This is a genomic window from Pseudomonas sp. TZ252, assembly GCF_056110345.1.
Genome location: NZ_CM148566.1, coordinates 3,622,272 through 3,677,102 on the forward strand (window position 1 = coordinate 3,622,272; position 54,831 = coordinate 3,677,102).

The 54,831-nt window shown below is 67.8% G+C and carries 53 protein-coding genes (2 of these 53 running past the window's edge); 27 read left to right on the top strand and 26 right to left on the bottom strand.

Annotation, left to right across the window (positions count from 1 at the left end; translation table 11 throughout):
- Positions 1-612, bottom strand: the 5' portion of a protein-coding gene (mdrR1, locus tag ACYAF3_RS16760; protein WP_003132628.1) for an efflux pump transcriptional regulator MdrR1. The gene continues 270 nt to the left of window position 1, outside the view; 612 of the gene's 882 nt are visible here — the first part of the coding sequence; it begins with the start codon at positions 610-612; the stop codon falls past the left edge of the window.
- A gap of 125 nt (positions 613-737) precedes the next feature.
- Here mdrR1 and ACYAF3_RS16765 point away from each other — a divergent pair, with 125 nt between their 5' ends.
- Entirely contained in the window at positions 738-1,640 is a 903-nt protein-coding gene (locus ACYAF3_RS16765; protein WP_003092997.1) for a DMT family transporter, read from the top strand.
- Positions 1,641-1,657: 17 nt separating this feature from the next.
- Here the strand turns inward: ACYAF3_RS16765 and ACYAF3_RS16770 are convergent, their stop codons facing one another.
- Positions 1,658-2,635 (bottom strand): 2-hydroxyacid dehydrogenase, encoded by a 978-nt coding sequence (locus ACYAF3_RS16770; protein WP_003104226.1) that lies wholly within the window; start codon positions 2,633-2,635, stop codon positions 1,658-1,660.
- Positions 2,636-2,729: 94 nt separating this feature from the next.
- Entirely contained in the window at positions 2,730-3,683 is a 954-nt protein-coding gene (locus tag ACYAF3_RS16775) for a LysR family transcriptional regulator (protein WP_003092994.1), read from the bottom strand.
- 245 nt (positions 3,684-3,928) lie between these two features.
- Between ACYAF3_RS16775 and ACYAF3_RS16780 the strand changes: the two genes are divergently transcribed.
- From ACYAF3_RS16780 to ACYAF3_RS16795, 4 genes are read left to right on the top strand one after another with little or no spacing between them, the layout of a single operon-like run.
- Positions 3,929-5,419 (top strand): efflux transporter outer membrane subunit, encoded by a 1,491-nt coding sequence (locus ACYAF3_RS16780; RefSeq protein ID WP_003143071.1) that lies wholly within the window; start codon positions 3,929-3,931, stop codon positions 5,417-5,419.
- Positions 5,416-7,611 carry an FUSC family protein gene (locus ACYAF3_RS16785; protein WP_126859353.1) on the top strand — a complete coding sequence of 732 codons (2,196 nt, stop codon included), beginning with the start codon at positions 5,416-5,418 and terminating at the stop codon, positions 7,609-7,611. The genes ACYAF3_RS16780 and ACYAF3_RS16785 overlap by 4 nt, the downstream gene beginning before the upstream one ends.
- Positions 7,601-7,801: a DUF1656 domain-containing protein gene (locus ACYAF3_RS16790; RefSeq protein WP_003082823.1), complete on the top strand. Its 201-nt coding sequence runs from the start codon at positions 7,601-7,603 to the stop codon at positions 7,799-7,801. The genes ACYAF3_RS16785 and ACYAF3_RS16790 overlap by 11 nt, the downstream gene beginning before the upstream one ends.
- A 36-nt stretch (positions 7,802-7,837) precedes the next feature.
- Entirely contained in the window at positions 7,838-8,746 is a 909-nt protein-coding gene (locus tag ACYAF3_RS16795; RefSeq protein WP_128669550.1) for an efflux RND transporter periplasmic adaptor subunit, read from the top strand.
- Between the two features lie 127 nt (positions 8,747-8,873).
- On the opposite strand, the gene ACYAF3_RS16800 is transcribed toward ACYAF3_RS16795, so the two are convergent.
- The 4 genes from ACYAF3_RS16800 to ACYAF3_RS16815 are packed head-to-tail and all read right to left on the bottom strand — an operon-like array spanning position 8,874 to position 12,369.
- A complete protein-coding gene (locus ACYAF3_RS16800) occupies positions 8,874-10,037 on the bottom strand; it encodes an osmoprotectant ABC transporter ATP-binding protein OsmV (RefSeq protein WP_003113768.1) in 1,164 nt (387 codons plus the stop codon).
- 12 nt (positions 10,038-10,049) lie between these two features.
- Positions 10,050-10,712: an ABC transporter permease gene (locus ACYAF3_RS16805; RefSeq protein ID WP_003119254.1), complete on the bottom strand. Its 663-nt coding sequence runs from the start codon at positions 10,710-10,712 to the stop codon at positions 10,050-10,052.
- Entirely contained in the window at positions 10,712-11,647 is a 936-nt protein-coding gene (locus ACYAF3_RS16810) for a glycine betaine ABC transporter substrate-binding protein (protein WP_003113769.1), read from the bottom strand. Before ACYAF3_RS16810 ends, ACYAF3_RS16805 begins: the two co-directional genes overlap by 1 nt.
- Positions 11,647-12,369, bottom strand: coding sequence for an ABC transporter permease (locus tag ACYAF3_RS16815; protein ID WP_003092982.1), 723 nt, complete (start codon positions 12,367-12,369; stop codon positions 11,647-11,649). The genes ACYAF3_RS16810 and ACYAF3_RS16815 overlap by 1 nt, the downstream gene beginning before the upstream one ends.
- Positions 12,370-12,810: 441 nt before the next feature.
- On the opposite strand from ACYAF3_RS16815, the gene ACYAF3_RS16820 reads away from it, so the two are divergent.
- The gene (locus ACYAF3_RS16820) at positions 12,811-14,085 is read left to right on the top strand and encodes a cation:proton antiporter (protein ID WP_003105667.1); all 1,275 of its coding nucleotides are present in this window, start codon (positions 12,811-12,813) and stop codon (positions 14,083-14,085) included.
- 58 nt (positions 14,086-14,143) lie between these two features.
- Here ACYAF3_RS16820 and ACYAF3_RS16825 read toward each other — a convergent pair whose 3' ends face one another.
- From ACYAF3_RS16825 to narX, 10 genes are all read right to left on the bottom strand, one after another.
- A complete protein-coding gene (locus ACYAF3_RS16825; RefSeq protein WP_003092978.1) occupies positions 14,144-14,389 on the bottom strand; it encodes a YgjV family protein in 246 nt (81 codons plus the stop codon).
- Positions 14,390-14,418: 29 nt separating this feature from the next.
- The gene (locus ACYAF3_RS16830) at positions 14,419-15,318 is read right to left on the bottom strand and encodes a TIGR01459 family HAD-type hydrolase (protein ID WP_049950144.1); all 900 of its coding nucleotides are present in this window, start codon (positions 15,316-15,318) and stop codon (positions 14,419-14,421) included.
- A gap of 104 nt (positions 15,319-15,422) precedes the next feature.
- Complete coding sequence (tpbA, locus tag ACYAF3_RS16835; RefSeq protein WP_003105672.1) at positions 15,423-16,079, bottom strand: tyrosine phosphatase TpbA; 657 nt, start codon at positions 16,077-16,079, stop codon at positions 15,423-15,425.
- 94 nt (positions 16,080-16,173) lie between these two features.
- A complete protein-coding gene (locus ACYAF3_RS16840) occupies positions 16,174-16,560 on the bottom strand; it encodes a hypothetical protein (protein ID WP_003113771.1) in 387 nt (128 codons plus the stop codon).
- 20 nt (positions 16,561-16,580) lie between these two features.
- Entirely contained in the window at positions 16,581-17,411 is an 831-nt protein-coding gene (locus ACYAF3_RS16845; RefSeq protein WP_003119258.1) for an SDR family oxidoreductase, read from the bottom strand.
- Positions 17,412-17,497: 86 nt separating this feature from the next.
- Positions 17,498-18,247, bottom strand: a complete 750-nt coding sequence (locus ACYAF3_RS16850) for a class I SAM-dependent methyltransferase (RefSeq protein ID WP_003105293.1) — start codon at positions 18,245-18,247, stop codon at positions 17,498-17,500.
- Positions 18,248-18,262: 15 nt separating this feature from the next.
- Complete coding sequence (locus ACYAF3_RS16855) at positions 18,263-18,727, bottom strand: hypothetical protein (protein ID WP_003092973.1); 465 nt, start codon at positions 18,725-18,727, stop codon at positions 18,263-18,265.
- A gap of 171 nt (positions 18,728-18,898) precedes the next feature.
- Positions 18,899-19,294 (bottom strand): anaerobic/virulence modulator AnvM, encoded by a 396-nt coding sequence (gene anvM, locus ACYAF3_RS16860; RefSeq protein WP_003092971.1) that lies wholly within the window; start codon positions 19,292-19,294, stop codon positions 18,899-18,901.
- An 84-nt stretch (positions 19,295-19,378) separates the two neighbouring features.
- On the bottom strand, positions 19,379-20,038 hold the full coding sequence (narL, locus tag ACYAF3_RS16865; protein WP_003092968.1) for a two-component system response regulator NarL: 660 nt from the start codon (positions 20,036-20,038) through the stop codon (positions 19,379-19,381).
- On the bottom strand, positions 20,035-21,903 hold the full coding sequence (gene narX, locus ACYAF3_RS16870) for a two-component system sensor histidine kinase NarX (protein ID WP_003105296.1): 1,869 nt from the start codon (positions 21,901-21,903) through the stop codon (positions 20,035-20,037). Before narX ends, narL begins: the two co-directional genes overlap by 4 nt.
- A gap of 174 nt (positions 21,904-22,077) precedes the next feature.
- Between narX and ACYAF3_RS16875 the strand changes: the two genes are divergently transcribed.
- From ACYAF3_RS16875 to ACYAF3_RS16915, 9 genes are all read left to right on the top strand, one after another.
- On the top strand, positions 22,078-23,373 hold the full coding sequence (locus tag ACYAF3_RS16875; RefSeq protein WP_003105298.1) for a nitrate/nitrite transporter: 1,296 nt from the start codon (positions 22,078-22,080) through the stop codon (positions 23,371-23,373).
- Positions 23,374-23,384: 11 nt separating this feature from the next.
- The gene (gene narK2 / locus ACYAF3_RS16880) at positions 23,385-24,791 is read left to right on the top strand and encodes a nitrate/nitrite transporter NarK2 (protein ID WP_003105301.1); all 1,407 of its coding nucleotides are present in this window, start codon (positions 23,385-23,387) and stop codon (positions 24,789-24,791) included.
- Between the two features lie 75 nt (positions 24,792-24,866).
- Entirely contained in the window at positions 24,867-28,652 is a 3,786-nt protein-coding gene (locus ACYAF3_RS16885; RefSeq protein WP_034006339.1) for a nitrate reductase subunit alpha, read from the top strand.
- Positions 28,653-28,663: 11 nt separating this feature from the next.
- Positions 28,664-30,205, top strand: coding sequence for a nitrate reductase subunit beta (narH, locus tag ACYAF3_RS16890; RefSeq protein WP_116349792.1), 1,542 nt, complete (start codon positions 28,664-28,666; stop codon positions 30,203-30,205).
- A gap of 5 nt (positions 30,206-30,210) precedes the next feature.
- Complete coding sequence (gene narJ / locus ACYAF3_RS16895; protein ID WP_003122057.1) at positions 30,211-30,951, top strand: nitrate reductase molybdenum cofactor assembly chaperone; 741 nt, start codon at positions 30,211-30,213, stop codon at positions 30,949-30,951.
- 2 nt (positions 30,952-30,953) lie between these two features.
- A complete protein-coding gene (narI, locus tag ACYAF3_RS16900) occupies positions 30,954-31,637 on the top strand; it encodes a respiratory nitrate reductase subunit gamma (protein WP_116349791.1) in 684 nt (227 codons plus the stop codon).
- 54 nt (positions 31,638-31,691) lie between these two features.
- Positions 31,692-32,510, top strand: coding sequence for a peptidylprolyl isomerase (locus ACYAF3_RS16905; RefSeq protein WP_003105307.1), 819 nt, complete (start codon positions 31,692-31,694; stop codon positions 32,508-32,510).
- Positions 32,511-32,566: 56 nt separating this feature from the next.
- Positions 32,567-33,556, top strand: coding sequence for a GTP 3',8-cyclase MoaA (gene moaA / locus ACYAF3_RS16910; RefSeq protein WP_003092949.1), 990 nt, complete (start codon positions 32,567-32,569; stop codon positions 33,554-33,556).
- Positions 33,557-34,193: 637 nt separating this feature from the next.
- Positions 34,194-34,985: an ABC transporter substrate-binding protein gene (locus ACYAF3_RS16915; RefSeq protein ID WP_116349790.1), complete on the top strand. Its 792-nt coding sequence runs from the start codon at positions 34,194-34,196 to the stop codon at positions 34,983-34,985.
- Positions 34,986-35,008: 23 nt separating this feature from the next.
- On the opposite strand, the gene dauR is transcribed toward ACYAF3_RS16915, so the two are convergent.
- The 4 genes from dauR to rhlB form a co-directional block, all read right to left on the bottom strand.
- A complete protein-coding gene (dauR, locus tag ACYAF3_RS16920; protein ID WP_003113779.1) occupies positions 35,009-35,641 on the bottom strand; it encodes a transcriptional regulator DauR in 633 nt (210 codons plus the stop codon).
- A 62-nt stretch (positions 35,642-35,703) separates the two neighbouring features.
- The gene (gene dauA / locus ACYAF3_RS16925; RefSeq protein WP_024929076.1) at positions 35,704-36,831 is read right to left on the bottom strand and encodes an FAD-dependent catabolic D-arginine dehydrogenase DauA; all 1,128 of its coding nucleotides are present in this window, start codon (positions 36,829-36,831) and stop codon (positions 35,704-35,706) included.
- A gap of 22 nt (positions 36,832-36,853) precedes the next feature.
- Positions 36,854-37,801 (bottom strand): NAD(P)H-dependent anabolic L-arginine dehydrogenase DauB, encoded by a 948-nt coding sequence (gene dauB, locus ACYAF3_RS16930; protein ID WP_003118294.1) that lies wholly within the window; start codon positions 37,799-37,801, stop codon positions 36,854-36,856.
- A 160-nt stretch (positions 37,802-37,961) separates the two neighbouring features.
- Positions 37,962-39,485, bottom strand: a complete 1,524-nt coding sequence (gene rhlB, locus ACYAF3_RS16935) for an ATP-dependent RNA helicase RhlB (RefSeq protein WP_003158777.1) — start codon at positions 39,483-39,485, stop codon at positions 37,962-37,964.
- 283 nt (positions 39,486-39,768) lie between these two features.
- Between rhlB and ACYAF3_RS16940 the strand changes: the two genes are divergently transcribed.
- Positions 39,769-41,667, top strand: a complete 1,899-nt coding sequence (locus ACYAF3_RS16940) for an acyl-CoA synthetase (RefSeq protein WP_015649496.1) — start codon at positions 39,769-39,771, stop codon at positions 41,665-41,667.
- Between the two features lie 15 nt (positions 41,668-41,682).
- On the opposite strand, the gene ACYAF3_RS16945 is transcribed toward ACYAF3_RS16940, so the two are convergent.
- Positions 41,683-42,330: an alpha/beta hydrolase gene (locus ACYAF3_RS16945; protein ID WP_003105021.1), complete on the bottom strand. Its 648-nt coding sequence runs from the start codon at positions 42,328-42,330 to the stop codon at positions 41,683-41,685.
- Positions 42,331-42,626: 296 nt separating this feature from the next.
- On the opposite strand from ACYAF3_RS16945, the gene ACYAF3_RS16950 reads away from it, so the two are divergent.
- From ACYAF3_RS16950 to ACYAF3_RS16990, 9 genes are all read left to right on the top strand, one after another.
- The gene (locus ACYAF3_RS16950) at positions 42,627-43,652 is read left to right on the top strand and encodes an amino acid ABC transporter substrate-binding protein (protein ID WP_003119272.1); all 1,026 of its coding nucleotides are present in this window, start codon (positions 42,627-42,629) and stop codon (positions 43,650-43,652) included.
- 111 nt (positions 43,653-43,763) lie between these two features.
- Positions 43,764-44,480, top strand: a complete 717-nt coding sequence (gene pcsA, locus ACYAF3_RS16955; protein WP_003105024.1) for a phosphatidylcholine synthase — start codon at positions 43,764-43,766, stop codon at positions 44,478-44,480.
- 70 nt (positions 44,481-44,550) lie between these two features.
- Complete coding sequence (locus ACYAF3_RS16960; RefSeq protein WP_003118297.1) at positions 44,551-45,033, top strand: nuclear transport factor 2 family protein; 483 nt, start codon at positions 44,551-44,553, stop codon at positions 45,031-45,033.
- Between the two features lie 66 nt (positions 45,034-45,099).
- Entirely contained in the window at positions 45,100-45,801 is a 702-nt protein-coding gene (locus ACYAF3_RS16965) for a glutathione S-transferase C-terminal domain-containing protein (RefSeq protein WP_003092922.1), read from the top strand.
- Entirely contained in the window at positions 45,794-46,108 is a 315-nt protein-coding gene (locus tag ACYAF3_RS16970) for a GIY-YIG nuclease family protein (protein WP_003119275.1), read from the top strand. Before ACYAF3_RS16965 ends, ACYAF3_RS16970 begins: the two co-directional genes overlap by 8 nt.
- A gap of 28 nt (positions 46,109-46,136) precedes the next feature.
- Entirely contained in the window at positions 46,137-46,826 is a 690-nt protein-coding gene (locus ACYAF3_RS16975; RefSeq protein WP_003105028.1) for a CatB-related O-acetyltransferase, read from the top strand.
- A 120-nt stretch (positions 46,827-46,946) separates the two neighbouring features.
- Positions 46,947-47,882: a glutathione S-transferase family protein gene (locus tag ACYAF3_RS16980; protein WP_003092916.1), complete on the top strand. Its 936-nt coding sequence runs from the start codon at positions 46,947-46,949 to the stop codon at positions 47,880-47,882.
- A gap of 3 nt (positions 47,883-47,885) precedes the next feature.
- Positions 47,886-48,638 (top strand): VIT1/CCC1 transporter family protein, encoded by a 753-nt coding sequence (locus ACYAF3_RS16985; protein WP_009876987.1) that lies wholly within the window; start codon positions 47,886-47,888, stop codon positions 48,636-48,638.
- A gap of 88 nt (positions 48,639-48,726) precedes the next feature.
- Positions 48,727-49,638 (top strand): hypothetical protein, encoded by a 912-nt coding sequence (locus ACYAF3_RS16990; protein WP_003092910.1) that lies wholly within the window; start codon positions 48,727-48,729, stop codon positions 49,636-49,638.
- 42 nt (positions 49,639-49,680) lie between these two features.
- On the opposite strand, the gene yejK is transcribed toward ACYAF3_RS16990, so the two are convergent.
- From yejK to ACYAF3_RS17005, 3 genes are all read right to left on the bottom strand, one after another.
- Positions 49,681-50,685, bottom strand: coding sequence for a nucleoid-associated protein YejK (yejK, locus tag ACYAF3_RS16995; RefSeq protein WP_003113787.1), 1,005 nt, complete (start codon positions 50,683-50,685; stop codon positions 49,681-49,683).
- A gap of 92 nt (positions 50,686-50,777) precedes the next feature.
- Entirely contained in the window at positions 50,778-52,133 is a 1,356-nt protein-coding gene (locus ACYAF3_RS17000; protein WP_003111143.1) for a TAXI family TRAP transporter solute-binding subunit, read from the bottom strand.
- 73 nt (positions 52,134-52,206) lie between these two features.
- Entirely contained in the window at positions 52,207-52,677 is a 471-nt protein-coding gene (locus ACYAF3_RS17005) for an SRPBCC family protein (RefSeq protein WP_003100569.1), read from the bottom strand.
- Positions 52,678-52,780: 103 nt separating this feature from the next.
- Between ACYAF3_RS17005 and ACYAF3_RS17010 the strand changes: the two genes are divergently transcribed.
- Positions 52,781-53,323 (top strand): hydrolase, encoded by a 543-nt coding sequence (locus ACYAF3_RS17010; RefSeq protein ID WP_003100571.1) that lies wholly within the window; start codon positions 52,781-52,783, stop codon positions 53,321-53,323.
- Here ACYAF3_RS17010 and ACYAF3_RS17015 read toward each other — a convergent pair.
- Complete coding sequence (locus ACYAF3_RS17015; protein WP_003100573.1) at positions 53,313-54,209, bottom strand: LysR substrate-binding domain-containing protein; 897 nt, start codon at positions 54,207-54,209, stop codon at positions 53,313-53,315. The genes ACYAF3_RS17010 and ACYAF3_RS17015 overlap by 11 nt on opposite strands.
- A 123-nt stretch (positions 54,210-54,332) precedes the next feature.
- Here ACYAF3_RS17015 and ACYAF3_RS17020 point away from each other — a divergent pair, with 123 nt between their 5' ends.
- A protein-coding gene (locus ACYAF3_RS17020; protein ID WP_003100574.1) for a glutathione S-transferase crosses the window boundary here: on the top strand, positions 54,333-54,831 show its 5' portion. Its footprint extends 113 nt past the window's final position; 499 of the gene's 612 nt are visible here — the first part of the coding sequence; its start codon is at positions 54,333-54,335; its stop codon lies off the right edge, out of view.

Below are 54,831 nucleotides of genomic sequence, written 5' to 3' on the forward strand. Positions count from 1 at the left end.
CGGCTGCTCCAGGTGGCTTTCGATGTAGTCGGCCAGGCGCCGCCGCACGTGCGCGGCCAGCCCGCCCTGCCAGCGTACGTCGGTACGCCTGCCGCACCCGGTGAGCAGCAGGTGGTCCACCGCCTGGTGGGCGAGGCTGGTGCATAGCAGGCGCTCGCCGGGTTCGTTCCAGTCCTGTCGTTCCAGGGTCCGGCACAGGGCGGCCAGCGGCTCGTCCTGGATGTAGGTGCGCTCCTCCAGTTGCAGGCTGCGCGGTTCGCAATCGAGGGTGCGTACCGCCGCGCCGGCCAGGCGTTCCGGGCTGATGTACAGGTGCATGAAGCCCAGGCCGCGTGTCACCGCCCAGTCGGAGTGGTGTTCGGCCGGCATCACGCAGAAGCGGTCGGGGCCGCCATAGAGCCCGGGACGATCGCGGCGGAAGGTCTGCCAGCCGCCCTGCAGGTAGAGCGACAGGGTGTGATGGCCGGGGTCGCTGTAGCCGAGGATCTCCGCTTCGTCGCGGTACCAATGGGCGAGCGCCAGGCCGTCGCTGAGCGTGCTGCTGCGCAGCAGGCGCGCATTGGAGGTCCGGTCGAGGGTGCGGAATACCTGGAAATCACTGGGTTGGTGCATGCCGGCCATGCTACCCGCGCCCGGACGCTGCCGCGAGAGGCGGCGGATGAAAAGCGCAAGAATGGACAATGGTCGCGCCCGGCCTCGCCCGCAGACTGACGGCATCCTGTCGTTGCGGAGTCGCCATGAATCTTTCGCTGTACCTGCTCACCGTGCTCATCTGGGGCACCACCTGGATCGCCATCAAGCTGCAGATGGGCCCGGTGGCGATCACCCTGTCGATCGCCTACCGCTTCGCCCTGGCGGCGCTGGTGCTGTTCGCCGTGCTGCTGCTCGGCCGCCGCCTGCAAAGGCTCGACGCACGGGGCCAACGCCTGTGCATGGCCCAGGGCGTATGCCTGTTCTGCCTGAATTTCATCTGCTTCTATACCGCCAGCCAGTGGATTCCCAGCGGCCTGGTGGCCGTGGTGTTCTCCACCGCCACCCTGTGGAATGCGCTGAACGCCCGCCTGTGGTTCGGCCAGCGCATCGCGTCGAACGTGATGGCCGGTGGCGGTCTCGGCCTGCTCGGCCTGGGGCTGCTGTTCTGGCCGGAATTGGTGGGTCACCAGGCCACCCCGGAAACCTTCTACGGCCTCGGCCTGGCCCTGCTCGGCACGCTGTGCTTCTCCACCGGCAACATGCTTTCCAGCCTGCAACAGAAGGCCGGCATCCGCCCGCTCACCGGCAATGCCTGGAGCATGCTCTACGGCACCCTGATCCTCCTGGCGCTGTGCCTGTTCCAGGGCGTGCCGCTGAATTTCGACTGGAGCGCGCGCTACGTCGGCTCGCTGCTGTACCTGGCGATCCCCGGCTCGGTGATCGGCTTCACCGCCTACCTGACCCTGGTCGGGCGCATGGGTCCGGATCGCGCCGCCTACTGCACCGTGCTGTTCCCGGTGGTGGCGCTGAACATCTCGGCCTTCGCCGAGGGCTACCGCTGGACCGCACCGGCGCTGGCCGGGCTGGTCCTGGTGATGCTCGGCAACGTCTTGGTGTTCCGCAAGCCGAAGGCGCCGGCGCTGGCCGGGCCGGCGCGCTCGACCTAGCGGAGAGGGAGGCGCGCTCAGCCGCGTCGCCACACCTGTGGATTGACCAGGTCCAAAGGCCGCTCGCCGCGCAGGGCCGCCTCGAAGTTCTGCAGCGCCCGCTCGGCCATGGCCCGGCGGGTCTCGTGGGTGGCCGAGCCGATGTGCGGCAGGGTCACCACGTTGTCCAGGGCGAACAGCGGCGATTCGGCCAGCGGTTCCTTCTCGTAGACATCCAGGCCGGCGCCGAGGATGCGCTTCTCCCGCAGGGCGGCGACCAGCGCGGCCTCATCGACCACCTGGCCGCGGGCGACGTTGACCAGGATCGCCGAGGGTTTCATCAGGCCCAGTTCGCGCGCACCGATCAACTGCCGGGTCTGCGCTCCCAGCGGCACCACCACGCAGACGAAGTCGGCCTCGCCGAGCAGTTCGTCGAAGCCGAGGAAGCGCGCGCCGAGTTCCTGTTCCAGTTCCGGCTTGCGGTTGTTGCCGTGGTAGAGCACCTGCATGCCGAAGCCGAAACGGCCGCGCCGGGCGATGGCCGCGCCGATCCGGCCGAGGCCGAGGATGCCGAGTTTCTTGCCATGCACGTCGGTGCCGAACTGCGGGGCGTCGACGGTGCGCTTCCAGTTCCCGGCCTTGACCCAGGCGTCCAGCTCGGCGACCCGTCGCGCGGCGCTGATCAGCAGGGCGAAGCCGAGGTCGGCGGTGGTCTCGGTGAGGACGTCGGGCGTGTTGGTGAGAGCGATGCCGCGGCGGTTCAGGTAGTCCAGGTCATAGTTGTCGTAGCCGACCGAGACGCTGGAGATGACTTCCAGCTGCTTCGCCTGTTCCAGTTGCCTGGCGCCGAGCGGCCGGCCGACGCCGATCATGCCGTGGGTATCGGGCAGGGCGGCGGCGTACTGGGCGTCGATGTCGCCCTGTTTCGGTTCGAGCACGCGGACGTTGAACTGGCATTGCAGGCGTTCGAGATGCTCGGGGGCGAGGCGACTGAAGACGAAGACGTTCTTTTTCATGACGGGACTCTGCAAGCGGGAGCGAAAGCGCCGACCATACCACCGCCATCGAAGCGGCGGGCAGGGGCCCGCCACTGGGCGGGCGATTATCGGCTCAGGAGGGTCTTCCGAGTTCCAGGCCCAGCTCCACCAGCGCCGCTTCGTCGCGCTGGAGCAGGCCGGGCAGGCTTTCCTTGAGGTATTCCACCCAGGTCTTGATCTTCGCGTCGAGATACTGCCGCGAAGGGTACAGCGCATAGACGTTGAGCTGTTGCAGGCGGTGTTGCGGCAGGACCCGCACCAGGGTGCCCTTGCCCAGGTCCTCGATGGCCGAATACACCGGCAGGATACCGATGCCCAGCCCGGAGCGGATTGCCTCGGTCATGGCGTCGCCGACATTGACCTGGAACGGCGAGGCGCCGATGGAGACCATTTCCTGGCCGTTGGGACCGTCGAACAGCCAGCGATCCAGCGGCACCACCGGGCTGACCAGGCGCAGGCAGTCGTGGCTGGCCAGCTCCGAAGGCTCGCTCGGCGTGCCGTTCAGGCGCAGGTACTCCGGCGAGGCGCAAAGAATGCTGTAGGTCTCGCCGATGCGCTGGGAAATGAAGCCGGAATCGGGCAGCTCGGAGGCCACCACGATGGCCACGTCGAAGCCCTCGTCGAGCAGGTCCGGCACGCGGTTGGCCATGGTCAGGTCGAAGGTCACGTCGCGGTACTGCTGGCGGTAGCCGGCGATGGCACGGATCACGTAGTGCTGGCCGATGCCGGTCATCGAATGCAGCTTCAGCTTGCCGGCGGGACGGGCATGGGCATCGCTGGCTTCGGCCTCGGCTTCCTCGACGTAGGCGAGGATCTGCTCGCAGCGCAGCAGGTAGCGCTGGCCGGCCTCGGTGAGGGCGATGCGACGAGTGGTACGGTTGAGCAGGCGGGTGCGCAGGTGCGTCTCGAGGTTGGCCACCGCCCGCGAAACATAGGCGGTGGTGGTGTTGAGCTGCTGGGACGCCGCGGTGAAGCTTCCGGTTTCCGCCACGCAGACGAAGGCTCGCATGTTTTGCAGGGTGTCCATCGACGGGGCCTCCTAGGCACGCGCAGAAGTGTGTCAGATTGTTGCGAGGGCGGATTATTTCACATTACGCAATAAACAATCGCACTTGAGCCAGCTTATCAGCAGCCGCCAGCCTCTTAAAATTCATCGGCCCCCGAGCGCACGAACGCTCGAGCGGGTTGAACGGCGCCCGTACCGTTCAAATTCCGTGCTTCGCCCCTCCAGGATCAGACAACGTGCCGCGTGCTCTCAGGAAGGAACTGACCTTGGTCGGCTCCTTCGTCGGTTTTCTCGTCGTTTTCTCCGCAATATCCGGTTGTGTCAGTACAGGCGATATCGCCCCCGAGGCCGCCACGCTCGACGCCAACGCCCTGGCCACCGACCATGCGATCCAGGCTGCCGCCCGCGAGGCCGGCTGGCCGCAGGCGCAGTGGTGGAAGGTGTATGCCGATCCGCAGCTGGACGCCTGGATCGAGAAGGCGCTGGACGGCAATCCAGGCCTGGCGGTAGCCCATGCGCGGGTACGCCAGGCGAAGTCCATGGCCGGGCTGGTGGAGTCCATCGAGTCGCCGCAGATCGAGGGCAAGGGCTCGCTGGTCCGCCACCGCTGGCCGGACGACTATTTCTACGGCCCCGGCGACCTGGCGCGGACCACTTCCTGGAACAACTCCACCGAGATCGGCCTGAACTACAAGCTCGATCTCTGGGGGCGCGACCGCAGCGACAGCGAGCGCGCCGTCGACCTGGCCCACATGGCCGCCGCCGAGGCGCGCCAGGCGCAGCTCGAGCTGGAGGGCAACATCGTCCGCGCCTACGTCCAGCTCTCGTTGCAGTACGCCGAGATGGACATCGCCAAGGCCATGCTGCAACAGCAGCGCGACATCCTCGCCCTGGCCCAGCGTCGCCTGCGCGGCGGCATCGGCACGCATTTCGAGGTCAGCCAGGCGGAAGTGCCGCTGCCCGAGACCGAGCGCCGCATCGAGGTGATCGACGAAGAAATCCAGCTCACCCGCAACCTGCTCGCCGCCCTGGCCGGCAAGGGCCCGGGCGAGGGCCGCACGATCCGCCGGCCAAGCCTGAACCTGGCGGCGCAGCCGAGCCTGCCCAGCGCCTTGCCGGCCGAACTGCTCGGTCGCCGCCCGGATGTGGTCGCCCGCCGCTGGCAGGTCGCCGCCCTGGCCAAGGGCGTGGACGTGGCGCGCGCCGACTTCTACCCCAACGTCGACCTGATGGCCTCGGTCGGCTTCAGTGCCGTCGGCGGCGGCATGCTGGAGTTCTTCCGCAGCGCCAAGTACACCTACAGCGCCGGCCCGGCGGTGACCCTGCCGATCTTCGACGGCGGCCGCCTGCGTTCGCAGTTGGGCGAGGCGGCGGCCGGCTACGACGCGGCGGTGGAGCAATACAACCAGACCCTGGTGGATGCGCTGAAGAACATTTCCGACCAGTTGATCCGCCTGCATTCGGTGGACATCCAGAAGGACTTCGCCGCGCAATCGGTGGCTTCCGCGCAGAAGACCTACGATATCGCCACCCTGGCCTACCAGCGCGGCCTCACCGATTACCTCAACGTGCTCAACGCGCAGACCCGGCTGTTCCAGCAGCAACTGGTCCAGGAGCAGGTGCAGGCCGCCCGGCTGGCCGCCCATGCCAGCCTGCTCACCGCCCTCGGCGGCGGCGTCGGGGCCGGCGCCGATACGCCGGTGCAGCGGAAGCTGGCGCCGGAGAACGTCCCGGTCAGAGCGGTGTCTTCGCGATGAGCGGCCGCTCCGCTGGTTTCGCCCTGCCCAGCCGCGACGAGTGGCGGCGCGCGCTGGCCGAGTGGGCGCGCAGCGACGGGGCGACCTGGATCTACGTGTTCAAGGTGCTCTGCGCGGCCTTCCTGACCCTCTGGCTGGCGATGCGCCTGGAATTGCCGCAGCCGAGCACGGCGACCATCACCGTGTTCATCGTCATGCAGCCGCAGAGCGGCCAGGTGTTCGCCAAGAGCTTCTACCGCATCCTCGGCACCCTGGTCGGCCTCAGCGTGATGGTCACCCTGATCGCCCTGTTCGCCCAGGAGCGAGTGCTGTTCCTGCTCAGCTCGGCGATCTGGATCGGCCTCTGCACCGCCGGGGCCGCCCGCTACCGTGACTTCCGCTCCTACGCCTGCGTGCTCGCCGGCTACACCGCGACGCTGATCGGCATCCCCGCCACCAGCCATCCGGAAGGCGCCTTCATGCAGGCGATCTGGCGGGTCCTGGAAATCAGCCTGGCGATCCTCTGCTCGGGGGTGGTCAGCGCGGTGATCATGCCGCAGACCACCAGCGCGGCGATGCGCAATGCGCTGTACGTGCGCTTCGGCCTGTTCGCCGCGTTCGTCCTCGACAGCCTGCGCGGGGTCGGCGGGCGCGAGCGCTTCGAAAGCAGCAACGTGGCCTTCGCCGCCCAGGCGGTGGGCCTGGAGACGATGCGCGCGGCGAGCGCCTTCGAGGATCCGCACATGCGCCTGCGCAATGGCCGGCTGATTCGCCTGAGCAGCGAGTTCATGGCCATGAATACCCGTTTCCACGCCCTCCACCAGTTGCTCGAACGCTTGCGCGCGCAGGACTCCACCCAGGTGCTGGATGCGTTCGAGCCGTGCCTGGAGGAAATCACCGGGCTGCTCGAGGAGATCCGTGGCCGCGCCGTCACCGACCATGACGCCGAGCGCTTCGCCCAGCGCCTCGCCGACTGCCGCGAACGCCTGATGGCGCGTATCCGCCAGGCGCGCGGCGAGCTGCTGGCGCGGGAGCCGGGCGAAGAGGCGCGGCTGGACTTCAATACCGCCGCCGAGCTGCTCTACCGTTTCGCCGAGGAAATGCACGACTACGCCCTGACCCATGCCTCGCTGGCCGCTCACCGCCACGAGCGCGAGCAGTGGAAGGACGCCTTCACCGCCAAGGCCAACGCGGTGGCGGCGGCAGTGGCGGGGATGCGCACCGGGTTGATGATCCTGCTGTTCGGCTGTTTCTGGATCTACAGCACCTGGCCCAGCGGCGGCACCTTCGCCCTCAACGCGGTGGCGGTCTCGGCGCTGGCTTCGGCGGCGCCGAACCCGAAGAAGGTCGCCATGCAGATGGCCATCGGCACCATGGCGGCGGCGCTGCTCGGCTTCAGCGAGATGTTCTTCGTCTACCCGCATATCGACGGTTTCCCGCTGCTATGCCTGGTACTGGCGCCGGTGTTCGCCCTCGGCGCGTTCATCTCCTCGCGGCCGCAGTGGGCCGGCTACGGTCTCGGCCTGCTGGTGTTCTTCTGCTTCGGTTCGGTGCCGGCGAACCTGACCGTCTACGACCCGGCCCACGTGATCAACGAGTACATCGCCCTGATCCTCTCGATGCTGCTCTCGGCCGCGGCCGCCGCGGTCATTCTGCCGCCCAACAGCGCCTGGCTGTGGAAGCGCCTCGAGCGCGACCTGCGGATGCGCGTGGTGTTCGCCATCAGCGGCAGGAGCAGGGGGCTTGGCTCGGCCTTCGAAAGCGGTACCCGCGACCTGCTGAACCAGGCCTATGGCGTCGCCGCCGGGCGCCCGGACGTGCAGCGCGGGCTGCTGCGCTGGATGTTCCTGGTGCTCGAGGTCGGCCACGCGATCATCGAGCTGCGTCGCGAGCAGGAGCGCCTGCCGGACGAACCCTGCTACGCCGAGGCCATGCCCTGGCGCCAGGCGATCCGCGCCATGGGGCGGGCCCTGATCCGGCTGTTCGTGCGCCCCGGTGCGGAGAACCTGGAGCGCGCCCTGGCGGCTGTCGACCAGGCCATCCACGCGGCCAGGCACACCGACGAACCCTGCGCGCCGCACTTCGACAGCTCGCCGCTACGGCGGGTGCGCAGCTACCTGCACTTCATCCGTTCTTCCCTGCTCGCGCCGACCTCGCCACTGACCGAACTGGCCGGCCGGACGAGCGGCCAAGGTACCGTCCATGCCTCGTGAAATCGCCATCCATGGGGTCTACATGCCGACCCTGACGCTGTTGTTCGTGATCGCCGCGGCGCTCACCTGGGGGCTCGACCGGATCTTCGCCTCGGTTGGCCTGTATCGCTTCACCTGGCACCCGGCGCTGTTCCGGGTCAGCCTGTTCGCCTGCCTGTACGGCGGCCTGTCCCTGACCATCTACCGCTGAGGCGGTAGCGCACCTCTTCGTTATCGTGAGCCGACCATGACCTTGAAATCCGTAATCAGCCTGCTGGCGACCCTGCTGATCCTGCTGGTCGCCGTATTCATCGGGCGGACCCTGTGGGTCAACTACATGGACACCCCCTGGACCCGTGACGGTCGCGTGCGCGCCGACGTGATCAATGTCGCCGCCGACGTTTCCGGGATCGTCGTCGACGTCCCGGTGCGCGACAACCAGTTGGTGAAGAAAGGCGACCTGCTGATGCAGATCGACCCCGACCACTACCGTATTGCGGTGAAGCAGGCCGAGTCGCTGGTTGCCTCGCGCAAGGCGACCCTGGAGATGCGCCAGTTGAACGCCCGGCGGCGCGCGGAAATGGATGAGATGGTGGTCTCCCGCGAAAGCCGCGACGAGGCCCACAACACCGCCGCCGCGGCGATGGCCGACTACGAGCAGGCCAAGGCCCAGCTCGACGCCGCGCGCCTGAACCTGGAGCGCACCCGGGTTGTGGCGCAGGTCGACGGCTACGTCACCAACCTCAACGTGCACCGTGGCGACTACGCGCGGGTCGGCGAGGCGAAGATGGCGGTGATCGACAAGAACTCCTACTGGGTCTACGGCTACTTCGAGGAAACCAAGCTGCCGTACATCCGCGAAGGCGACCCGGTGGACATGCAGCTGATGAGCGGCGAACACCTCAAGGGCCACGTGGAAAGCATCGCCCGCGGCATCTACGACCGCGACAACCCGGAAAGCCGCGAGCTGACCGCCGACGTCAACCCCACTTTCAACTGGGTGCGCCTGGCCCAGCGCGTGCCGGTGCGGGTACACATCGACGAAGTGCCGGACGGCGTGCTGCTCTCGGCGGGGATCACCTGCACGGTGATCGTCAAGCCGCAAGGGCGCGACGACCAGGCCTCGGCGGCGCAGGCGCCGGGGCGGGCCGGTTGAGTGGAAGGGGCAGGGAGAAGCCCGGCGGATGCCGGGCTTTTTCGTTTCGGCGGGGCGGAAGAGGGCGCCACTCGCCAGGAATACGCTGCGGTTGGCGGCTGCCGGCGGTGAATATCCACCCGGCGGCCTAGGCCCCGACCTGTTCGGCCGGCGACACGATCAGGCCCTTGCCGCCGCGCGAGCGGCCGGAGCTGAGGTAGTCGGCGATGGATTCCTGGGTGACCTCGCCGAGGAACTGCTGGTCGGGGTCGAGCACCGGCAGCCAGGAGCTGTTGAACTCGTACATCCGCGACAACAGGATGCGCAGGTGCTCGTCGTGGCTGGCGGTGACCCGGAACGGGGTGACGAACGGCGCGCAGGTGCCCTCCTGGCGGCGCAGGTCCTTGCGTCGCACGTAGCCCAGGCCCTTGCCCTGGTCATCCACCACGATCAGGTAGCGCCGGTCGTTCTCGTCCATCAGTTCCAGCGCCTCGGCCACCGGGGTCTGCGGCCGGGCGGTGACCAGGCTGCTGTCGGCGGCGTCTTCGGCGCGCACCAGGAGCAGGCGCTTGAGCGTGCTGTCCTGGCCGGTGAAGGCGCTGACGAACTCGTCCGCCGGGTGCGCCAGCAGGGTGTCCGGGTGGTCGTACTGGAGCAGCCGGCCGCTCTTGAACACCGCCACCTTGTCACCCAGCTTGATGGCTTCGTCGATGTCGTGGCTGACCATGATCACGGTCATGCCGAGCTTGCGCTGCATTTCGAAGAACTCGTTCTGGATCGACTCGCGGTTGATCGGATCGACCGCGCCGAACGGCTCGTCCATCAGCAGCAGCGGCGCGTCCGCCGCCAGCGCGCGGATTACCCCGACGCGCTGCTGCTGGCCGCCGGAGAGTTCGCGCGGGTAGCGTTGCAGGTACTGCTTGGGCTCCAGCTTGACCATGCTCATCAGCTCGCGGGCCTTCTCCTTGCAGCGCGCCTTGTCCCAGCCGAGCAGGCGCGGCACGACCATGATGTTTTCCTCGATGGTCATGTTCGGGAACAGGCCGATCTGCTGGATCACGTAGCCGATGTGGCGGCGCAGGGTGACTTCGTCGAGGTCCGCGGTGTCCTGGCCGTCGATCAGCACGCGGCCGGAGGTCGGCGGGATGATCCGGTTGATCATCTTCAGGGTGGTGGTCTTGCCGCAGCCGGAGGGGCCGAGGAAGACGCAGATCTCGCCTTTCTCCACGGTCAGGCTGACGGAATCGACGGCGCGGAACTCCTTGCCGTTCTTCTGGGTGAAGGTCTTGCTGAGCTTGTCCAGTTCGATCATGTTCGGCTCCTGTCAGTGCGCGCTGGCGCGCAGTCCCTTGGGGGTGAGGATGCGTTGCAGCCATTGCAGCAGCAGGTCGGCGGCGATGGCCAGGAGGCTGACCAGTACCGCGCCGACCACCAGCATCGGCATGTTGCTCTGGCTGATGGAAGTGAGGATCAGCACGCCCAGGCCGCCGGCGCCGATCACCGCGGCGATGGTCATCACGCCGATGTTCATCACCACGGCGGTGCGTACGCCGGCGAGGATCACCGGCACCGCGAGGGGAATGTCGACCATCCGCAGGCGTTGCCAGAAGGTCATGCCGATGCCCTTGCCGGCCTCGCGGATGCCCGCTTCGACGCCGGTCAGGGCGAGGTAGGTGTTGCGCAGGATCGGCAGCAGCGAATAGAGGAACACCGCGGTGATCGCCGGCAGCGGCCCGAGGCCCTGGCCGAATACCGAGTAGACCGGCATCAGCAGGCCGAACAGGGCGATCGAGGGGATGGTCAGCATCACCGTGGCGGCGCCCTGCAACGGGCCGGCCAGCCACGTGAAGCGGGTCATCAGCACGCCCAGCGGCACGCCGACGAGGATCGCCAGGCCTACGGCGACCAGTACCAGCAGCAGGTGCTGGAGGGTGAGCTGGCCGACCTGGGACCAGTCGAGATGGGAAAGCACGCTGAAGAAGTCCATTACTGGCTACCTCCCTGGCCGGCCTGGCCGTCGTCGAGCAGGTGGTGTTCGCGGAGGAAGTCGGCGGCGACCTTCTGTGGCGTCTGCTGCTCGATATCGACCCGCGCGTTGAGCGCCTGCATGGTGGCGTCGTCGAGCCGCTCGATGATCGGATCGAACAGCGTGGCGAACTCCGGATGGCGCTGCATGACCTCCTTACGCACCACCGGGGCGGCGTTGTAGAAGGGGAAGTACTGCTTGTCGTCCTTCAGCACGCGCAGCTTGAAATCCTTCAGGCGGCCGTCGGTGGTGTAGACGAGGCCGAGGAACACCTGGCGGTTCTTCAGCGCGGTGTAGACCAGCCCGGCGTCCATCTGGCGGATGTCGTTGCGGGTGAAGTGCAGGCCGTACAGCTCGCTCATGGGGCCGAGGCCGTCGGGGCGGCCGGCGAACTCCGGGTCCATGGCGAACAGGTGGGTGCTCCCGGGCTCGGCCTCCTGCTGTTCGGCGAGCACCCGCGCGAGATCGCTGACGCTCTGGATGCCCAGGTGCTCGGCCTGTTCCTCGGGCATGGCCAGGGCATAGGTGTTGTTGAAGCGGGTCGGCTTCAGCCAGACCAGGCCCTGGGCTTCGTCGAGTTGCTTGACCCGGCGGTAGGAAGCCGCGGCGTCGAGCTTCTCGTCGATGTGGTTGTAGACGATCAGCGACGAGCCGGTGTACTCCCAGACGATATCCAGTTGGCCGCTTTCCTGGGCGGCGCGGGCCAGGGTGCTGCCCAGGCCGGTGGTGACCGTCACGTCGTAGCCGCGCTTCTGCAGGAACTGCGCGGTGATGGCGGTGAGGATGCGCTGCTCGGTGAAGGTCTTGCCGCCGATGCGCAGGGTTTCCGCCTGCGCCAGGCCGGCGGCGAACAGGCCGGCGCAGGCCAGGCAGAGTGAGCGGATCAGTCGGTTCATCAGGCCTCCTTGGCGGTCAGGCCGCGTTCCAGGAACATGCGGCTGAACAGCACCACCAGGGCGTCCAGCAGCAGGGCGAGGAGCGCCGTGCAGGCGGCGCCGAGCAGCAGTTGCTGGTGGTTGTTCAGGTAGATGCCGGGGAAGATCAGGCTGCCCAGGCTGTTGGCGCCGATCAGGAACGCCAGCGGCGCGGAGCCGACGTTCAGCGCCAGGGCCACGCGCACGCCGCCGACGATGATCGGCACCGCGTTCGGCAGTTCCACCCGCAGCAGCACCTGGTTGGGCGTCATGCCGATGCCGGTGGCGGCTTCCTTCAGCGCCGGCGAGACATTGCGCAGGCCCTCGTAGGTGTTGCGCACGATCGGCAGCAGCGAGGCGAGGAACAGGGCGAGGATTGCCGGGCCGTTGCCGATGCCGATGATCGCCAGGGCGATGGCCAGCACCGCCAGCGGCGGGATGGTGTTGCCGACGTTGAACACCTGCATCAGGCGTTCGGCCTGGGCCTGCATGCCGGGACGGCTGAGCAGGATGCCGGCCGGCACGCCGACCAGCAGGGCGGCCGCCATCGAACTGAAGACCAGCACCAGGTGGGCCTGCAAGTAGAACAGCAGGTCCTCGCGGTAGTGGAGGATGGTCGCGGGGGTGATCCAGTGGATCAGCAAGGCCAGTACGGCGGCTGCGGCGCAGAGGCCGAGCAGGGCCTTGCCACAGGTTTTCACCATGGTCGGGACTCCCTTCGGAATGAGCGTTGGCTACGCTGTCGGGCGCTTCGTCGAAGCGCGGAAACAGGCCGGAAATCAAAGGCTTCGGATGGGCACCGAATTCCCGACCCTGAAAGGGTTGACCGTTCGTCGTTCGCGGAGGTTCAACGAAACGGCCATGCTTGTGCCATGACCGGGCCTGGGCAAGCGGCCGCAGCCGCCGTCTCGCCTGGGCTGGCGGCGAACGAAGAAATTTTCCCGGGGAAGCGGTCGATAATGGCGCTGCCGTGTCGGCGGCGCGCCATGCACCGTATCGGTGCGCTGGACGTCCAGGGCTTTTCTGCGGTTATGATGCGGGTTCCGAAATTTTCTCGGGCTTTTCCAGACATTCGCACCCCACGGTTCACGGATCGGCCTTTTGGGGTAGGTGTTTTACCTTCTGCTAAGGGAGTACCCCGCGTCATGCTCGATCTCGTCGCGGCATTCATTGCCTTGACCACCTTGCTCACCTACGTGAACTACCGCTTTATCCGCCTGCCGCCGACCATCGGCGTGATGGCCACGGCGCTGGTGTTCTCGCTGATCGTCCAGGGGCTGTCGGAACTGGGCTATCCGATCCTCGAGGTGGAGATGCAGGAAATCATCCGCCGCATCGACTTCTCCGAAGTGCTGATGACCTGGTTCCTGCCCGCGCTGCTGTTCGCCGGCGCACTGCACGTCGACCTCTCCGACCTGCGCAGCTACAAGTGGCCGATCGGCCTGCTGGCCACCGCCGGGGTGCTGATCGCCACCTTCGTCATCGGTGGCCTGGCCTACTACACCTTCCCGCTGTTCGGCTGGCAGGTGGATTTCATCTACTGCCTGCTGTTCGGCGCGCTGATCTCGCCGACCGACCCCATTGCCGTGCTCGGCATCCTCAAGTCCGCCGGCGCGCCGAAACCGCTGGCGACCACCATCGTCGGCGAGTCGCTGTTCAACGACGGCACCGCGGTGGTGGTGTTCGCCATCATCCTCGGCATCCTCCAGCTCGGCGAGGCGCCCACGGTCAGCGCCACGGCGATCCTCTTCGTCCAGGAAGCCATCGGCGGCGTGGTCTTCGGTGCGGTGCTCGGCTACGGCGTGTTCGTGATGATGCGCGGCATCGACCAGTACCAGGTGGAGGTCATGCTGACCCTCGCCCTGGTCATCGGCGGTGCCGCGCTGGCCGCGCGCCTGCACGTATCGGCGCCGATCGCGATGGTGGTGGCCGGGCTGATCATCGGCAACCACGGACGCCACTACGCGATGTCGGACGAGACCCGGCGCTACGTGGACAAGTTCTGGGAACTGATCGACGAGATCCTCAACGCCCTGCTGTTCGCCCTGATCGGCCTGGAGCTGCTGCTGTTGCCGTTCTCCTGGCTGCACGTGGCGGCGGCCTTCGCCCTAGGCGGCGCGGTGCTGGTCTCGCGCCTGCTCACGGTGGGCCCGGCGATCCTGGTCCTGCGCCGTTTCCGTGGCGCCAACCGGCAGGTACCGGCGGGCACCATCCGCATCCTGGTCTGGGGTGGGCTGCGCGGCGGCGTCTCGGTGGCGCTGGCGCTGTCCCTGCCGTTGGGGCCGGAGCGCGACCTGATCCTCAGCCTGACCTACATCGTGGTGCTGGTATCGATCCTGCTCCAGGGGCTTTCCATCGGCCCGCTGGTGCGTCGTATCTACGCCGGCCAGCCGCTGGAGAAAAGCGAGGGGGCGCACTGAGCGCAGCCTTCGCAAAGCGAGCGCCCGCCGTCATGGCGGGCGTTTTCGTTGGCGGCCATCAGGCGCTGTCCTGTGGCGCTTCGTTGCGATGGGTGCCGCGCAGGTTCATCGCCGCCAGGCAGACCTGCAGCAGGATCAGCGCATAGGCCTGGGCGTACAGGCCCCAGGCGATCCACAGCAGGTTGCTGGCGAGGAACACCCAGAAGCCGACCTTGCGTCTTCGCCGATGCGCCGACGCCACCAGCCAGGCGGCCACCACCGTGACCAGCATGGCGGGCCATTGCAGGTAGTCCAGCCAGTGCATGCGTGCATCCTTTTTCCGACCTTTGAGGGTCAGACCAGCCCTGGCGCGGCAAAGTGCGGTCGGATCGGATAGCCGTGCAGCAGCGACCTGACCCGCTCCTCGTCGAGTGCTCCGTTGAACTCGGCGCCCAGGGCTTCGCGGTGGATGCCGGTGGCGCCCAGCCAGAGCGTATCGATGCGCGCGGCGAGGGCGCCGGGGACGTCGGTCACCAGCGAGTCGCCGACGAACAGGATGTGCCGCGCGCCGCGCGCTTCCAGTTGCCGCTGGGCGATGCGGAAGGCCGCCGGGTCGGGCTTGCCGTACCAGCTGACCTGGCCGCCTTCCTCGCTGAACAGCTCGGCGAGCATGCCCGCGCCGTATACCGTGCGGCCGCCGGAAACCACCACGCGGTCCGGGTTGGCGCAGAGGAACGGTAGGTCGGTGGCGCCGCGCAGGGGCGCGAAGCGCTGTTCCAGTTCATCCTGGGGAAAGCTGCCGACGCCGACGATCAGCGCCGCCTGGGCGATGTCCTCGACGAAGCGCTCGCGGATTTCCGCCGGCCAGCTCTGCTGGGCCAGGCCGACGCCGGCCAGGTAGATACCGCCACGCCGGTATTCGGCGGTTTGCAGCAGGGCGTCGATGGTCAACTGGCCGGACGTGGTGATGCCGGCGAACCAGTCGCGCCGGATGCCCAGGCGCTCGAGCCCGGCGCTCATTTCCACCACGCTGCTGGACGAGTTGCTGAGGAACCAGACCGGGCGGCCTTCGGCGTGCCGCTGGGCGAGCCAGGCAAGGGCGCCGGGGAACGCCTCGGCGCCGTCCATCACTACGCCCCAGAGATCGAGAAGGAAGCCGTCATAGTCGGCGCAGAGCGCCTCCAGTTGCGCATGGTCGAGCAGGCGGGTGCTGGTGGCGGCGCTGAAGCGCGGGGAGGTCGGGGCATCGCTCATGGGAGTCTCGTCGCGGCTGTCGAAGTGGGCCGCCGCGTGCGGCGGCGAGTCCCAAGGGTGCCAAACTTGCGTGACGGGACCAAGCCTTTCGGCCCTGCGCGTGTTTACGGCCGGTCGAGCGCCTGGGCCATCCACTCGCGCACATGGCAGACGGCGAAGCGCGACGGGCTGCATTCGCCGTTGGCCATCGCCAGGCGCAGGCCGTCGACGTCGGCGCCGCGCACATAGGCGCTGGCGTCGCGCATGTCGTCCTCGTCGCCGAAACCGCCGTGCTGCATTTCCTCCAGCGCGGCCTGCTTGTCCCAGCCCTGCACGACGATGCGGTACATGGCGGCGAACAGTCCGGTGCGGTTGTTGCCGTGCTTGCAGTGCATCAGTACCGGGCCTTCGCGCTCGGCGGCCTGCAACTGGCGGAGGACGCTGAGCACCTCGGCGTCGTCGACCCGGTCGGCGTGGGTTGGCAGGCTGAGCACCCGCACCGGAGCCTGGCCCAGCCAGGCGCGGTCGTCGTCCTTGATGAAGCTGACCACCGTCTTCACCTGCAGGCGTTGCAGCAGCGCGACGCTCTGTGCGTTGGGCAGCGCGCTGCGATAGAGGGTGGGGCTCATGCGGTAGAGGTTGATCGACGGGTCGACCGCTTGCGCCCAGGCTGGCGAACGCGTGGCGGCAGTCTCGGCGGCATGCAGCGGGCCGCCGAGCAGGAAGGCGCCGAGCACGGCGGCGAGGAGCAGGCGGAGCCAGGCGAGCGGTGAACGGTGCATGTCGGCCTCGTGCGGTGGGTGGCCAACACTAGGCGAGGGCGGGTCAAGCCGAGCTGAAGAGAATGTGAAGAATTCGTTGAGGCAGCCTCACCTGTCAGCGCAGGAAGAATCCATAGACCCTGCCGGAGAAGAACACCAGCAACAGCGCCGGATAGCACAGGTAGTGCAGCACCACGATGAGCAGTGCCGCCGGGCTGGGATCGCCTTTCAGCGAGGCGAGGCCGACCAGCAGCAGGTAAAGGACCCCGAGCACTCCGCCATACAGGGCGACCAGGCGCAAGCGCTCGCCCCAGGTCGGCCAGCGCCGCTGCGCGCGGGCGAACCACCAGGCCAGGCCGCCGGCGACCAGCGCGGCGATCAGCAGGCTGGCCGGCAGGCCGCCGAAGCGGACCACCCCGCGCAGCAGCACGTTGAGCAGGATCGCCGCGGCGATCCCGGCCAGGGCGTAGTAGCGGATGGGTACGGCAAGGCGGTCGCCCATGGCGGTATCTCCTGGCGGTTTCAGAGGCGCGTGTCGAGACCGAAGCGCTTCTTCAGCAGCCGCTCCAGCAGGCCGCGCGGTAGCCAGCGGGCCAGCGCCGGCAGGGCCCGGCTGCCATTGCCGATGCGCACCAGCGGCGGGCGCGGACGGCGCTGCACGGCGGCGAGCAACTGGCGGGCGAAGTCTTCGGCGGACGTGGGATTGTCCTGGGATGCCGCGGCGCGCGCCTGGATCTGCCGGCGCAACGGCCACCAGGGCGAGCGTTCGTCGACCACGCTGTCCATCTCGCGGCTGGCGCTGGCGCCGAAGTTCGAGGCGATGGCGCCCGGCTGCACTTCCAGCACCTCGACGCCGAACGGTGCCAGCTCCAGGCGCAGGGCATCGCTCAGCGCATGCACCGCGGCCTTGGAGGCGCAGTAGGCGCCGGCGAAGGGCGTGACCAGCACGCCGGAGACGCTGCCGACGTTCACCACCAGGCCGGACTTGCGCCTCAGTAGCGGGAACAGCGCGCGGGTCACGCCGACCACGGCGAACACGTTGGTCTCGAACTGCCGGCGCATGGCGTCGACGCCGCCGTCCAGCAGCGGACCCATGGCGCCGTAGCCGGCGTTGTTGACCAGCACGTCGAGGCCGGCGGCTTCGACTTCCAGTTCCTCGGCCAGACGGGCCAGCGCGGCGGCGTCGTTGACGTCCAGTTGCACCGCCTGGAAGCCGGCCTCGGCCAGGGCACGCACGTCGTCCTCCTTGCGCGCGCTGGCCCAGACCCGGTAGCCGGCGCGCTGGAAGGCGTCGGCGAGGGCGCGGCCGATGCCGCTGGAGCAGCCGGTGACGAAGGCGACGGGTTGGCTCATGGGCAGCGTTCCTTGGCTGGGAGTTGGAAGGAGGGCGGCCTACCGTACTGGATTCGCCGGCCGCGGAAAACCGCTCGAAGGCTCGGTCAGGCGTCCTTGCGCGCGATCCGCAGCGCCAGCGGCATGCGAACCCTGCGTGTCGAGGTCGGCTCGCCCCAGAGCGCGGCGACCCGTTGCAGGGCCTGGCGCACGAAAGCGTTGCCCTGCGCCTCGCGGCACAGGCGGCTGGCCGACCAGGTGGCCATGTAGTCGAACAACCGGGCCAGGCTCCATTGTTGCTCGATGACGAAGGCCGGCGCGGGGAGTTCGCCCAGCGGCAGCTCGACATCCCGGTAGGCGTTCCACAGCAGGCGGTTCTGTTGCGCCCAGTACGGGCCGATCGGGCGCAGGTATTCCTCGTCGATGGCGGCATCGATCTGCGCGTCGATGCTGAACCAGCCGTAGCCCCAGGCGGCGAACACGCCGCCGGGACGCAGCACGCGCAGCAGCTCGCGGTTGAAGCGCGAATGGTCGAACCAGTGCCAGGCCTGGGCTACGCAGACCAGGTCGAAGGCGGCGTCGGGATAGTCGGTGGCTTCGGCGTCCTGCACGCTGTAGCGGATACCCGGATGGACAACGGCGTGTTCGATCTGCTGCGTGCTGGTGTCGCTGGCGAGGACTTCGCCGAAGTACTGCGCCAGGCCGAGCGCGGCCTGGCCGGTACCGGTGGCGCAGTCCCAGGCGCGCCGGCGCTGGCCGCAGAGCCCGGCGAGATGGCGGTAGAGCGCATCGGGATAACGCGGGCGGGCGCTGGCGTAGGCAGCGGAGCCCTGGTCGAACAGACGGCGGGTTTCCATCGGGTCCTCCCTCGGTCAGTTGCCGAAACGCCCGTCCAGGCGTTCGGCGCGGAATTCCAGGGTGCTGGCGCGATAGCCCGGACGCAGCGGCGGCAGCGGCAGGCAATCGTGCCAGCTGTCGCCGCCGAGCAGGGCGTTCGGCGCCCGGTAGCGCGGGCTGTCGAAGCTGGTGTCGGCCAGGTTGACGCTGTCGCCGGGGCGGTAGGCGGCGATCCTCCAGCGTAGCTCCAGCAACGGACGGTCGCTGCCGTTCTTCAGTTCGACCGCCAGCGGCCGGTCCACCGGACAGCGTTCCGGCGCATAGCTCAGGCGCAGTTCCTGGCGTTGCAGGTGGCGGCTTTCGTCGTTGTCCTGCCAGATCACCCAGGCCGCCACCAGGCCCAGCCCGGCGAGAGCCGCCAGGGAGACCGGCAGGGCCTTGGCCGGGTATCGGACGAGGAGGATGACCCAGGTGAGAACCAGCAGCGCACCGATCAGCATTGAAATGTCCTTTCTTCGAAGCCGAGGGGACATCCTAGCGCACTGCTGCGTATCGCAGGCGGTACGGGCACGCTTACGCGGCGGAGGCGCCGCGATATGCGCGAGGGAGGCCGAAAGGCGGGGATGCGGGTTTCGGCAGGCTGGGGATAGCCGCCGCCCCCGGCCTCGCCGTCATTCGCAGCGGCGCTTGCCGCCCGGCGTCAGCAGACGCTCCAGCTCGACGAACAGGCGCTCGGCGTCCTGCGCCTCGCAGTCCTCGCCGTAGCGCTTCTTCAGGCCGTGTTCGCTGAGGGTCAGGTGCAGGGTCGGGACTACCTCGTGGCGCGCCAGGCAGCCTTTCACGCAATGCAGCGGGCAACCGTCGAGGGCCAGGATCGGTCGCCCGGAGCGGGCCCGGCGGACCAGCAGCGGGACGTCGCCGCCGACTCCGGCGATGCAGGACATCTCCGCCAGCCGGGCGCGATCCAGGCGCAGCGCGAGATCGTTGGCCAGTTGCGCCACGTTGGAGCAGCCGGAGCAGGCGTAGACCAGGGGAAGGGGATCGTCGGGGCTGCGTTCGAACATCATGACGGGCGCCTCGTGGAAGGAAGCCGCCAGTATCGACGCAGCGCCGCGGTGGATTTCTTGACCGGAATCAAGCCCGCGCGCGGCTCACACCAGGTCGTTCTCCACCGCCCACACCGCGGCCTCGACCCGCGAACGCATGCCGAGCTTGTGCAGCACCCGCTTGACATGGACCTTCACCGTGCCTTCGGTGATGTCCAGCTTTCGCGCGATCATCTTGTTGCTGTAGCCGTGGGCGATCTGGCGGAGGATCTGCCGTTCGCGCTCGGTCAGCTCGTCGAGGCTCTTCGAGCGGTCGTCGCCCCGCAGGGCCTGGGCGAGGATCTGGGTCAACTGCGGGCTGAGGGTCATCTGTCCGGTGGCGGCTTGGCGGATGTGCTCGAGCAGGCGCTCCGGCTCCATGTCCTTGAGCAGGTAGCCGTCGGCGCCGGCGCGCAGGACGTTGACCACGTCGCCCTTGTCGTCGGACACGGTGAACACCACGATGCGCGCGTCGACTCCGGCCTCGCGCAACGCGCGCAGGGTGTCCAGGCCGTTCATGCCCTTCATGTTCAGGTCCAGCAGGATCATGTCCGGGTCCAGCTCGGCGGCCAGGCGCAGGGCTTCCTCGCCGCTGCCGGCCTCGCCGACCACGCTGAGGTCGTCTTCCAGTTCGAGCAACTGGGCGACGCCCTTGCGCATCATCGGATGGTCGTCCACCAGCAGCAGGCGAACCGGTTCGTCGGCGGTGGCTGGCATGTCCGTCATGGGGTCGGCTCCTTGGCGGCGGAGGGTTGCAGGGCGGTCGGCACGAAGCTGAAGAGCACTCGCGTGCCGTGAGGTGCGCGCGCTTCGAAGCGCAACTGGCTGCCGAGGGTCTGGCCGCGCTCCTGCATGATGGTAAGCCCATAATGGCCGCTGCGGTTCTGCTGCGGATCAAAGCCGACGCCATCGTCCTCGACGGCGATGCTCACCTGGCCGTCGGCCTGGCTGCTCAGGCGCACCCAGGCCCGTTGCGCCTGCGAATGGCGAACCACGTTGGAAAGCGCCTCGCGGACGATCTGCAGGACGTGGATTTCCTCGTTGGGGCTCAGCGGCACGTGTTGCAGGCGGTTGTCCAGTTCGATCGTCACCTCGCCGCGCTCGCCGAACTCGGCCACGGCGTTCCCCAGCGCGGCTTCCAGACTCGGCTCGTCGAGGCTGAGGCGGAAGGTGGTGAGCAGTTCGCGCAGTTGCCGGTAGGCGCCGTTGAGGCCTTCGCGCAGTTCGTCGAGGGTGTCCTCGATCTTCTCCGCCGGCGCCTCGCGCTTGAGCAGGGTGCCCAGGCGGCTGACCTGGATCTTCAGGTAGGACAGCGACTGTGCCAGCGAGTCGTGCAGTTCGCGGGCGATGGTGCCGCGCTCGGCGAACAGGGCCAGGCGGCTTTCCTGTTCCTGTTGCAGGGACAGGGCGAAGGTGCGGGCGATGTTGTCGCAGAAGGTCTCGATCAGTTGCTGCTGCCAGTTCTCCAGGCGGCCGCTGCGGCTTTCGATGAACAGTTCGCCGAAACGGTGGCCGGCGATGGACAAGGGCTGCATCAGCAATGGCTGGGCCAGGGACGAGGGTTGGTCGCAGGCGCTGGCCTGCTCGCGGCAGCTACCGCAGTCGCCCTGCAGGCAGAAGTCCGCCGGGCGCTCGGTGGTGGTCAGCGAACTGTAGGCGCGCTCGACCCCGTCCTTGTTCAGGCAGAGGGTCACGCGGCCGGCGTCGAGCACTTTCTCCAACTGGTTCAGCAGCGGTTGCAGGGTGCGGCTGTCGTAGGGGTTCTCGCCTAGCCGGCGGGCGCTGGCGTAGAGCAGTTCGAGGCGCTGGTGGCTCTGCGAGAGGGCGCGGGTCTTGTCCTCCACGCGCTCTTCCAGGTCGCCGTAGATGCTCTTCAGCTCGCCGGCCATCTGGTTGAAGCGCTCGCCCAGTTGCGCCAGTTCGTCCTCGCCGCTGTAGGTGACCCGCGCGTCCAGCTCGCCGCGGCCCAGGCGGCGGGCGGTGCTGGTGAGTTCGCGCAGCGGGCCGATGACGTGATAGCTGAGGTCGTAGAGGGTGACGAACACCACCAGCAGGCTGAGGAACAGGCACAGGCCCTGCACCGTGCTGAGCAGTTGCGAGCGGCGCTCGGCCTTGGCCTGGAGGATGCCGACGAAACGGTCGATGTCGCCGACGTAGGCGTCCAGCACGGCGCGTCCGGGCAGCGCGCGCGGGTCCAGGCGCGCGAGGCCCTCGCGCAGCTCCTGGTGCAACTGGCGGATCGGGTCGTCGGCGTCCTGGCGTTGCAGCAGGCGGCGGATGTCGCCGCTGTCGAGGCGTTCGCCGAGGGTCCCGAGCAGCGCCTGGCGGCCTTCCAGGCTGGGCTCCAGGGCGACCCGGTAGGTGAGCATGCGCAACGAGCCGGCGTGGTTGATCACCGCGGCGTCCTGGTGCGTGTAGTCGGCGAAGAGCAGGGCGCTGAACATCCCGATCAGCGCCAGCGATACCAGCAGGGTGAGGTAGCAGCCGAAGCGGACTACCAGGGAGCGGCGCAGGATCGGCTTTCCGGCCCTGTCACTACCTCCAAAGAATCTGTCCCGCTGGTCAGCGTCCGGCGCGGTCGCCTTGTTCATGAGAAAAGCCTTTTAAAACAGTGAGTTGCGCAATAATTTCAGCCGTACCTCTTTCGAGGTAGGGGCGCGCATCTAGGCACGGAACGGCCGGTATTTCATTGATTCCTATCAAATTTGCATAGGAACACCTTCCCTAGGCTCTCGCTGAACGCTGTCCGTGCAGAGAGTTTAGCCATGGCTTCCCTACGTCAGAAACAGTACTCCGTCCTCGGTATGAGTACCTTGTCCTTCGCGGTGAATTTCGCCGTGTGGACGATGTTTTCGATCATCGGCATCCGTATCAAGGACGAGCTTGGCCTGAGCGAATCCCAGTTCGGCCTGATGGTCGCCCTGCCGATCCTCACCGGCTCCCTGGTGCGCCTGCCGCTGGGCCTGATCACCGACCGCTTCGGCGGCCGCATCGTGTTCTTCATCCACATGCTGCTGGTGGCCATCCCGATCTACGGCCTGGCCTTCGCCAGCCAGTACTGGCACTACCTGGTGCTCGGCCTGTTCGTCGGCCTGGCCGGCGGCTCCTTCGCGGTCGGCATCGCCTACACCTCGGCCTGGTTCGAGAAGGAGCGCCAGGGCACCGCGATGGGCATCTTCGGTGCTGGCAATGCCGGCGCGGCGATCACCAACCTGGTGGCGCCGATGATCGTGGTCGCCTTCGGCTGGCGCATGGTGCCGCAGGTCTACTCGGTAGCCATGCTGGTCACCGCCGTGCTGTTCTGGCTGTTCACCTGGACCGATCCGGCGCACCTCAAGGGTGCCGCCGAGGCCAGCCAGCGGCCGACCCTGGCCAAGCAACTGGCGCCGCTCGCCGAGCTGCGCGTCTGGCGCTTCGGCCTGTACTACTTCTTCGTCTTCGGCGGCTTCGTCGCCCTGGCCCTGTGGCTGCCGAAGTACTACATCGCCGAATACGGCCTGGACCTGAAGACCGCGTCCTTCATCACCATGCTGTTCACCCTGCCGTCCGGCCTGATCCGCGCCCTCGGTGGCTGGTTCAGCGACCACTACGGCGCGCGCTCGGTGAACTGGGGCGTGTTCTGGGTCTGCCTGGTGTGCCTGTTCTTCCTCTCCTACCCGCAGACCACCATGACCATCCACGGCATCCAGGGCGACCTCAGCCTGGGCATCGGCCTGAACGTCTGGCTGTTCACCTTCCTGGTGTTCGTCGTCGGCATTGCCCAGGGCTTCGGCAAGGCCAGCGTGTACCGGATCATCCACGACTACTACCCGAGCAACATGGGCACCGTCGGCGGCATGGTCGGGGTGATCGGCGGCCTCGGCGGCTTCTGCCTGCCGATCCTGTTCGGCTACGCCGCCGACCACATCGGCGTGCGCTCCTCCTGCTTCATGTTGCTGTTCGGCCTGACCGTGGTCTGCATGGTCTGGATGCACTACGCGATCAAGCAGCAACGCCGCATCGACGGCCAGGCCGCCTCGGCCGACGTCGACCTTCCTCCCACCCTTCCCACCCACTCCTGAGGAATGCCGTCATGGGCATGATCGCCAATACCCAACTGAAAGCCGCACGGGGACCGCTGCTGCTCGACTGGCGCCCCGAGGACCCCGAGTTCTGGGCGCGCAACGGCAAGCGCATCGCCAGCCGCAACCTGTGGATCTCGATCCCCGCGCTGCTGCTCGCCTTCGCCGTGTGGATGATCTGGAGCACGGTGACTGTGCGCCTGAACAGCGCCGGCTTCGCCTTCAGCAACGACCAGCTGTTCCTGCTCGCGGCGCTGCCGTCGATCTCCGGCGCCACCCTGCGGGTGTTCTATTCGTTCATGGTGCCGATCTTCGGCGGTCGTCGCTGGACCGCCCTGAGCACCGCCTCGATGCTGATCCCGTGCATCTGGCTGGGCTTCGCCGTGCAGGACCCGAGCACCCCGTACTGGGTGTTCGCCCTGATCGCGCTGCTCTGCGGCTTCGGCGGCGGCAACTTCGCCTCGAGCATGTCCAATATCAGCTTCTTCTATCCGAAGAGCCAGCAGGGCACCGCCCTCGGCCTGAATGCCGGGCTCGGCAACCTCGGCGTCTCGGTGATGCAGTTCGCCGTGCCGCTGGCGGTGGCCGGCGGCCTGTTCGGCGCCTTCGGCGGCGAGCCGCAGCAGCTCGGCGACGGCGGTCGCCTGTGGCTGCAGAACGCCGGCTGGATCTGGGTGCCGTTCATCGCCGTGGTATCGGTCGCGGCCTGGTTCGGGATGAACGACATCGCCGACGCCAAGGCCTCGTTCCGCGACCAGGCGGTGATCTTCAAGCGCAAGCACAACTGGCTGATGTGCTGGCTGTACGTGGCCACCTTCGGCTCGTTCATCGGCTTCTCGGCCGGCTTCGCGATGCTCAGCAAGACCCAGTTCCCCGACGTCAACCCGCTGCAATACGCCTTCCTCGGTCCGCTGGTGGGCGCCCTCAGCCGGCCCCTGGGCGGCTGGCTGGCGGACAAGTTCGGCGGCGCGCGGATCACCCTGTGGAACTACGCGCTGATGATCGGCGGGGTGTTCGCGGTGATCGCCTTCCTGCCGGGCGACGGCGGCCAGGGCAACTTCTTCGGCTTCCTTGGCGCCTTCATCCTGCTGTTCTTCTTCGCCGGCATCGGCAACGGCTCCACCTTCCGCATGATCCCGGTGATCTTCCGCAACGAGTGGGCCCGGCGGGTGCGCGACGGCCAGGCCGACGAAGCCGGCGCGGCGCGCAACGCGAGCATGGAGTCGGCCGCGGTGATCGGCTTCTCCGCCGCCATCGGCGCCTTCGGCGGGTTCTTCATCCCGAAGGCGTTCGGCACCTCGCTGCACATGACCGGCAGCGCCGAGGGCGCCCTCTACGTGTTCATCGCCTACTACCTGAGCTGCATCGTCGCCACCTGGTGGTGGTACGCGCGCAAGGGTGCGGAGAGTCCCTGTTGAGTCCGTCGGCAGCAGCCCGCGGCAACCCCTGATTAGCGTTGTAACGCCCGGCACAGACCGGGTGAGGAGATCAAGATGAGTCACCTGCTCGACCGCCTGCAGTTCTTCAAGAAGAAGCAGGGCGAATTCGCCGATGGCCACGGCGAGACCAGCAACGAGAGCCGCGCCTGGGAAGGTGCCTACCGGCAGCGCTGGCAGCACGACAAGATCGTGCGCTCCACCCACGGGGTGAACTGCACCGGCTCCTGCTCCTGGAAGATCTACGTGAAGAACGGCCTGATCACCTGGGAAACCCAGCAGACCGACTACCCGCGCACCCGTCCGGACCTGCCCAACCACGAGCCGCGCGGCTGCCCGCGCGGGGCCAGCTATTCCTGGTACATCTACAGCGCCAACCGCCTGAAGTACCCGAAGGTGCGCAAGCCGTTGCTCAAGCTCTGGCGCGAGGCGCGGGCGCAGCACGGCGACCCGGTGAACGCCTGGGCCAGCATCGTCGAGGACGCCCCCAAGGCGAAGAGCTACAAGAGCCAGCGCGGCCTGGGCGGCTTCGTCCGTTCCAGCTGGGACGAGGTCACCGAGATCATCGCCGCGGCCAACGTCTACACCGCCAAGACCTACGGTCCGGACCGGGTGATCGGCTTCTCGCCGATCCCGGCCATGTCGATGGTCAGCTACGCCGCCGGCGCCCGCTACCTGTCGCTGATCGGCGGGGTCTGCCTGAGCTTCTACGACTGGTACTGCGACCTGCCGCCGGCCAGCCCGCAGATCTGGGGCGAGCAGACCGACGTGCCGGAGTCGGCCGACTGGTACAACTCCAGCTACATCATCGCCTGGGGCTCCAACGTGCCGCAGACGCGGACCCCGGACGCGCACTTCTTCACCGAGGTGCGCTACAAGGGCACCAAGACCGTCTCCATCACCCCGGACTATTCCGAGGTGGCCAAGCTCACCGACCTCTGGCTCAACCCCAAGCAGGGCACCGACGCCGCGCTGGGCATGGCCTTCGGTCACGTGATCCTGAAGGAGTTCCACCTCGACCGGCCGAGCGCCTACTTCGTCGACTACTGCCGCCAGTACACCGACATGCCGATGCTGGTGTTGCTGGAAGAACACGCCGGCGGCGCGTTCAAGCCGACCCGCTACCTGCGCGCCGCCGACCTGGCGGACAACCTCGGCCAGGACAACAACCCCGAGTGGAAGACCATCGCCTACGACGAGCGCAGCGGCGGGCTGGTCTCGCCCACCGGCGCCATCGGCTACCGCTGGGGCGAGTCTGGCAAGTGGAACATCGCCGAGCTGGACGGCAGGAGCGGTGACCAGACGCGCCTGCAACTGTCGCTGCTCGATGGCCCGGAACATGCCTGCGAGGTGGCCTTCCCGTACTTCGCCGGGCAGGAGCACCCGCACTTCAAGGGCGTCGCCAACGACGAGGTACTGCTGCGCCGGGTGCCGTTCCGCGAGATCGTCGCGGCGGACGGCAAGCGCCTGCGGGTGGCCACCGTCTATGACTTGCAGATGGCCAACTACAGCATCGACCGCGGCCTGGGCGGCGACAACGTGGCGACCTCCTACGAGGACGCCGACACGCCCTATACCCCGGCCTGGCAGGAGCGCATCACCGGCGTCCCGGCGGCGCGCGCGACGCAGGTCGCCCGCGAGTTCGCCGACAGCGCCGACAAGACCCGCGGCAAGGCGATGGTGATCATCGGCGCGGCGATGAACCACTGGTACCACATGGACATGAACTACCGCGCGGTCATCAACATGCTGATGATGTGCGGCTGCATCGGCCAGAGCGGCGGCGGCTGGGCGCACTATGTCGGCCAGGAGAAGCTGCGCCCGCAGACCGGCTGGGCGCCGCTGGCCTTCGGCCTGGACTGGAGCCGGCCGCCGCGGCAGATGAACGGCACCAGCTTCTTCTACCTGCACAGCTCGCAATGGCGCCACGAGAAGCTGTCGATGCACGAGGTGCTGTCGCCGCTGGCCGACGCCAGCCGCTTCGCCGAACACGCCCTGGACTACAACATCCAGGCCGAACGCCTCGGCTGGCTGCCGTCGGCGCCGCAACTGAACCGCAACCCGCTGCGCATCGCCGCCGAGGCCGAGGCCGCCGGCCTGCCGGTCGCCGACTATGTGGTGCGTGAACTGAAGAGCGGCGGCCTGCGCTTCGCCAGCGAATCGCCGGACGATCCGCAGAACTTCCCGCGCAACATGTTCATCTGGCGCTCCAACCTGCTGGGCTCCTCCGGCAAGGGGCACGAGTACATGCTCAAGTACCTGCTCGGGGCGAAGAACGGGGTGATGAACGATGACCTCGGCAAGGCCGGCGGTCCGCGTCCCACCGAGGTCGACTGGGTCGACGACGGTGCCGAGGGCAAGCTCGACCTGGTCACCACCCTGGACTTCCGCATGTCCTCCACCTGCATGTACTCGGACATCGTCCTGCCGACCGCTACCTGGTACGAGAAGGACGACCTCAACACCTCCGACATGCACCCCTTCATCCATCCGCTGTCGGCGGCCACCGATCCGGCCTGGGAAGCCAAGAGCGACTGGGAGATCTACAAGGCCATCGCCAAGAAGTTCTCCGCCGTCGCCGAAGGCCACCTCGGCGTGGAGCAGGACCTGGTCACGGTGCCGCTGCTGCATGACACCCCCACCGAGCTGGCGCAGCCGTTCGGCGGCGACGGCCATGACTGGAAGAAGGGCGAGTGCGAGCCGGTGCCGGGACGCAACCTGCCGACGCTGCACCTGGTCGAGCGCGACTACCCGAACGTCTACCGCAAGTTCACCTCGCTCGGTCCGCTGCTGGACAAGCTGGGCAACGGCGGCAAGGGCATCGGCTGGAACACCGAGAAGGAAGTGAAGCTGGTCGGCGACCTCAACCATCGCGTGGTCGAGAGCGGCGTCAGCCAGGGCCGGCCGCGTATCGACAGCGCCATCGACGCCGCCGAGGTGGTCCTCGCCCTGGCTCCGGAAACCAACGGCCAGGTCGCGGTCAAGGCCTGGGAAGCGCTGTCGAAGATCACCGGCCGCGAGCACGCCCACCTGGCGCTGCCCAAGGAAGACGAGAAGATCCGCTTCCGCGACATCCAGGTGCAGCCGCGCAAGATCATCTCCAGCCCGACCTGGTCCGGCCTCGAGGATGAGCACGTCAGCTACAACGCCGGCTACACCAACGTCCACGAGCTGATCCCGTGGCGCACCATCACCGGTCGCCAGCAGTTCTACCAGGATCACCCGTGGATGCAGGCGTTCGGCGAAGGCTTCGTCAGCTACCGGCCGCCGGTCAACACCCGGACCACCGAGAAACTGTTGAACAGGAAGCCCAACGGCAACCCGGAGATCACCCTGAACTGGATCACCCCGCACCAGAAATGGGGCATCCACTCCACCTACAGCGACAACCTGCTGATGCTCACCCTGTCGCGCGGCGGTCCGATCATCTGGCTCAGCGAGCACGACGCGGCCAAGGCCGGGATCGTCGATAACGACTGGGTCGAGGTGTTCAACGCCAACGGCGCGGCGACCTGCCGCGCGGTGGTCAGCCAGCGGGTCAAGGACGGCATGGTGATGATGTACCACGCCCAGGAACGCATCGTGAACGTACCCGGCAGCGAGACCACCGGCACCCGTGGCGGCCACCACAACTCGGTGACCCGCGTGGTGCTCAAGCCGACCCACATGATCGGCGGCTACGCCCAGCAGGCCTGGGGCTTCAACTATTACGGCACGGTCGGCTGCAACCGCGACGAGTTCGTCGTGGTGCGCAAGATGAGCAAGGTCGACTGGCTGGACGAACCCCGCCACGGCGGACTCGGCGGCGACGCCCTGCCGCAACCGCTGCCCCAGGACATTTGAGGAGAGACGCCATGAAAATTCGTTCGCAAGTCGGCATGGTGCTGAACCTCGACAAATGCATCGGTTGCCACACCTGCTCGATCACCTGCAAGAACGTCTGGACCAGCCGCGAAGGCATGGAGTACGCCTGGTTCAACAACGTCGAGACCAAGCCCGGGATCGGCTACCCGAAGGAATGGGAAAACCAGGAGAAGTGGAAGGGCGGCTGGGTGCGCGCGGCAGACGGTTCGATCCGCCCGCGCATCGGCGGCAAGTTCCGCGTGCTGGCGAACATCTTCGCCAACCCGGACCTGCCCGAGATCGACGACTACTACGAACCGTTCGACTTCGACTACCAGCACCTGCATACCGCGCCCAAGGCCGAGCACCAGCCGGTGGCGCGTCCGCGCTCGCTGGTCTCCGGGCAGCGCATGGAGAAGATCGAGTGGGGCCCGAACTGGGAGGAGATCCTCGGCACCGAGTTCGCCAAGCGGCGCAAGGACAAGAACTTCGACCAGGTCCAGGCGGACATCTACGGTGAGTACGAGAACACCTTCATGATGTACCTGCCGCGCCTCTGCGAGCACTGCCTGAACCCGGCGTGCGTGGCGTCCTGCCCGAGCGGGGCGATCTACAAGCGCGAGGAGGACGGCATCGTCCTGATCGACCAGGACAAGTGCCGCGGCTGGCGGATGTGCATCTCCGGCTGCCCGTACAAGAAGATCTACTTCAACTGGAAGAGCGGCAAGTCCGAGAAGTGCATCTTCTGCTACCCGCGCATCGAGGCCGGCCAGCCCACCGTCTGCTCGGAGACCTGCGTCGGGCGCATCCGCTACCTCGGCGTGCTGCTCTACGACGCCGACCGCATCCACGAAGTGGCCAGTTGCGAGAACGAGCGCGAGCTGTACGAGAAGCAACTGGAGATATTCCTCGATCCGTTCGACCCGGCGGTGATCGCCCAGGCGCGCAAGGACGGGGTGGCCGACAGCGTCATCGAGGCGGCGCAGAAGTCGCCGGTGTACAAGCTGGCGATGGACTGGAAGCTGGCCCTGCCGCTGCACCCGGAATACCGCACGCTGCCGATGGTCTGGTACGTGCCGCCGCTGTCGCCGATCCAGAACGCCGCCGCCGAGGGGCACATCGGCAGCGACGGGGTGATCCCGGACGTCGAGTCGCTGCGCATCCCCGTGCAGTACCTGGCCAACCTGCTCACCGCCGGCGACACCGCGCCGGTGCTGCTGGCGCTCAAGCGCCTGCTGGCGATGCGCGCCTACAAGCGCGCCGAGCACGTCGAAGGCCGCCAGGACCTGGAGGTGCTGGCCAAGGTCGGGTTGAGCGAGGAGCAGGTGGAGGAGATGTACCGCTACCTGGCCATCGCCAACTACGAGGATCGCTTCGTGATCCCCAGCGCGCACCGCGAGGAAGCGCTTTCCGATGCCTTCGCCGAGCGTTCCGGCTGCGGCTTCAGCTTCGGCAACGGCTGTTCCGGCGGCAGCAACTCCGCCGTCAACCTGTTCGGCGGCAAGCCGACCAACCGCCGCGACGTGATCCAGGTCGTGCAGATCCAGGAGTGAGCGCCATGAACGATCACAGCCAACTGTTCCGCCTGCTCGCCCTGCTACTCGACTATCCACGCGCCGAGCTGCGCGAGGAGAGCCTCGGCCTGCATGCGCTGATCCGCACCTGCGAACTGCCGGAAGCGCTGCGCGACGGCCTCGCGGCGCTGCTCAACGAGCTCTGCCAGGGCGACCTGCTGGACGTCCAGGCGCGCTACGACGGTCTCTTCGAGCGCGGCCGCTCGGTCTCGCTGCTGCTCTTCGAGCACGTCCACGGCGAGAGCCGCGACCGTGGCCAGGCGATGGTCGACCTGCTCGACCGCTATACCAGGGCCGGCCTGCAAATCGACGTACCGGAGCTGCCGGACTACCTGCCGCTGTACCTCGAATACCTGTCGCTGCTGCCGTTCGCGGCGGCCAGCGAAGGGCTCGCCGAAGTGGCGCACATCCTCGGCCTGCTGGCGCTGCGCCTGGAGGAACGCGGCAGCGCCTATGCGGCGATTTTCGAGGCGTTGCTGGAACTCGGCGGCGAGCGCCCGGACCTCGGCGCGTTGCGTCGCGACCAGGCCCAGGAACAGCGCGACGACAGCCTGGAGGCCATCGACCGGGCCTGGGAGGAAACCCCGGTGAGCTTCACCGACCCCGCCGGCGGTTGCCCGTCGAGCAGCGGCCGCCGTCCAACGGCGTCCACCGAACAACCATTGCAATGGGTCGCCCAGCCGGTACCGCAGATGCAGTACCGCGCGGCCCGCGAAGGAGTCTGAGCATGTCGACCAATCTTCTGTTCTTCGGGATCTATCCCTATGTCGCGCTGCTGATCTGCCTGGTCGGCAGCTGGGCGCGCTTCGACCTCTCGCAGTACACCTGGAAGGCCGGTTCCAGCCAGATGCTCAGCAAGAAGGGCATGCGGGTATACAGCAACCTGTTCCACGTCGGCGTGCTGTTCATCCTCGCCGGCCACTTCGTCGGCCTGCTGACCCCGGCCTCGGTCTACCACCACCTGATCAGCACCGAGAACAAGCAACTGCTGGCGATGGTCTCCGGCGGCTTCTTCGGCGTGCTCTGCTTCATCGGCCTGAGCGGACTGATCCTGCGCCGCCTGACCGACGCGCGGGTGCGCGCCACCGGCAACGCCTCCGACCTGATGATCCTGCTGGTGCTCTACGCCCAGCTGATCCTCGGCCTCTCCACCATCGTCGCCTCGACCCATCACATGGATGGCTCGGTGATGGTGATGCTCACCGACTGGGCCCAGGCCATCGTCACCCTGCGTCCGCTGGCGGCGGCCGAGGCCATCGCGCCGGTGGGCCTGGTCTACAAGCTGCACGTCGGCCTGGGCCTGACCCTGTTCGTGCTGTTCCCCTTCACCCGCCTGGTGCACATCGTCAGCGCGCCGGTGTGGTACCTGGGCCGGCGCTACCAGATCGTGCGTCAGAAACGTCCTGCCTGAACCCTGGGCGGCCGGCGCATCCGGCGCCGGCCCGCCGAACCGAGGTGATCGATCATGAGTTGCTCCCACTACGAAGAACGCGTCGAGAAGGTCGAACTGCCGCAACTGAAGGTCAACGGCATGGCCATCGGCGAAGACCTGCTGGCCCGCGAACTGCAATACCACCCGGCGGACAGCTATGCGCTGGCGCTGGAGGCCGCCTGCCGTGCGCTGATCGTCCGCCAGTTGCTCCTGCAACGGGCCGACGCGCTGGGCATCGAGGCCCGCTGCGAAGACGGCGAGACGCCGGAGGAAGCGCGCATCCGCCAATTGCTGGAGGAAGAGGTGCAGGTCCCGGAAGCCGACGAAGACGCCTGCCGGACCTGGTACGCGGCCAATCCGGGGCGCCTGCTCGGCCCCTGGCGCCTGCAATTGCGCCATGTGCTGCTGGCCTGCGCGCCGGACGACCTGGAAGGCCGCGAGACGGCGCGCAAGCAGGCCGCGGAGCTGCTCGACGAGTTGCGCGGGCATCCCGAGCGCTTCGTCGACCTGGCCCGGCGTTTCTCCGCCTGCCCGTCGAAGGAGTCGGGTGGCGACCTTGGCTGGATCGAGCCGGGGCAGACCGTCCCCGAATTCGAGAAGCGCCTGCTGCGCCGCGCGCCCGGGCTGCTCGAGCATCCGCTGGAAAGCCGCTATGGCCTGCATGTGGTGGAACTGCTGGCGCGCGAAGGCGGCGAGCCGCTCGACTTCGACGCGGCCCGCGCACAGATCGCCGCGCACCTGCAAGCGCAGGTGTTGCAGCGAGCGGTGGGACAGTACATCGGCGTGCTGGCGGGAGACGCCTGCATCGAGGGCTTCGCCTTCGAGGGTGCGGATGGGGCGCTGGTGCAATAGCCTTCGGCGCCGATGTTTCCCTCTCCCTCCCGAAGATCAAACGGAGTACCCAGGACATGACCGACTGGATCGATGGCCAAGGCCGACAGATCGACTACCTGCGCCTGTCGGTCACCGACCGTTGCGACTTCCGCTGTGTCTACTGCATGGCCGAGGACATGCGCTTCCTGCCGCGCCAGCAGGTGCTGACCCTGGAGGAGATCGAGCGGGTCGCCCGGCTGTTCGTCGCCGGCGGTGTGCGCAAGCTGCGCCTGACCGGCGGCGAGCCGCTGGTGCGGCCCGGCATCGTCGGCCTGTGCGAGCGCCTGGCGGCACTGCCGGGGTTGCGCGAACTGTGCATGACCAGCAACGGCTCGCAACTGGTGCGCTACGCCCGGCCGTTGTACGACGCCGGCCTGTCGCGTCTCAACATCAGCCTCGATACCCTCGATCCGCTGCGCTTCCGGGCGATCACCCGCAACGGCGAGCTGGACAAGGTGCTGGCCGGCATCGACGCCGCCCAGGCCGCCGGTTTCCGCCGGATCAAGCTGAACGCGGTGGTGATGAAGGGGCGCAACGCCGATGAGGTGCCGGCGCTGGTGGACTTCGCCATCGCCCGCGGCCTGGATATCAGCTTCATCGAGGAGATGCCGCTTGGCCAGGTCGGCCGCGAACGTGGCGAGAGCTTCTGCTCCAGCGACGAAGTACGCGCGCTGATCGCCCAGCGCCACGCCTTGCTCGACAGCGCCGAGCAGAGCGGCGGGCCGGCGCGCTACGTGCGCCTGGTCGAGCATCCGCAGACACGCATCGGCTTCATCTCGCCGCACTCGCACAACTTCTGCGCCACCTGCAACCGCCTGCGCCTGACCGTCGAGGGCCGCCTGCTGCTGTGCCTCGGCCACGAGCATTCGCTCGACCTGCGCGCGCTGCTGCGCCGCCACCCGCTGCACGACGGGCCGTTGCTGGAAGCGATCGGCGAGGCGCTCCAGCGCAAGCCGGCGCGCCATGAATTCAGCGCCGCCGGCGAGGTGCAGGTGCTGCGCTTCATGAACATGAGCGGCGGCTGAGGCGACTCGGGGCGCCTCCAGCGGGCCTTCGCCAGCGGCCAGGGCGAGGCCGCTCTTCTGGTAGGCCAGCAGGGTCTCGTCGCCGGTCTCGCTGCTGTACAGCTCGCCCCCGGAAAACATCACGGCATAACCGTCGCAGGAACTGCGTGCGATCACCTAGCTGCGCCGCGCGTCCGGGTGGCCGGGCATGTCCAGCCCGACCGGGTCCCGTACGTCGCTCAGGCACCCTTCGGTACTCGCGCTCGGCGCCGACCTGGGCGCGCTAGCTGGCGGAGCGCGGCTTGCGACGGGTAGCGAAGCCTCTCAAGGGCGTTGACGAAACGAAAAAATCCCCGCGGCATGAGCGTGACGCGGGGATCCAGGCGTAAATAGAGCCTTAACCGTGATAGCTGAAATGGAGCAAGGGGTGATGTCTGCGTAGCGGAACACCTCGCGGGGTGGCTGTGTATGGCTCAAGACTAAGTCCCGCGGGCCGGCGGGCCTATTCCTCGAAGGAGGTAAGGAGGGGTAGCGGAGGAGGGACAGCGATTGACGGTGTGTACTTTTTGGTCCAGATTGGACGAAAAGTATAAAGGCGGATCACCGTCTATTTCCCGCCCGGGCCGCGGGCGCACCTTCGTCACCCCTGGAGTCGTCCATGATCAAGTCGCTGAACACCAAGAACCTGCTGGGAGGCCTGCTGCTCGGCGTGCTCGCCAGCGGATCCGCCGTCGCCGCCGATGGCAACCTGCGGATCGGCATCGAGGCCGCCTACCCGCCGTTTTCCTTCAAGACCGCCGAAGGCGAACTGGCCGGCTTCGACTACGACATCGGCAACGCGCTGTGCGCGCAGATGCAGGTGAAGTGCCAGTGGATCGAGCAGGAGTACGATGGCCTGATTCCCTCGCTGAAAGTTCGCAAGATAGACGCCGCGCTGTCCTCCATCACCATCACCGAGGAGCGCCGGCGCTCGGTGGACTTCACCCACAAGTACTACTTCACGCCGGGCCGCCTGGTGATGAAGGAAGGCGCCCAGATCGACGACAGCTTCAGCCAGTTGGCCGGCAAGCGCATCGGCGTGCAGCGCGGCGCTACCGCCGACCGCTTCGCCAGTGCGGTGCTGGCCAAGGCCGGTGCCGAAGTGGTGCGCTACACCAGCCAGGACGAGATCTACCTGGACCTGGTGGCCGGCCGCCTCGACGCCACCTTCGCCGACTCCATCCCGTTGCAGACCGGCTTCCTCGATACCCCGCGCGGCAAGGGCTACGCCTTCGTCGGGCCGGAGTTCAAGGACCCGAAATACTTCGGCGAGGGCGCCGGGATCGCGGTGCGCAAGGGGGACGCCGAGCTGGTCGGCAAGCTCAACGCGGCGATCGACGCGATTCGTGCCGACGGGACCTACAAGCGCATCGAGGGCAAGTACTTCAAGAGCGACATCTACGGCGACTGACCGCTCGCCGGCGGCGGCTGCCGTCAGTCGCCGCCTTCCTTCAGCTCCTTGAGGTGCTTGTAGACCGTCGCACGGCCCATGTTCAGCACGTTGGCCACATAGTTGGCGGCGCTCTTGCCCTTGAACGCGCCCTCGGCGTGCAGGGCCAGGACCAGTTCGCGCTTGTGCTCGCGGGTCAGCAGGTTCAAGCCGAGCTGGCGTTGCCGCAGCCAGCCGTGCAGGAAGGTGTTGATGCGCTCCTGCCAGTCGTCGCGGAACAGCGCGTCCGGTTGCGGGATCAGCTTGCTCGGCGAGAGGAACAGGTCGAGTGCCGCCTTGGCGCTCTCGAACAGGCTGATGTTCAGGTTGATGCACAGCACCGCCAGCGGCTGGCCGGCGGAGTCGCGCAGCACGGTGCTGACCGAGCGGATCTTCTGCCCGTCCCAGTTGAGCTTCTCGTAGGGACCGATGTTGCGCTCGTCGCTATCGCCTTCGAGCATGTCTTCCAGCGCCGAGTCGTCGCCGACCTCGCGCTTGGACAGGTTGTTGGCGATGTAGTCGACCCGCTGGCTGCGCAGGTCGTGCAGGACCACTTCGGCGTGGGGGAAGAACAGGGTGGCGATGCCGTCGGCGATCGCCCGGTAGTTCTCCAGGCTGGGGTCTTGGCTCGGGCTCATGCGCAGGAACTCTCGTGGGACGACGGGCGAGGCGAGTGTGCCGCAAACCCGCCGCCGGGTCATCAGGGGGACAGGCGGCGCGGCGACAGCATCGCCTCGTCCAGGCCGTGCTCGCGCAGGTGCGCCGGCAGCGGCTGGTGGCGGATCAGCGCGGCGCTGGCCTCGCCCATCGCCGCCGAGGTCTGGATACCGTAGCCGCCCTGGGCGGCGACCCAGAAGAAGCCTTCCGCATCGGCGGCGTAGCCGGCCACCAGGTCGCCGTCGGCGACGAACGAGCGCAGCCCTGCCCAGGTGTGTTCCGGGCGGCGAATGGTGAGGATGGTGGCTTCTTCGATCAGGTACATGCCGGTGGCGATGTCCAGTTGCTCGGGCTGCACGTCGTGGGCTTCGACCGGATCGGCGTTGGCCGGCGAGCCGAGCAACATGCCGGCGTCCGGCTTCAGGTAGAAGGATTCGTCGAGGCTGACCAGCATCGGCCAGTCGTGGCAGTCGATGCCCGGCGGCGGGGCGAAGATGAAGGCCGAGCGGCGCTTGGGCTGCAGGCCCAGCGGGCGGACGCCGGCCAGCCCGGCGATGGCGTCGCACCAGGCGCCTGCGGCGTTGACCAGCACCGCCGCGCGGTAGCTGCCGGCGTCGCAGCGGACTTCCCAGGCGCCGTCGACCCGGCGGATCTCCAGCGCTTCGTGGTTGCACAGGACCTGCCCCTGGTTGCGGCGGATGCCGCGCAGGTAGCCCTGGTGCAGGGCGTCGGTATCGATGTCGGCGCCGGTGGGGTCGTAGGTGGCGCCGAAGACCTTGTCGCGACGCAGCACCGGCACGATCGAGCAGGCCTGTTCCGCGTCCAGCAGGCGCATCTGCGGCACCAGCGCCTTGCCGCTTTCGTATTGGCGGCGGAGTTCTTCCGGATCGTCGCTGAAGTCGACCACCATTTCCGGACGCGGGCTGAGCAGCGGATGCTCGCAGAAGCCGGCCGGCGGGTTGTCGAAGAAGGCCCGGCTGGCGGCGGTGAGCGCGCGCACCTGGGGTGTGCCGTAGGCCACCGTGTAGTGCGCGGCGGAGCGGCCGGTGGAGTGGTAGCCGGGCTGCGCCTCGCGCTCCAGCACCACGACCCGGCCGTGGGCCGACAGCCAGTAGCCGGTGGATGCGCCGGCGATGCCGGCACCGATGACGAGGTAATCCGCTTCGATCATGCTGCTCTCCTGCATCGCGCGATCAGCCTGCCTGGCGCAGGCGGTAGAGGGCGTTGGCCAGGGCTACGTCTTCCAGGCCCAGGCCGATCGAGCGGAAGAACGCCGGGCGCCGGTATTCCGGACGTGGCGCCTGGCCGCTGAGCAGTTCGGCGAGGTCGCCGCGGATCGCCTCGGGGCTCCAGCCATGCTGTTCGGCGGCGATCAGCATCTCGCCGGCGGAGCCTGGGGTGGTGTGCCGGTAGTCGCAATAGACGTCCATGGCCGCCAGGCTTTCCGCCGGTACCTCATGGGCGCGGGGCGCGTTGGTGCTGATCGAGGTGACCAGCGCCGGGCGCTTGAGTTGGCGCGGGTCGATCACCGCTCGGGCCGAGGAGGTGCAGAGCAGGATCACATCGGCTTCGTCCAGCGCTTCCTCCAGGCTGCCTGCGGCTTCGGCGCGCGGGTCGATGGCGCGGAGGCTTTGCAGGCGGCGCTCGTCCAGGCTCGGCGAATGGACTCGCACGCCCTGCCAGTCACGCAGGCCCTTCACGTATTGCAGGTGGGCATGGGCCACCGGTCCGCTGCCGATCAGCGCCAGGCGGCCGGCCTCGGCCGGAGCCAGGGCATCCACCGCCACCGCGGTGGTGGCGGCGGTGCGCGCGGTGGTCAGCCGGGCGGCATCGCAGAGCAGCAAGGGCTGGCCGGTCTGCATCGACATCAGCAGGGTCCAGGCGGTGACCAACGGGCCCTGTTCGCGAACGATGTAGGGCGAAGTCTTGACTCCGTAGACCTGTTCCTGGGCGAGCACGCCGAGGTAGTTGATGAAGTCGCCGCGACCGGCGGGGAACTCCACCAGTTGCTGGGCCGGCTGGAGCGCCTGGCCGGCGGCCAGGTCGAGGAACAGCTGGCGCATGGCCTGGAGGACGTCGATACGGGCGAGCAGTTGCTCGGCTTCGGCCTGCTGGACGATCAGGGGAGTGGCGGCGCTCATGCGATCTCCGGAATGGATGTAAACAATTTGTCCATTCTGGACTTTAAGGTATTGCCGGGCAAGCGCCGACCCGCCTCGATGACCGACGGCGGCACCTGCGTGTCGCAGAAACGAAAAAGGCGAAGCCGGATGGCTTCGCCTTTTTTCTCCACGCCTGCGTTCAGTGCTTGCGCGGTACCGGCTTGAGCAGTTCGGCCGGCGGCATCTCGCAGGTGATCTTGCGGCCCAGCAGTTCTTCGATCGGCGGCAGGGCGAAGGCATCGTCCTCGCCGGCGAAGCTGATCGAGGTGCCCGAGGCGCCGGCGCGGCCGGTACGACCGATACGGTGCACGTAGTCGTCCGGGTCTTCCGGCAGGGTGAAGTTGATCACATGGCTGATGCCGTCGATGTGGATGCCGCGGCCGGCCACGTCGGTTGCCACCAGGACGCGGATCTTGCCTTCGCGGAAGCCTTCCAGGGTGCGGATGCGCTTGTGCTGCGGCACGTCGCCGGACATCTGGGCGGCGCTGATGCCGTCCTTGGTCAGGCGTTCCTCGATGCGGCGGACTTCGTCCTTGCGGTTGGCGAAGACCATCACCCGTTCCCAGTTGTTCTGCGCCACCAGGTTGTACAGCAGCTTGTACTTGTCGCTGCCGGCCACGGCGTAGACATGCTGCTCGACGGTGTCGCTGGCGACGTTCTCCGGCTCGATCTCGACGATCGCCGGATCGACGGTCCACTGCTTGGCGAGGTTCATCACGTCGTCGGTGAAGGTCGCCGAGAACAGCAGGGTCTGGCGTTCGCCCTTGTGCGGGGTCTGCCGGATGATCTGCCGGACCTGCGGGATGAAGCCCATGTCGAGCATGCGGTCGGCTTCGTCGAGGACCATCACCTCGACCATGTCCAGGTGCACCTCGCCGCGCTGGTTGAAGTCCAGCAGACGGCCTGGGGTGGCTACCAGGATGTCGCAGAAGCGCGCTTCCAGCTGCTTGAGTTGCTTGTCGAAGTCCATGCCGCCGACGAAGGTCATCACGTTCAGCCCGGTGTACTTGGTCAGCGCCGCGGCGTCCTTGGCGATCTGTACCACCAGTTCGCGGGTCGGGGCGATGATCAGCGCGCGCGGCTCGCCCATGTAGCGCTCTTTCGGCGGCGGGGTCTGCAGCAATTGGGTGATGATCGAGATGAGGAACGCGGCGGTCTTGCCGGTGCCGGTCTGTGCGCGGCCGATGGCGTCCTGGCCGCGCAGGGTGAAGCCCAGTACCTGCGCCTGGATCGGGGTGCAGTAGGGGAAGCCGAGGTCATGGATGGCGTGCATCAGGCTCGGGGCGAGGTTGAAGTCGTGGAAGCGGGTCTTGCCTTCCTGCGGTTCGACCACGAAGTCTTCCAGCTTCCAGTTGTCCACCGGCTTCGGCTTGCGTTCGCGGCGCGGCTTGTCGCTGCGCGGCTTGGCGTCCCGGCCTTCTTTGGCGGCGGGTTTGGCGGGCTTTTCGCCTTTCTCGGCCTTTTCAGCGGCGCGCGGGGCGCCGGACTCGTTGTCGGCGCGCGGGGGGCGCGGTTTGCGTGGGCGTTTCTCGGTCGGCTTTTCGCCGGTGGGGGCGGTACCTTTCGCGGTAGCGCCGGCAGGGCCTTGCGGGACCGGGGAGGAACCGCTCTGCGGCTGGGTTCCGTCGGCCTTGCCGAAGATTTTCTTGAGTGCTTTGAGCACGGCGATCTCGTAGTGGTTAAGGAATGAACGGGCGCCAGTGTAAAGCATGTTGCCAGCGGGGAGAAATCCATGCTTGGCCGGCGCCCTCCAGCCCTGGCCGGACGGGGCCTGGAGGGGGCTGCGCGAAGCTCCCGGGGCAGCCTTCGGGAGGACTCGTGCGCGCGACCGGTGGCGCGCTACAAAAAGACAACGGTAGGGCGACGACGGGGGTGGCATCTTCGGGACGGTGCCGGAGCGATCCGGCGAGTGTCCGCCCACTCACCAACGGAAGAACAAGAAAACCATGAATCCGTCCCCATCGATCGCCGGGCTGAGCGATATCGAAGCCCTGGAACGCGTGCCGCTGGAACAGCGTGACCTGCCGTCCAGCACCTACGAACTGTTGCAACGCTCGGCCCAGCGCCACGGCCAGCGTATCGCCCTGAGCTGCCTGCTGCATGGCAGCGCCGCCGAAGAACCGCTGCGGATCAGCTATGCCGAGCTGTTCGCCCGCGTCACCCAGACCGCCAACGCCTTGCACCGGCTGGGCCTGGAAAGCCACCAGGCGGTGTCCTTCCTGCTGCCCAACCTGCCGCAGACCCACTACGTGATCTGGGGCGGCGAGGCTGCCGGGATCGTCAATGCGATCAACCCGCTGCTGGAGCCGGAGCACATCGCCGAGCTGATCCGCGCCTCCAACACCCGGGTGCTGGTGACCCTGGCGCCGTTCCCCGGCACCGACCTGTGGCAGAAGGTCGCCGGCCTGCGCGCGCAGCTGCCGGAGCTGTACGCGATCGTCGTGGTCGATCCGGCCAACCTGTTGCCGGCGCCGCAGCGCGAGGCGCTCAAGGCCCAGCGCGGGCCGCTGCCGGAGGGCGTGCTGGACTTCGATACGCTGATCGCCGACTGCCCGGCAGACCGCCTGGAGAGCGGACGGGCGATCCATCCGGACGACGTCGCTTCCTATTTCCACACCGGCGGCACCACCGGCACGCCGAAGCTGGCGCCGCACAGCCACTTCAACGAGGTGGCGATGGCCGAGATCATGGGCCTGAACGCCGACTACGGGGTGGACGACGTGCTGCTCTGCGGCCTGCCGCTGTTCCACGTCAACGGCGTGATGGTTACCGGCCTGGCGCCCTTCCATCGCGGCGCCCAGGTGCTCCTGGCCGGGCCCCAGGGCTACCGCAATCCGACCCTGATCCAGGACTTCTGGAAGCTGGTGGAACGCTACCGGGTCACCAGCTTCAGTGGCGTGCCGACCATCTACGCGGCGTTGCTGCAGGTCCCCAGCGATGGCCGCGACCTGTCCAGCCTGCGTTTCGCCCTGTGCGGCGCGGCGCCGATGCCGGTGGAGCTGATCCGCCAGTTCGAGGCGCGTACCGGGCTCAAGGTGATCGAGGGCTACGGCCTCACCGAAGGTACCTGCGGCACCAGTTGCAACCCGCGTGGCGGCGAGCGCCGGCCGGGTTCGATCGGCCTGCGCCTGCCGTACTGCCAGGTGAAGGTCGCGGTGCTCGACGGCGAGGGCAATTACCTGCGCGATGCCGCGCCGAACGAGGTGGGCAACCTCTGCCTGAAGGGCCCGACGGTGTTCAAGGGCTACCTGCAACAGGACCGGAACCGCGATATCTGGATCGGCGATGGCTGGTTCAATACCGGCGACCTCGGTCGTATCGACGAGGACGGCTACATCTGGCTCACCGGGCGCAGCAAGGACCTGATCATTCGCGGTGGCCACAACATCGACCCACAGATGATCGAAGAAGCGCTGCACCGGCATCCGGCCGTGGCCCTGGCGGCGGCGGTGGGCAAGCCGGACGCCAAGGCCGGCGAGCTGCCGGTGGCGTATATCCAGCTCAAGCCCGGCGCCAGCGCCAGCGAGGAAGAGCTGCTGGAGCACGCCAGCCGCCACGTACCGGAGCGCGCGGCGGTGCCCAAGGATATCTGGCTGATCGAGAGCATGCCGGTCACCGCGGTGGGCAAGACCTTCAAGCCGGCGCTGCGCCTGGACGCGATCCGCCGGGTGCTGGAGGAGGAAAGCCGGAGGATCGCCGAGGATATCCGCGTGGAGGTGGTCGCCGACGAGCGCCACGGCCAGCTCGCCCACCTGCACGTTCCCGCGCTTGACGAAAGACGCCAGGCGGCGCTGGAAGAGCTGCTCGGCGGCTACGCGCTGAACTACCGGCTGCACGCCGTCTGAGAGAAGCTCCGGGCGTCAGAGGCGCTTGCGCAGCCAGGCGCCGATGTCGTGGATTTCCTCCAGGGACACCTCGTGGCCCATCGGGTAGTCATGCCAGCCCACCTCCACGCCCTGCGCCTGCAAGGCGTCATGGGCCGCGCGGCCAAGCGCCGGGTCGACCACGTCGTCCTGGCTGCCGTGCAGGTGCAGGACCGGAATCCGCTTGTGGCGCTCGTCCAGCGCCAGGTCGTCGAAGGTCGGCGCGTAGGTGGATAGCGCCAGCACCCCGCCGAGCGGCTGGGCGTAGCGGCGGAAGGCGGTATGCAGGACCACCGCGCCGCCCTGCGAGAAACCGGCGAGGATGATCCGCTCGGCGGCGATGCCCTTGGCGCGCTGTTCATCGATGAGAGCGATGACCTGGTCGGCGGAGGCGTTCAACTGGTCTTCGTCGATGGCCCGCGCCGGACTGAAGGCAAGGATGTCGTACCAGCTCGGCATGACCCAGCCGCCATTGACCGTCACCGCCTGGCTCGGCGCCTGGGGGAGGATGAAGCGGGTGCTCGGCAGGACCATCTGCAGGGCTTCGGCCACCGGTTTGAAGTCGGTACGGTCGGCGCCCAGGCCGTGCAGCCAGATGATACAGGCGTCGGCATTCGGGGCATCGAGGATCAGGGGTTCGCTCATGACGGCTCCAGGCAGGGGGCATATGCGTTCGGAATGGGAGGACCATTCGACAACAGGCGCTTTCCCGCTCGCAAGTCGGCCAGATTGTCGCAGATCATGCATTCGCCAATTTCCCGCGGATGCGCTTTGCTAAGGGAAGTGCGCCGGGTACGCCGTTCGTCGCCCGCCGCGGTCGCGCCGCCGGCTGCCTCTGCCGGTGCCGCGGCGCTTGCGGTTACAGTGCGGCGACCGGCCCGGGAAGCGACCGGCGCGGGGCCGGCGGTTCACCCAGGGGCGGCGAAGGGAGTGGCGAACAGATGACAATAATGAAAGGTACCTGGCTGCTGCTGGCCGCTGTCTGCCTCGGCGCCAGCGCCACGGCCGAGGCCGGTGCGACGCTGGATGCGGTGAAGCGCAAGGGCTACGTGCAGTGCGGCGTCAGCGACGGCCTGCCGGGGTTCTCCTACGCCGACGCCAAGGGCCGTTTCAAGGGGCTCGACGTCGACATCTGCCGGGCGCTGGCCGCCGCGCTGTTCGGCGATGCCGAGAAGGTGCGCTTCACCCCGCTGTCCGCCACCGAGCGGTTTTCGGCGTTGCAGTCCGGCACGGTCGATCTGCTGTCGCGCAACACCTCATGGACCAGCTCGCGGGATACCGCGCTGGGCATCCACTTCACCGGCGTCACCTATTTCGACGGCCAGGGCTTCCTGGTCAATCGCAAGCTCGGCGTGTCCAGCGCCCGCGAACTGAAGGACGCGACGGTGTGCATCCAGTCCGGCACCACCAACGAGCTGAACGTGGCGGACTACTTCCGGGCGCACGGCATCCGCTACAAGGCGGTGCTCGACGACAGCTACGAGAAGAGCGCCCGTGCACTGGAGGCGGGGCAGTGCGACGTGCTCAGCTCCGACCAGTCGCAGCTCTACGCCCAGCGCCTGAAGCTGGCCAAGCCGGAGCAGTACGTGGTGCTGCCGGAAGTGATCTCCAAGGAGCCGCTCGGCCCGGCCGTGCGGCAGGGCGACGAAGCCTGGTTCAACATCGTCCGCTGGACCCTGTACGGCCTGCTCAACGCGGAGGAGCTGGGGGTCACCTCGAGCAACGTCGAGCGCCAGGCCAGGGACAGCCGCAACCCGGACGTCGCCCGCCTGCTCGGCAGCGAGGGCGACGCCGGCAAGGACTTGCAACTGCCGCGCGACTGGGTGGTGCAGATGGTGCGCCAGGTCGGCAACTATGGCGAGATCTTCGCCCGCAACGTCGGCGACGGCAGCCCGCTGAAGATGCCGCGCGGCCTCAACGCGCAATGGAATCTCGGCGGCCTGCACTATGCGCCGCCGATTCGCTGACCGGCGGGGCTGGCTGAACTCTCGCCAGCACCGACAATCCGATAACAGACAGACGCACCGGTGCCGGTGCACTATAGAGCGACGCGTCATGCCGAACACCGAACAAGAGAAATGCCCGTGAACCTATCGATGACTCCCATCAACAAAGCCAAGGCCTGGGGCGTCCACGCCGTCACCGCCAGTGGCGTGATCCTGGCCTTGCTGGCCCTGCTCGCGCTGGTCGACAACAAACCCCAGGCCTGCCTGCTCTGGCTCGGCCTGGCCCTGCTGGTGGACGGCCTCGACGGCACCCTGGCGCGCAAGTACGAAGTCAAGGAAATGCTGCCGCATTTCGACGGCTCGGTGCTCGACCTGGTGATCGACTACCTGACCTACGTGTTCATCCCGGCCATCTTCATCTACCGCTACATCCCCCTGCCGGAGCATTTCGAGCTGCTGGCGGTGGGCGTGATCCTGGTTTCATCGCTGTTCTGCTTCTGCAACGTCAACATGAAGAGCACCGATAACTACTTCGTCGGCTTCCCGGCCGCCTGGAACGTGGTGGCGGTGTACTTCTACGTGCTCGACCTGCACCCCTGGGTCAACCTCGCCACGGTGCTGGTGCTGGCTGCCCTGACCCTGACCCGGATGAAGTTCCTCCACCCGTTCCGCGTGCGCCAGTTCATGCCGCTGAACATCGCCGTGACTTTCGTCTGGCTGATCAGCAGCGGTCTGCTGATCGTTCAGCAGCCGGCCGACCTGCCGATCCTGCTCGGCCTGTGGTTCGCCGCCTCGGCCTATTTCGTCGGTATCTGCCTCTGGCGCAGCGCCCGCGAGTGGTTCGGCTGAAACGACCCGGCACGACGGCGTTCCCGCCTGGGGACGCCTGGCAAGTCCCTATCATCGCAAGGAACCCCGCATGGCCCACCCCAACGCCGAACTGATCGAGCGCTTCTACCAGGCCTTCCAGCGCCTCGACGGCGAGGCCATGGCGGCCTGCTACGCTCCCCAGGCGACCTTCCACGACCCGGCCTTCGGCGAACTGCGCGGGCGCGAGGTGGGCGACATGTGGCGCCTGCTGACCAGCCGGGCGCGGGACTTCCGCCTGGACTACGCGAACGTCCGCGCCGACGAGAACGAGGGGCGTGCGCAATGGGTGGCCCACTACCTGTTCACCCAGACCGGGCGCAGGGTGGAGAATCGCATCGAGGCCCGTTTCCGCTTCGCCGGCGGTTTGATCGTCGAGCATCGCGACCAGTTCGACCTGTGGCGCTGGAGCCGCCAGGCGCTTGGCGCCAAGGGCCTGCTGCTGGGCTGGGCGCCGCCGGTGCAGCGGGCGATCCGCGGGCAGGCGCGCAAGGGCCTGGCCGCCTACCAGGCTGCCCATCCGGCGGCCGGCTGAGGCTGTCGGTGGCCGAAGCGCGGATAATCTCCTAAGCTCGCCGCGGACAACCCGCAGGACGCCGCGATGATCACGCTCTTCCAGTTTCCCGCCGCATTCAACGTACCCAATGCCAGTCCCTACTGCCTGAAACTGGAAACCTGGTTGCGCCTGGCCGGCCTGGAGTATCAGGTGAAGGTCGTCAGCGACCCGCGCAAGGCGCCCAAGGGCAAGCTGCCCTACGTGCGTATCGAGGGCGAGGCGATCGGTGACAGCGAGATCGTCATCCGTACCCTCGGCGAGCGCTACGGGGTCACTCTCGACGCCGGCCTGGATGCCCGGGGCAAGGGCTGGGCACGGGCGATCACGCGCCTGTGCGACGAACACCTGTACTACCTGATGCTGTATTTCCGCTGGTTCGATGAGGACAGCTGGCGCGTGCTCAAGCCGGTATTCTTCGGCTCGCTGCCATTCGGCGTGCGCGACGCGGTGGCCTGGGCCATGCGCCGCAAGGTCCGCGCTACCCTCAGGGCGCAGGGACTCGGGGTCCACGGCAGGGACGAACTGCTGGCCTTCGCCCGCGACGACCTCGATGCCCTCGACGGCCTGCTTGGCCAGGTCCCGTACTACGGCGGCGAACATCCGTGCAGCGCCGATGCCGCCGCTTACGGTATCCTCGCCAACCTCATCGAGGCGACCCTGGATACCCCACTCAGCCATGTGGCGCGAGGCTATCCGCGCCTGGTGGCGTATTGCGAGCGGATGCGGGAGCGGGTCTGGAGTGAGTGAGGCGACGGCCGCCACGGCGGCGATCGGGAAGTGTTGGTCGGTCTACCTGGTGAGGGCGGAAAACGGCGCGTTGTACTGCGGCATCAGCGACGATCCGCTGCGCCGCTTCGACACTCATTGCAGCGGCAAGGGCGCGCGGTTCTTCCATTCCAGCCCCGCCCGCGCGCTGGTCTACGTCGAGGCCTGCGCCAGCAAGGGCGACGCCCTGCGCCGCGAGCGGGCGATCAAGGCCCTGAGCAAGCGCGCCAAGGAGCGCCTGTTGGTCGGCGTACCGGTGTTGCGCGAGGTCGGCGAGCCGGCAATCTAGGACGTTCATCTGCGGTCATGGGGTATTCGTGGGTTACCTGAAGAATCATTGGTGGAAACGCTGGATCCGCCGCCGCGGCTGCAAGCTGGCCGGCGGCCCGGCCAGTGTCGGCAAGCGCACCACGCTGGTGCTCGAGGAGCGGGTCGAACTCGGCCACCTGCGCATCGTCCCGCCGAGGCTGGAGATCGGCGCCTACAGCTATGTGCGCAGCGGCACCGACCTGTCCCTGGTGGCGTCCATCGGGCGTTTCTGCTCGATCGGCTCGGACTGCTTCATCGGCCAGGAAAAACACACCCATCCCAGCGACTGGGTGAGCAGCCACCCCTTCCAGCACACCGGCACCGCGCTGCGCTACGAGCCGGCGCTGAGCTACGCGGAAATCGGCCACGACGTCTGGATCGGGCACAGCGCGATGGTGATGGAAGGGGTCAAGGTCGGGACTGGGGCGATCATCGCCACGCGCGCCGTGGTCACTCGCGACGTGCCGCCCTATGCCATCGTCGCCGGGACTCCGGCGCAGGTGATCCGCTACCGGCATCCGCCGGAGATCATCGAGGGCCTGCTCGCCTCACGCTGGTGGGAGCTGGATAGCGCCTTCCTCACCGGCCTGCCGCTGGACCGACCCCGGGAGTTCCTCGCCGCCCTGGAGGCGCGCGAGGCGCCGCGTGCGGCGTACCGGCGGATGACCATCACCCGCCAGGGGTGCCGGCTGGATTGAGCGCGCCCATCGCCAGGCCCATCGGGCCAGGCGATGGGGCGCCCTTCATGTCCCGGATTGTCATAGGCGTGTTTTCTCAGCCGCGCTAAGCTGGTGCCTCACATCCGCCCGGAGGCGCCCATGTCAGAGCTGATCCTGCATCACTATCCCACTTCGCCCTTCGCCGAGAAGGCGCGCCTGCTGCTCGGTTTCAAGCAACTGTCCTGGCGTTCGGTGATGATTCCGCCGGTGATGCCCAAGCCGGACCTGGTGGCGCTGACCGGCGGCTATCGGAAGACCCCGGTGTTGCAGGTCGGCGCCGATGTGTATTGCGATACCGCGTTGATCGCCCGTCGCCTGGAGCAGGAAAAGGCGGTTCCGGCGCTGTTTCCCGAAGGCCAGGAGATGGTCGCCGCGAGCTTCGCCCAGTGGGCCGACGCGGTGCTGTTCCAGCACGCGGTAAGCCTGGCGTTCGCCCCGGAGTCCATCGCCGTGCGTTTCGGCAAGCTGCCGCCGGAATTCCTCAAGGCCTTCATGGCCGATCGCAGCCAGCTATTCAGCGGCGGCAGCGCCGGCCGCCTGCCGCTGGAACAGGCGCGCCACCAGTGGCCGGCATTCATGGCGCGACTGGAGCGCCAGTTGTCGCGCGAGGACGGCGATTTCCTGTTCGGCGAAGCGTCCGTCGCCGACTTCGCCGTGGCGCACTGCCTGTGGTTCCTCAAGGGCACGCCGGTCACCGCGCCGCTGGTCGACGATTACCCGCAGGTGCAGGCCTGGTTGGGACGGGTGCTCGGCTTCGGCCATGGCGCGCCAGCCGAGATGAGTGCGGAGGAAGCCCTGGAGGTGGCTCGCGGCAGCCAGCCCGCGGCATTGCCGGACGAATCCTTCAGCGACCCCAACGGTTTCCTGCCCGGCCAGGCGGTCGCCATCGCCGCCACCGACTACGGTGTCGACGCGGTACAGGGCGAACTGCTCTTCGCCGGCAGCGAGGAACTCATCCTGCGCCGCGAAGACCCGCGGGCGGGTACCGTGCATGTGCATTTCCCGCGCCTGGGCTTTCGCATCGAGGCGCGTTGAGGCATGCCGGCGGAGACCCCGCCGCTGCGGCCGGACGCCGATCCGCCGCAGTGCGCGTTGCCCGAGGCGAGGCCGGACCGCGACGCCGGCACCAAGCTGCGCGCCGCGGTGCTCGGTGCCAACGATGGCCTGGTGTCGAACCTGTGCCTGGTGATGGGCGTGGCGGGTGCGAGCATGGCGCATTCGTCCATCGTCCTCACCGGGATGGCCGGACTGGTGTCCGGGGCCTGTTCGATGGCCCTCGGCGAGTGGCTGTCGGTGACCAACGCCCGCGAGATGGCGAGCAAGCGCATCGCCGAGGAAGAACGCCTGCTCAGGCTCTGCCCGGACACCGAGACCCAGGAACTGATCGATATCTTCACTGCCAAGGGGCTGAGCGAGGTGTCCGCCCGGCGCGTGGCCCTGCAACTGATGAACGACGGTCGTGGCGCGCTGGACACCTTGTCCCGCGAGGCCCTCGGCATCGATCCGACGGAGTTGGGCGGCAACCCGTGGAACGCGGCGGGCACGTCGTTCCTGCTGTTTTCCCTTGGCGCCCTGGTGCCGGTGGCGCCGTTCCTGTTCCTCGACGGTGCCGCGGCGCTGGTCGCAAGCCTGCTGTCCAGCCTGCTTGCGCTGCTGTTCAGCGGCGCGGTCACCGCCCGTTTCACCGGGCGGCCGCTGGCGTTCTCGGCGTTGCGCCAGGTGCTGGTCGGTACCCTTGCCGCGGCCTTCACCTATGGGTTGGGCACCGCGCTCGGCGTGGGCCTGGGCTGAAAGTCCTTCGCCTGCCGGGGACGCCGTTTTACACTGCGACACCCGGCCGGCGTGGCCGGGAACAGGAAAAACCGACCAGGGAGTGGCCATGAACGCCTACGACATCGAAATCGTCAACGACGCCGCGCACGCCGGCGAAGCCAACCACGGCTGGTGCTTCGGCCTGCCGCCGGGCATCCGTCCGGAGCAGTGGCCGCTGGATCCGGACACCGGCTATCCGCTGATGCACGGCTTCACCCTGCTGCTGCCGGAGGACTACCGGGTGCATGGCCCGGAGATCGTCGCGCTGAGCTTCTTCTCCCTCGCCCCGGACCAGAACGACGGTGGACCGACCAGCGTCGACGGCATTCGCGAGATGCTCATCGATCCGCCCGCGCAACCGCCGGCCGACGCGGAACTGCGGCCGTTCTGGGAGGCCGGGCGCAATAGCCATCCGCGTCTGCATCGGATGGAGGACATCCTTGGCGGCGCCTATGCGTTGATCCTGCTCGACGCCGCTGAATTCAGCGGCGCGCCCTGCCAGCCGCCGGCGCTGCCGGCGGGCAACCCGCTGTTGGCGCAGACCGAGCCGCCGCAGTGGCTGGAGGCTGGTTCGGCGGCCAGCTTCGTGCCGGACTGGGCGGAGGACGACTACTACCTGCTGCGCGCCCTCGGTGGCCGCCCGGCGGCCGGCCACCAGCAGCGCTACCCCCTGCGCTGGACGGCGCGGGCGCAAGACCCCAACGCCGGGGTGGTGCCCAGCGAATACGGCGACGGCGGCTACCAGCTGCCGCACTACTGGCTGGACGGCAAGATCGAGCGCGACAACTACCGCGAGCATCCCTGGGTGGAAGGGCACCTGCCGAACCATATCGGCGGCACCATGCGTCCGGTGCAGGGCGTACCGGAGATGAGTCCCTTCTACGTAGAGTTCGAGGAATACCTGGGCGGCTACAACTTCGGCGGCGGCAACGCCCAGCTCGATTTCCGCGACATGCGCTTCGACTGGGCCTGCGGCTGAGGAGGGAAAGGGAGCGCCGGCGGCGCTCCGGGGCGGCGCGGGTCAGTCCTTGCGCCGCTTGAGCTGGTCCTTCAACTGGGTCGGCAACTGGCGGATGATCAGCATGTCGCGCTCTTCGTCGTATTCCACCTTGGAGCCCAGCAGGTGCGCCTCGAAGCTGATCGACAGGCCTTCGGCGCGGCCGGTGAAGCGGCGGAACTGGTTGAGGGTGCGCTTGTCCGCCGGGATTTCCGGCGACAGGCCGTAGTCCTTGTTACGGATGTAGTCGTAGAACGCCCGCGGTTGCTGGTCGTCCATCAGTTCCGAAAGCGCGTCGAGGGTCATCGGCTCGCCGATGCGCGCCTGGGAGGTGGCGTAGTCGACCAGCGTCTCGGTCTTCTCGCGGGCCTGTTCCTCGGCCATGTCCTCGCTTTCCACGAAATCGCTGAAGGCTTTCAGCAGGGTGCGCGTCTCGCTCGGCGAATCCACCCCTTCCTGGCAGCCGATGAAGTCGCGGAAATAGTCGGAGACCTTCTTCCCGCCCTTGCCCTTGATGAACGAGATGTACTGCTTCGACTGCTTGTTGTTGCGCCATTCGGAGATATTGATCCGCGCGGCCAGGTGCAACTGGCCGAGGTCCAGGTGGCGCGACGGGGTGACCTCCAGCGACTCGTTCACCGCCACGCCTTCGCTGTGGTGCAGCAGGGCGATCGCCAGGTAGTCGGTCATGCCTTGCTGGTAGTGGGCGAACAGGATGTGGCCGCCGGTGGAGAGATTGGACTCCTCCATCAGCTTCTGCAGGTGTTCGACCGCTTCGCGGCTGAAGCCGACGAAGTCGCGATCGCCCTCCAGGTACTCACCGAGCCAGCCGCTGAACGGGTAGGCCCCGGACTCGCCCTGGAAGAAGCCCCAGGCCTTGTTCTTGGCGTTGTAGCTTTCGTTGAGGTCGGCCAGCAGGTTCTCGATGGCCTGGGAGTCGCCCAACTCGGCGTCGCGCGCGTGGAGCACGGCCGGGGTGCCGTCGGGCTTCTTCTCGATCAGGTGGACGATGGCGTGATGGATCGGCATGTCAGGTTCGACCTTTCAGGTAATCGGCGGCGCCGCGCAGGTTTCCGCGACGCTGCGGGACACGCCGCTGGCGCGCCCGCGGATCGGCCAGTTTACCCGAGGTTGCCGGCTTCTGCCTGCGTCGCCTGGCGTTCCTGCAGACCGTGCAGGCGCTTGATCACGAAGTTCAGGTGCAGGTGCAGCTCGTACAGCTCGTGGTAGTAGGAGAGCGGCACCTCCACGGTGTTCAGCTCGCTCTCCAGTTTCTCCAGCCGCTCGATCTCGCTTCTCAGTTGCTCGGCGTCGGTACCGCTGTCGAGCTTGCGGTCGATGTCGCGGATGTAGCGGTACCAGCGGTAGATGCGCGCGCGGATGCGCCAGCGATACAGCGGGCCGATGGACTTCATCAGCGGGATGAGGATGGCGATGAACGGGATCAGCAGGATGATGTAGCGGTCCGCCAGGGAGGCGATGCGGAACGGCAGGTAGCGCTGCAGCAGCGGCAGGCCGCTCTTGTAGTAGCGCTCGGCGTCCTCGTGCAGGCGCAGGGTGCGCGGCTCGGCGCTGGGGAAGGCGCCGGGCTTGTCGAGCAGGCTGCCGTCCTTCATCACCTCGCGCGCGGCTTCCAGCACCAGCGGGATCAGCGCCGGGTGGAAGCGTTCGTTGATCACCAGGGTGGCCACCGGCGACAGGGTGCTGATGTTTCGTTCCGGCACGTTGCGCGGCAGGTTGAGCAGGCCTTCGCCGACCTCGACCCGCTTGAGGAACGGCAGGCGCGCCTCGTAGGCGGCGCTGCGGCGGAAGTTGACCAGGCGAAGCTGGTCGTTGTCGGCCAATTTCTGGATCGCCGGGTTCTCCGCCGGGCCGACGATGAACGCCGCGTCCAGCTTGCCGGCCAGCAGGTCGTCGACCACCGCGTTGCCGCCGCGGGCTTCCCAGGTGATCGGATAGTGTCCCGGGGCGATGTCGTTGGCCTGCAGGATCGCCTCGGTGGCGGCGCGGGTGCCGCTGCCGTCGCTGCCGATGGCCAGGCGCAGGTGCAGCAGGTCGCTGAGCTGGTCGATGTGCACGTTGCTGCGGTGGAACAGCCAGAGCGGTTCCTGGTAGACCGCACCGAGGGTCTGCAACTGGCGCGCCTGCCCGGCTTCGAGCTGGCGCTCCTGGCCGCTCTGGACCAAGGCGATGTCGACCTCGCCGGTGCCGAGCAGGCGCTCCAGGTTGTCGCGCGAGCCGGCGCTGGGCACCAGCTTCAGTTCGAAGCCCTGCTCCTTGAGCTTTTCCCGGAGCTTGCCGGCGAACACGGCGTAGCCGCCGCCCTCGGCGCCGGTGGCCATGGTCGCGCTCATCGGCGGCGGTGGGGCGACGAAATAGAACACCGCGGCGACCAGGGCGGCGATCACCGGGATCAGCCAGAGGTTGGCGCGGATCAGGATGGCGAGGTCCTTGAGCAGGTGCTTGATGCGATTCATGAGCGGTCCTTGTGCTGCTCTCCAGAAGGGTATGACGGATGCGGGCGGGCGCACTCCTCAGCGTAGCCGAGGGTCACCGGCGGTCCGTGCGGAACTGCCGGCAGAGCACCCGGTGGCGATGCCGGAAGATGCGGGTGAGGAACCAGCGTACCAGTCCGGCGGCGAATAGCGGGCGCACGGTCAACTGGTCGACCAGCAGGCATTCCCCGGCCTCGCCCGGTGTCGGCAGGATGCGTCGCTCGTGGCGCCAGAGGCGCATGCCGGTCATCGGCGACTGTTCGATGAAGCCGTGGCCGGGCGTCAGCTCCAGCAGGGTCAGTTGCGAAGTGCCCAGCGGCAGCAAGCCGAACAGGCGCATGTGGCTGCGGAACAGCGGGCGCCGGGGCACTACCTCCAGGTCTTCGAGGCTGCGGATACCGGGCGGTACGCTCATGCTCAGCAACGGGCGTATCTCGCGGAGTATCCCGTCCACCGAGGTGATCCACCGCCAGAGCTGTTCGGGGCTGGCCTGCAGGCGCGATTCGAAATGCAGGCTGATATTCATCGCAGGCTCCTGCTAGGGTTGTGGGAGGACGCGCTGTCCATGGCGCCCGTGCCGTGCAAGCCTAAGCCAGACGAACCGAGACGTCGAACCGAAGGAGGACGCCATGCTGATCCGCGCCGCAACCTCGACCCTGCTGGTGGTCGATATCCAGGAACGCCTGCTGCCGGCCATCGACGACGGTCCGGCGCTGGTCGAGTACAGCCAGTGGTTGTTGCGCGTGGCCCGCGCACTGGACGTGCCGGTGCTGGCCAGCGAGCAGTACAGCAAGGGCCTGGGGCCGACGGTGGCGGCCCTGCGCGATGAGCTGGAGCCCACGCAGATCCTCGAGAAGCTGGACTTCTCGGCCGCCGCCGACGGCGCCCTGCTGCGCGCGCCCGGCGGCGACCGCCGGCAGTTCGTGGTTTGCGGCAGCGAGGCGCACGTCTGCGTGCTGCAGACCGTGCTCGACCTGCTTGGCCGTGGTCGCGAAGTGTTCGTCGTGGAGGAGGCGATCGGCTCGCGGCGGCCGAGCGACAAGGCGCTGGCCGTGGAGCGGATGCGCCAGGCCGGGGCGATGATCGTGTCGCGGGAGATGGTCGCCTTCGAATGGATGGAACGCGCCGGCAGCGACCGCTTCCGCGAGATCAGCCGCAACTTCATTCGCTGAGCGGCGGTTGCTCGGCCTGGTAGCGCCGGGCCTCCTCGCGCAGCCAGTCGGCGAAGGCCTGGTGGCGGTCGCTCGGCGGCTCGCGCTGCGGCCAGACCAGCCAGTAGGGATAGGGGTAGGGCACGCGGATGTCGCCCAGTTGCACCAGGCGGCCCTCGGCGAGGGCGCCGGCGACCAGGCTGCGACGCTCCAGGGCGATGCCCTGGCCCAGGCGCACGGCTTCCAGCAGCAGGTTCGAGTCGTTGATCAGCAGTCCGTGCTGCGGTTCCGCCACGCCGGCACGCTGGCACCAGAGCGCCCAGGATTCGGTGGAGCGCAGGGTAGGGCAGGCGACGATCTCGCTCGGCGTGCGCGGCAGGCGGCCGCCGTTGAAGTCGGGCGCGGCGACCATCAGCAACTCGTCGTCGAACAGGCGTTCCCGACCGACCCCTTCCCAGTCGCCCTTGCCGATGCGTACGCCGAGGTCGGCCAGGCCCTGGCGCAGGTTCTGCACGTCGAGACTGGCCACCAGCCGCACGCGACAGTGCGGATGGCGCTCGCGAAAGCGCGGCAGGCGCGGCAGCAGCCAGTTCAGGCCGAAGGACGGCATCACCGTGACCACCAGCTCGCCCTCCCGCGGACGCGCCCGCACCACCCGCGTGGCGTCGGCGATCTCGCCCAGAGAGGCGCGTACCTGCAGGGCGTAGAACCGGCCGTTCTCGCTCAGGCGCAGGCCGCGCCCCTCGCGGACGAACAGGGCCAGGCCGAGGAGGTTTTCCAGCAGCTTGATTTGCTGGCTGATCGCTGAGTGGGTGACGTGCAGCTCGCTGGCGGCCTGGCTGATGCTGCCGAGCCGGGCGACCGCTTCGAAGCTGCGCAGGGCGGTGAGGGGAGGGAGGTCGCTCATGTAAGTTTTTCTAAAGGATTCGCTGAATTTATCTCGATATTTTTCGCGTTGTGCAACGACTAGAGTGATTTTCCCAGGCGTCGCCCTCTTAGCGGCGCTTAATCATCGACAAAGGATGCCGCGATGCAACTGATCGGTATGCTGGATTCGCCTTTTGTGCGCCGGGTCGCCATCGCCCTGCGCCTGCTGGACCTGCCCTACGAGCACCGGCCGCTGTCGGTGTTCCGCAATTTCCAGGCGTTCAGCCTGTTCAACCCGATGGTCAAGGCGCCCACGCTGGTGCTGGACGATGGCACCGTGCTGATGGACTCCAGCCTGATCCTCGATTACCTGGAGTGCCTGGCCGGCCGCGAACGCAGTCTGCTGCCGCAACGGCCGCAGGCCCGTGCACGGGCGTTGAGTCTGATCGGCGCGGCGCTGGTGGCCTGCGAGAAATCCGTGCAGATCTACTACGAACTGAACCTGCGTCCCGAGGAACGCCGCCACGGCCCCTGGCTGGAGCGGGTGGAGGGGCAGTTGCTGGCGGCCTACGACTGGCTGGAGGCAGCGCTGCGCCAGGAGCCGCTGGCACGCGACGGTGGCATCGAGCTGGTCGGGGTGACCGTCGCGGTGGCCTGGCGCT

Bases quoted from the DNA above. Each gene is read 5' to 3' on its own strand.
- ACYAF3_RS16800 (WP_003113768.1), bottom strand. From the start codon at position 10,037: ATGATCGAACTGGACAAGCTCAGCAAGACCTTCACCCAGAAGAACGGC.
- moaA (WP_003092949.1), top strand. From the start codon at position 32,567: ATGACCGACTGGATCGATGGCCAAGGCCGACAGATCGACTACCTGCGC.
- ACYAF3_RS16840 (WP_003113771.1), bottom strand. From the start codon at position 16,560: ATGGGCGACCGCCTTGCCGTACCCATCCGCTACTACGCCCTGGCCGGG.
- narI (WP_116349791.1), top strand. From the start codon at position 30,954: ATGTCGACCAATCTTCTGTTCTTCGGGATCTATCCCTATGTCGCGCTG.
- narL (WP_003092968.1), bottom strand. From the start codon at position 20,038: ATGACGGACATGCCAGCCACCGCCGACGAACCGGTTCGCCTGCTGCTG.
- ACYAF3_RS16960 (WP_003118297.1), top strand. From the start codon at position 44,551: ATGGCCCACCCCAACGCCGAACTGATCGAGCGCTTCTACCAGGCCTTC.
- ACYAF3_RS16830 (WP_049950144.1), bottom strand. From the start codon at position 15,318: ATGAGCGATGCCCCGACCTCCCCGCGCTTCAGCGCCGCCACCAGCACC.
- ACYAF3_RS16875 (WP_003105298.1), top strand. From the start codon at position 22,078: ATGGCTTCCCTACGTCAGAAACAGTACTCCGTCCTCGGTATGAGTACC.
- ACYAF3_RS16940 (WP_015649496.1), top strand. From the start codon at position 39,769: ATGAATCCGTCCCCATCGATCGCCGGGCTGAGCGATATCGAAGCCCTG.
- ACYAF3_RS16775 (WP_003092994.1), bottom strand. From the start codon at position 3,683: ATGGACACCCTGCAAAACATGCGAGCCTTCGTCTGCGTGGCGGAAACC.
- ACYAF3_RS16915 (WP_116349790.1), top strand. From the start codon at position 34,194: ATGATCAAGTCGCTGAACACCAAGAACCTGCTGGGAGGCCTGCTGCTC.
- ACYAF3_RS16785 (WP_126859353.1), top strand. From the start codon at position 5,416: ATGAGCGGCCGCTCCGCTGGTTTCGCCCTGCCCAGCCGCGACGAGTGG.
- ACYAF3_RS16845 (WP_003119258.1), bottom strand. From the start codon at position 17,411: ATGAGCCAACCCGTCGCCTTCGTCACCGGCTGCTCCAGCGGCATCGGC.
- narK2 (WP_003105301.1), top strand. From the start codon at position 23,385: ATGGGCATGATCGCCAATACCCAACTGAAAGCCGCACGGGGACCGCTG.
- ACYAF3_RS16820 (WP_003105667.1), top strand. From the start codon at position 12,811: ATGCTCGATCTCGTCGCGGCATTCATTGCCTTGACCACCTTGCTCACC.
- ACYAF3_RS16795 (WP_128669550.1), top strand. From the start codon at position 7,838: ATGACCTTGAAATCCGTAATCAGCCTGCTGGCGACCCTGCTGATCCTG.
- ACYAF3_RS16765 (WP_003092997.1), top strand. From the start codon at position 738: ATGAATCTTTCGCTGTACCTGCTCACCGTGCTCATCTGGGGCACCACC.
- narJ (WP_003122057.1), top strand. From the start codon at position 30,211: ATGAACGATCACAGCCAACTGTTCCGCCTGCTCGCCCTGCTACTCGAC.
- ACYAF3_RS16770 (WP_003104226.1), bottom strand. From the start codon at position 2,635: ATGAAAAAGAACGTCTTCGTCTTCAGTCGCCTCGCCCCCGAGCATCTC.
- anvM (WP_003092971.1), bottom strand. From the start codon at position 19,294: ATGATGTTCGAACGCAGCCCCGACGATCCCCTTCCCCTGGTCTACGCC.
- ACYAF3_RS16810 (WP_003113769.1), bottom strand. From the start codon at position 11,647: ATGAACCGACTGATCCGCTCACTCTGCCTGGCCTGCGCCGGCCTGTTC.
- ACYAF3_RS16885 (WP_034006339.1), top strand. From the start codon at position 24,867: ATGAGTCACCTGCTCGACCGCCTGCAGTTCTTCAAGAAGAAGCAGGGC.
- ACYAF3_RS16945 (WP_003105021.1), bottom strand. From the start codon at position 42,330: ATGAGCGAACCCCTGATCCTCGATGCCCCGAATGCCGACGCCTGTATC.
- pcsA (WP_003105024.1), top strand. From the start codon at position 43,764: ATGCCCGTGAACCTATCGATGACTCCCATCAACAAAGCCAAGGCCTGG.
- ACYAF3_RS17015 (WP_003100573.1), bottom strand. From the start codon at position 54,209: ATGAGCGACCTCCCTCCCCTCACCGCCCTGCGCAGCTTCGAAGCGGTC.
- ACYAF3_RS17010 (WP_003100571.1), top strand. From the start codon at position 52,781: ATGCTGATCCGCGCCGCAACCTCGACCCTGCTGGTGGTCGATATCCAG.
- ACYAF3_RS16850 (WP_003105293.1), bottom strand. From the start codon at position 18,247: ATGGAAACCCGCCGTCTGTTCGACCAGGGCTCCGCTGCCTACGCCAGC.
- ACYAF3_RS16815 (WP_003092982.1), bottom strand. From the start codon at position 12,369: ATGGTGAAAACCTGTGGCAAGGCCCTGCTCGGCCTCTGCGCCGCAGCC.
- ACYAF3_RS16985 (WP_009876987.1), top strand. From the start codon at position 47,886: ATGCCGGCGGAGACCCCGCCGCTGCGGCCGGACGCCGATCCGCCGCAG.
- ACYAF3_RS16905 (WP_003105307.1), top strand. From the start codon at position 31,692: ATGAGTTGCTCCCACTACGAAGAACGCGTCGAGAAGGTCGAACTGCCG.
- dauB (WP_003118294.1), bottom strand. From the start codon at position 37,801: ATGAGCGCCGCCACTCCCCTGATCGTCCAGCAGGCCGAAGCCGAGCAA.
- ACYAF3_RS16950 (WP_003119272.1), top strand. From the start codon at position 42,627: ATGACAATAATGAAAGGTACCTGGCTGCTGCTGGCCGCTGTCTGCCTC.
- ACYAF3_RS17005 (WP_003100569.1), bottom strand. From the start codon at position 52,677: ATGAATATCAGCCTGCATTTCGAATCGCGCCTGCAGGCCAGCCCCGAA.
- narH (WP_116349792.1), top strand. From the start codon at position 28,664: ATGAAAATTCGTTCGCAAGTCGGCATGGTGCTGAACCTCGACAAATGC.
- ACYAF3_RS16825 (WP_003092978.1), bottom strand. From the start codon at position 14,389: ATGCACTGGCTGGACTACCTGCAATGGCCCGCCATGCTGGTCACGGTG.
- dauA (WP_024929076.1), bottom strand. From the start codon at position 36,831: ATGATCGAAGCGGATTACCTCGTCATCGGTGCCGGCATCGCCGGCGCA.
- narX (WP_003105296.1), bottom strand. From the start codon at position 21,903: ATGAACAAGGCGACCGCGCCGGACGCTGACCAGCGGGACAGATTCTTT.
- ACYAF3_RS16805 (WP_003119254.1), bottom strand. From the start codon at position 10,712: ATGGACTTCTTCAGCGTGCTTTCCCATCTCGACTGGTCCCAGGTCGGC.
- ACYAF3_RS16980 (WP_003092916.1), top strand. From the start codon at position 46,947: ATGTCAGAGCTGATCCTGCATCACTATCCCACTTCGCCCTTCGCCGAG.
- yejK (WP_003113787.1), bottom strand. From the start codon at position 50,685: ATGCCGATCCATCACGCCATCGTCCACCTGATCGAGAAGAAGCCCGAC.
- dauR (WP_003113779.1), bottom strand. From the start codon at position 35,641: ATGAGCCCGAGCCAAGACCCCAGCCTGGAGAACTACCGGGCGATCGCC.
- ACYAF3_RS16990 (WP_003092910.1), top strand. From the start codon at position 48,727: ATGAACGCCTACGACATCGAAATCGTCAACGACGCCGCGCACGCCGGC.
- ACYAF3_RS16855 (WP_003092973.1), bottom strand. From the start codon at position 18,727: ATGCTGATCGGTGCGCTGCTGGTTCTCACCTGGGTCATCCTCCTCGTC.
- ACYAF3_RS16790 (WP_003082823.1), top strand. From the start codon at position 7,601: ATGCCTCGTGAAATCGCCATCCATGGGGTCTACATGCCGACCCTGACG.
- tpbA (WP_003105672.1), bottom strand. From the start codon at position 16,079: ATGCACCGTTCACCGCTCGCCTGGCTCCGCCTGCTCCTCGCCGCCGTG.
- ACYAF3_RS17000 (WP_003111143.1), bottom strand. From the start codon at position 52,133: ATGAATCGCATCAAGCACCTGCTCAAGGACCTCGCCATCCTGATCCGC.
- ACYAF3_RS16965 (WP_003092922.1), top strand. From the start codon at position 45,100: ATGATCACGCTCTTCCAGTTTCCCGCCGCATTCAACGTACCCAATGCC.